This window comes from Stenotrophomonas sp. Sm2128 (genome assembly GCF_030985535.1).
GTDB classification, from domain to species: Bacteria; Pseudomonadota; Gammaproteobacteria; order Xanthomonadales; family Xanthomonadaceae; genus Stenotrophomonas; species Stenotrophomonas maltophilia.
Map to the genome: position 1 here is coordinate 1 of NZ_JAPTFQ010000042.1, position 40,761 is coordinate 40,761.

At 67.1% G+C, this 40,761-nt stretch carries 39 protein-coding genes; 17 read left to right on the forward strand and 22 right to left on the reverse strand.

What is annotated here, in order from left to right:
- Positions 1 to 83: 83 nt before the first annotated feature.
- The 4 genes from O0K41_RS13070 to O0K41_RS13085 all read left to right on the forward strand — a co-directional run bounded on the left by O0K41_RS13070 (position 84) and on the right by O0K41_RS13085 (position 3,441).
- Positions 84 to 932, forward strand: a complete 849-nt coding sequence (locus O0K41_RS13070; protein WP_164222914.1) for a MurR/RpiR family transcriptional regulator — start codon at positions 84 to 86, stop codon at positions 930 to 932.
- Between the two features lie 15 nt (positions 933 to 947).
- Positions 948 to 1,709: a L,D-transpeptidase family protein gene (locus O0K41_RS13075; RefSeq protein WP_164222917.1), complete on the forward strand. Its 762-nt coding sequence runs from the start codon at positions 948 to 950 to the stop codon at positions 1,707 to 1,709.
- The gene (locus O0K41_RS13080; protein ID WP_005407814.1) at positions 1,706 to 3,007 is read left to right on the forward strand and encodes an amino acid permease; all 1,302 of its coding nucleotides are present in this window, start codon (positions 1,706 to 1,708) and stop codon (positions 3,005 to 3,007) included. The genes O0K41_RS13075 and O0K41_RS13080 overlap by 4 nt, the downstream gene beginning before the upstream one ends.
- Positions 3,008 to 3,117: 110 nt before the next feature.
- Positions 3,118 to 3,441 carry a hypothetical protein gene (locus O0K41_RS13085; RefSeq protein ID WP_005412038.1) on the forward strand — a complete coding sequence of 108 codons (324 nt, stop codon included), beginning with the start codon at positions 3,118 to 3,120 and terminating at the stop codon, positions 3,439 to 3,441.
- A gap of 87 nt (positions 3,442 to 3,528) precedes the next feature.
- Here the strand turns inward: O0K41_RS13085 and yiaA are convergent, their stop codons facing one another.
- On the reverse strand, positions 3,529 to 3,981 hold the full coding sequence (gene yiaA / locus O0K41_RS13090; protein ID WP_005407812.1) for an inner membrane protein YiaA: 453 nt from the start codon (positions 3,979 to 3,981) through the stop codon (positions 3,529 to 3,531).
- 168 nt (positions 3,982 to 4,149) lie between these two features.
- Between yiaA and O0K41_RS13095 the strand changes: the two genes are divergently transcribed.
- Complete coding sequence (locus O0K41_RS13095; protein WP_012478946.1) at positions 4,150 to 5,319, forward strand: PQQ-dependent sugar dehydrogenase; 1,170 nt, start codon at positions 4,150 to 4,152, stop codon at positions 5,317 to 5,319.
- Between the two features lie 114 nt (positions 5,320 to 5,433).
- Here the strand turns inward: O0K41_RS13095 and O0K41_RS13100 are convergent, their stop codons facing one another.
- The 4 genes from O0K41_RS13100 to folB all read right to left on the reverse strand — a co-directional run bounded on the left by O0K41_RS13100 (position 5,434) and on the right by folB (position 10,129).
- Entirely contained in the window at positions 5,434 to 5,979 is a 546-nt protein-coding gene (locus tag O0K41_RS13100) for a hypothetical protein (RefSeq protein WP_123958151.1), read from the reverse strand.
- A gap of 130 nt (positions 5,980 to 6,109) precedes the next feature.
- Positions 6,110 to 8,284 (reverse strand): glycoside hydrolase family 3 N-terminal domain-containing protein, encoded by a 2,175-nt coding sequence (locus O0K41_RS13105; protein WP_164222920.1) that lies wholly within the window; start codon positions 8,282 to 8,284, stop codon positions 6,110 to 6,112.
- 128 nt (positions 8,285 to 8,412) lie between these two features.
- Complete coding sequence (locus tag O0K41_RS13110; RefSeq protein WP_005407808.1) at positions 8,413 to 9,684, reverse strand: mechanosensitive ion channel domain-containing protein; 1,272 nt, start codon at positions 9,682 to 9,684, stop codon at positions 8,413 to 8,415.
- 91 nt (positions 9,685 to 9,775) lie between these two features.
- Positions 9,776 to 10,129: a dihydroneopterin aldolase gene (gene folB, locus O0K41_RS13115; protein WP_005407807.1), complete on the reverse strand. Its 354-nt coding sequence runs from the start codon at positions 10,127 to 10,129 to the stop codon at positions 9,776 to 9,778.
- Positions 10,130 to 10,485: 356 nt separating this feature from the next.
- On the opposite strand from folB, the gene O0K41_RS13120 reads away from it, so the two are divergent.
- A complete protein-coding gene (locus O0K41_RS13120) occupies positions 10,486 to 11,151 on the forward strand; it encodes a hypothetical protein (protein WP_032965532.1) in 666 nt (221 codons plus the stop codon).
- 33 nt (positions 11,152 to 11,184) lie between these two features.
- Here the strand turns inward: O0K41_RS13120 and tsaD are convergent, their stop codons facing one another.
- Positions 11,185 to 12,210 (reverse strand): tRNA (adenosine(37)-N6)-threonylcarbamoyltransferase complex transferase subunit TsaD, encoded by a 1,026-nt coding sequence (gene tsaD, locus O0K41_RS13125; RefSeq protein WP_005407805.1) that lies wholly within the window; start codon positions 12,208 to 12,210, stop codon positions 11,185 to 11,187.
- 166 nt (positions 12,211 to 12,376) lie between these two features.
- On the opposite strand from tsaD, the gene rpsU reads away from it, so the two are divergent.
- The 6 genes from rpsU to O0K41_RS13155 all read left to right on the forward strand — a co-directional run bounded on the left by rpsU (position 12,377) and on the right by O0K41_RS13155 (position 17,526).
- Positions 12,377 to 12,592: a 30S ribosomal protein S21 gene (rpsU, locus tag O0K41_RS13130; RefSeq protein ID WP_002808376.1), complete on the forward strand. Its 216-nt coding sequence runs from the start codon at positions 12,377 to 12,379 to the stop codon at positions 12,590 to 12,592.
- Between the two features lie 134 nt (positions 12,593 to 12,726).
- Entirely contained in the window at positions 12,727 to 13,170 is a 444-nt protein-coding gene (locus tag O0K41_RS13135; RefSeq protein ID WP_005412032.1) for a GatB/YqeY domain-containing protein, read from the forward strand.
- Between the two features lie 105 nt (positions 13,171 to 13,275).
- Positions 13,276 to 14,196 carry a YihY/virulence factor BrkB family protein gene (locus O0K41_RS13140; protein WP_049396179.1) on the forward strand — a complete coding sequence of 307 codons (921 nt, stop codon included), beginning with the start codon at positions 13,276 to 13,278 and terminating at the stop codon, positions 14,194 to 14,196.
- 60 nt (positions 14,197 to 14,256) lie between these two features.
- A complete protein-coding gene (gene dnaG, locus O0K41_RS13145) occupies positions 14,257 to 15,996 on the forward strand; it encodes a DNA primase (protein WP_164222922.1) in 1,740 nt (579 codons plus the stop codon).
- A 26-nt stretch (positions 15,997 to 16,022) separates the two neighbouring features.
- Entirely contained in the window at positions 16,023 to 16,523 is a 501-nt protein-coding gene (locus O0K41_RS13150) for a sulfur transferase domain-containing protein (protein ID WP_061480358.1), read from the forward strand.
- Positions 16,524 to 16,554: 31 nt separating this feature from the next.
- The gene (locus O0K41_RS13155) at positions 16,555 to 17,526 is read left to right on the forward strand and encodes a bile acid:sodium symporter family protein (protein ID WP_005407800.1); all 972 of its coding nucleotides are present in this window, start codon (positions 16,555 to 16,557) and stop codon (positions 17,524 to 17,526) included.
- A gap of 116 nt (positions 17,527 to 17,642) precedes the next feature.
- On the opposite strand, the gene O0K41_RS13160 is transcribed toward O0K41_RS13155, so the two are convergent.
- From O0K41_RS13160 to O0K41_RS13180, 5 genes are all read right to left on the reverse strand, one after another.
- Positions 17,643 to 18,449: a calcium-binding protein gene (locus tag O0K41_RS13160; RefSeq protein ID WP_164222925.1), complete on the reverse strand. Its 807-nt coding sequence runs from the start codon at positions 18,447 to 18,449 to the stop codon at positions 17,643 to 17,645.
- Between the two features lie 146 nt (positions 18,450 to 18,595).
- Positions 18,596 to 19,489 carry a heme o synthase gene (gene cyoE, locus O0K41_RS13165; protein WP_043035494.1) on the reverse strand — a complete coding sequence of 298 codons (894 nt, stop codon included), beginning with the start codon at positions 19,487 to 19,489 and terminating at the stop codon, positions 18,596 to 18,598.
- A gap of 4 nt (positions 19,490 to 19,493) precedes the next feature.
- Complete coding sequence (locus O0K41_RS13170) at positions 19,494 to 20,657, reverse strand: COX15/CtaA family protein (protein ID WP_005407797.1); 1,164 nt, start codon at positions 20,655 to 20,657, stop codon at positions 19,494 to 19,496.
- Between the two features lie 10 nt (positions 20,658 to 20,667).
- Positions 20,668 to 21,237 (reverse strand): hypothetical protein, encoded by a 570-nt coding sequence (locus O0K41_RS13175; RefSeq protein ID WP_164222928.1) that lies wholly within the window; start codon positions 21,235 to 21,237, stop codon positions 20,668 to 20,670.
- Positions 21,238 to 21,345: 108 nt separating this feature from the next.
- A complete protein-coding gene (locus O0K41_RS13180; RefSeq protein ID WP_099497288.1) occupies positions 21,346 to 22,059 on the reverse strand; it encodes an SURF1 family protein in 714 nt (237 codons plus the stop codon).
- A gap of 57 nt (positions 22,060 to 22,116) precedes the next feature.
- Between O0K41_RS13180 and O0K41_RS13185 the strand changes: the two genes are divergently transcribed.
- Entirely contained in the window at positions 22,117 to 22,335 is a 219-nt protein-coding gene (locus O0K41_RS13185; protein WP_005412025.1) for a twin transmembrane helix small protein, read from the forward strand.
- Between the two features lie 20 nt (positions 22,336 to 22,355).
- On the opposite strand, the gene O0K41_RS13190 is transcribed toward O0K41_RS13185, so the two are convergent.
- From O0K41_RS13190 to O0K41_RS13215, 6 genes are read right to left on the reverse strand one after another with little or no spacing between them, the layout of a single operon-like run.
- Complete coding sequence (locus O0K41_RS13190; protein ID WP_005412024.1) at positions 22,356 to 23,231, reverse strand: cytochrome c oxidase subunit 3; 876 nt, start codon at positions 23,229 to 23,231, stop codon at positions 22,356 to 22,358.
- Positions 23,232 to 23,244: 13 nt separating this feature from the next.
- Positions 23,245 to 23,835 carry a cytochrome c oxidase assembly protein gene (locus O0K41_RS13195; protein ID WP_005412023.1) on the reverse strand — a complete coding sequence of 197 codons (591 nt, stop codon included), beginning with the start codon at positions 23,833 to 23,835 and terminating at the stop codon, positions 23,245 to 23,247.
- Entirely contained in the window at positions 23,832 to 24,068 is a 237-nt protein-coding gene (locus O0K41_RS13200; RefSeq protein WP_033835837.1) for a hypothetical protein, read from the reverse strand. Before O0K41_RS13200 ends, O0K41_RS13195 begins: the two co-directional genes overlap by 4 nt.
- Positions 24,069 to 24,076: 8 nt before the next feature.
- On the reverse strand, positions 24,077 to 25,684 hold the full coding sequence (gene ctaD / locus O0K41_RS13205) for a cytochrome c oxidase subunit I (protein ID WP_005407790.1): 1,608 nt from the start codon (positions 25,682 to 25,684) through the stop codon (positions 24,077 to 24,079).
- 59 nt (positions 25,685 to 25,743) lie between these two features.
- The gene (gene coxB, locus O0K41_RS13210; protein WP_049453411.1) at positions 25,744 to 26,700 is read right to left on the reverse strand and encodes a cytochrome c oxidase subunit II; all 957 of its coding nucleotides are present in this window, start codon (positions 26,698 to 26,700) and stop codon (positions 25,744 to 25,746) included.
- Positions 26,701 to 26,711: 11 nt separating this feature from the next.
- Entirely contained in the window at positions 26,712 to 27,188 is a 477-nt protein-coding gene (locus tag O0K41_RS13215; protein ID WP_004153894.1) for a DUF2244 domain-containing protein, read from the reverse strand.
- Positions 27,189 to 27,462: 274 nt separating this feature from the next.
- Between O0K41_RS13215 and putA the strand changes: the two genes are divergently transcribed.
- A complete protein-coding gene (gene putA, locus O0K41_RS13220; RefSeq protein WP_099497290.1) occupies positions 27,463 to 30,681 on the forward strand; it encodes a bifunctional proline dehydrogenase/L-glutamate gamma-semialdehyde dehydrogenase PutA in 3,219 nt (1,072 codons plus the stop codon).
- Between the two features lie 117 nt (positions 30,682 to 30,798).
- Here putA and O0K41_RS13225 read toward each other — a convergent pair whose 3' ends face one another.
- The 3 genes from O0K41_RS13225 to O0K41_RS13235 all read right to left on the reverse strand — a co-directional run bounded on the left by O0K41_RS13225 (position 30,799) and on the right by O0K41_RS13235 (position 33,998).
- Positions 30,799 to 31,872, reverse strand: a complete 1,074-nt coding sequence (locus O0K41_RS13225; RefSeq protein WP_108270706.1) for an AAA family ATPase — start codon at positions 31,870 to 31,872, stop codon at positions 30,799 to 30,801.
- Positions 31,859 to 32,458 carry a nicotinamide riboside transporter PnuC gene (pnuC, locus tag O0K41_RS13230; RefSeq protein ID WP_308304513.1) on the reverse strand — a complete coding sequence of 200 codons (600 nt, stop codon included), beginning with the start codon at positions 32,456 to 32,458 and terminating at the stop codon, positions 31,859 to 31,861. Before pnuC ends, O0K41_RS13225 begins: the two co-directional genes overlap by 14 nt.
- Positions 32,459 to 32,570: 112 nt before the next feature.
- The gene (locus O0K41_RS13235) at positions 32,571 to 33,998 is read right to left on the reverse strand and encodes an outer membrane protein transport protein (RefSeq protein WP_005407785.1); all 1,428 of its coding nucleotides are present in this window, start codon (positions 33,996 to 33,998) and stop codon (positions 32,571 to 32,573) included.
- 228 nt (positions 33,999 to 34,226) lie between these two features.
- Between O0K41_RS13235 and O0K41_RS13240 the strand changes: the two genes are divergently transcribed.
- Positions 34,227 to 34,919, forward strand: a complete 693-nt coding sequence (locus O0K41_RS13240) for a rhomboid family intramembrane serine protease (RefSeq protein WP_005407784.1) — start codon at positions 34,227 to 34,229, stop codon at positions 34,917 to 34,919.
- Between the two features lie 82 nt (positions 34,920 to 35,001).
- On the opposite strand, the gene O0K41_RS13245 is transcribed toward O0K41_RS13240, so the two are convergent.
- A complete protein-coding gene (locus O0K41_RS13245; RefSeq protein ID WP_308304514.1) occupies positions 35,002 to 36,498 on the reverse strand; it encodes a S41 family peptidase in 1,497 nt (498 codons plus the stop codon).
- Positions 36,499 to 36,606: 108 nt separating this feature from the next.
- A complete protein-coding gene (locus tag O0K41_RS13250; RefSeq protein WP_032965528.1) occupies positions 36,607 to 37,908 on the reverse strand; it encodes a peptidoglycan DD-metalloendopeptidase family protein in 1,302 nt (433 codons plus the stop codon).
- Between the two features lie 94 nt (positions 37,909 to 38,002).
- Here O0K41_RS13250 and O0K41_RS13255 point away from each other — a divergent pair, with 94 nt between their 5' ends.
- On the forward strand, positions 38,003 to 38,665 hold the full coding sequence (locus O0K41_RS13255; protein ID WP_005407780.1) for a hypothetical protein: 663 nt from the start codon (positions 38,003 to 38,005) through the stop codon (positions 38,663 to 38,665).
- 86 nt (positions 38,666 to 38,751) lie between these two features.
- Positions 38,752 to 40,467, forward strand: a complete 1,716-nt coding sequence (locus O0K41_RS13260) for a M28 family metallopeptidase (protein WP_088436383.1) — start codon at positions 38,752 to 38,754, stop codon at positions 40,465 to 40,467.
- Positions 40,468 to 40,761 lie beyond the last annotated feature (294 nt).

Here is a 40,761-nt window from a genome sequence, read left to right on the forward strand (position 1 = left end):
GCAAACCCCGCCCGCCCGAGCCACCACATAATCTGCTCTATGCTGCCAACCGCAACGCGCCTACACATGCCCGGACACCCCGCATGCCGCCCCTGCTGAAGATCCGTTCCGAGCGCGGGCAGATGTCGGCCATCGAGCGCCGCATCGCCGACTTCATCCTCGACAACGCCCACCTGCTGCGCGACTACTCGTCCCAGCAGCTGGCCAGCGCGCTGGGCATCAGCCAGTCCAGCGTGGTGAAGTTCAGCCAGAAGCTCGGCTTCAAGGGCTACCCGGACCTGAAGTACTCCATCGGCCAGGATGTCGCCCGTGCTGGCGCCGATCCGCAGCAGGCCCCCAGCGAACCCGACAGCGGCGACGACTACCTGCGCCTGGGCGACACCCTGCGCCGCAGCAAGGCGCAGGCCGAAGAGGAAACCCGCCAGGCCAACCCACGCAAGGAAATCGAGCGCATCGTGCAGCTGCTCGACGGCGCGCCCAAGCTGTTCGTGTACGGCCTGGGTGACGACGGCCTGTATGCCCGCGAGTTCGCCATGCGGCTGTCGCTGCTCGGCCTGCTGGTGGTGCCGCATACCGACCCGATCCTGATGCTGGCCAACCTGTCGGCCGCGCGCCCCGGTGATGCGCTGCTGGTGTTCTCCGAATTCGGCAACCTGCCTCAGCTTTCGCAGCTGTCGCGCCAGTTCCAGGACATGGGTGGCAAGGTGATTTCCATCACCCGCCATACCGCCAACCCGCTGCGCGCGCATGCTGACGCAGCGCTGGTGGTGTGCGCGCACGAGCGCACGCCGCAGGTCGCGCAGCTGCTGTACCGTAGCGCCATGCACGCCCTGCTCGATTTCCTGTTCGTGCTGCTCTGCCACACCAATCCGGACCGCCAGCAGCAGCTGGCGGTGAACCTGGAGCGGATCGACCACCTGCTGGATTCCTGACCGGAGCACCTGTTGATGAAATCGCTGGTCCGTCTCGCTACCGCTGCACTGCTGCTTGCCGCGGCGGCATCCGTCCACGCTGCGCCGCTGCAGGGTGCGCGCCAGCTGATCGTGGTCACCAGCGAAAGCTGGGACAGCACACAGGGCCAGCTGCAGGCCTATGTGCGTGATGGCAAGGGCTGGCACGCACATGGAGAGGCGTTCCCGGTGGCACTGGGCCGCACCGGCAGCGCCTGGGGCCTGGGCCTGCACCCGGCGCAGGCCGATGGCCCGCAGAAGCAGGAAGGCGATGGCCGCAGCCCGGCAGGCGTGTTCGCGCTCGGCAGCGCGTTCGGCTATGCCGTCACCCGCCCCGGCACCGCCATGCCCTACCAGCCGATGCTCGACAGCAGCTACTGCATGGATGTGCCGGCGTCGCCGTTCTATAACCGCATCGTCGACGCGAAGAAGGTCGGCAAGGCAGCTGTGGAAGGCTCCACCGAGCCGATGCGGCTGGATCTGCACAACAAGGGCGACGTGCGTTACCAGGAAGGCTTCGTGATCGCCCACAACCCGGACAACCAGCCCGGCAAGGGCAGCTGCATCTTCGCCCATCTGTGGCGCCAACCCGGTGAGGCCACGGCCGGCTGCACCGCCATGCCGCAGGCCCGCATGCAGGCCCTGCTGGACTGGTTGCGGCCGCAGGATGCGCCGCGCTTCGTGCTGCTGCCGCGCGCCGAGTACGCGCGCCTGCAGGCCCAGTGGCAACTGCCCGCACTGCGCGGAGACGCCCGTTGAGCGCGCAGGACGAACCGCAGCTGCAGCGCGCGGTCAGCCGCTGGCAGATCGTCGGCCTCTCGATCAACGATGTGATCGGCAGCGGCATCTACCTGCTGCCGGCCGCCACCGTCGCCCTGCTCGGCCCCTTCAGCCTGTGGGGCGTGGTCGCCGCCGGTATCGTCGTGGCGCTGCTGGTGCTGTGCTACGCGCAGGCCGCCAGCTATTTCGACGAGCCCGGTGGCAGCTACCTGTATGCACGCGAGGCGTTCGGGCGCTTCGCCGGGTTCGAGATCGGCTGGATGATCTGGCTGACCCGCATCAGCTCGGCGGCCGCACTCAGCAACGCGCTGGCCGATGCGGTCGCGCGTTTCTGGCCGTGGGCCGGTGCCGGCATGGGGCGCATCGCGGTGATCGTGGTGTCGCTGGGCTTCCTCACCGGCGTCAACATCATCGGCGTGCGCTCGGCCGCGCGCACCGGCGTGGTGCTGGTGATCGGCAAGATGTTGCCGCTGCTGCTGTTCGTGGCCATCGGTGCGTTCTATATCGACCCGCAGCTGGCCTTCTCCGGCCAGCGCCCCGACCCGCACGACCTGCAGCGCATGGGCGAGGCCGCGTTGCTGCTGCTGTACGCCTACGCCGGCTTCGAGAACATCCCGGCCGCCGCCGGCGAGTACCGTAATCCGCGTCGCGATATTCCGTTCGCGCTGATCACCATGATCATCACCGTCACCGTCATCTACGGCGCGGTGCAGGTGGTGGCACAGGGCACGCTGGCTGGTCTGGCCAGCTCGGCCACGCCGCTGGCCGATGCCGCTGCCGGCTTCGGCGGCGAAGCACTGGCGCTGATCCTCACCGTAGGCGCGACCATCTCCATCCTCGGCACCAACAGCAACACGATGATGATGGGCCCACGCTTCCTGTTCGCACTGGCCCGCGATGGCTATGGGCCGAAGATCCTGGCGCAGGTGCATCCGCGCTTCCACACGCCAGCCGCGTCGATCCTGTGCCAGGGTTTGATCGCACTGGGCCTGGCCCTGTCCGGTTCGTTCGTGCAGCTGGCCCTGCTGTCGATGACCACGCGCCTGTTCGCCTACATCGGAACGGCCGCTGCGGTACTGGTGCTGGCCAAGCGCTATGCGGACCGGCCGGGCGCACTGAAACTGCCGGGTGGCCCGCTGATTCCGGTACTCGCGCTGCTGCTGTGCCTGGCGCTGTTCGCCAGTGCCAGCTGGCAGAACATCGCTGCTGCGCTGGTGGCGTTCGCCATCGGCGCGGTGATCTACAAGCTGCCGCGAAAAGATGCCGACGCCGGATGACCGATAGCGCCGGGCCATGCCCGGCGGATTGATCTGGTGATCACGCTGCCGGACCGGGCCGTTAACCGCCACACAGGCAGGATCAGGCTTCGTCCACAACGGAGCCTTCCATGACCGAGTACCAGATCCCCGGCCGCGTACCGGACGACAGCACGCCGCGCGATGCGGTCAGCAACTACTGGCGCGAACGCTACACCGCCGAACCGTACTACGACGACCAGCTGTTCTTCGAGGACTATGAACCGGCTTACCGCATCGGCCATGCCGCGCGTGCGCAGGACATGATCCGCGCCTACGAACAGGTCGAAGCTGAACTGGAGTCGCGCTGGGCCAGCGAGCGTGGCCGCAGCCGGCTGGAATGGGCGCAGGCACGCAATGCCGTGCGCCGTGGCTGGGAGGACGCGCAGCAGGCGGATCCGTTGTTGAAGCGATAGCGCCACGCTTTTGTCGAGCCGAGCCTACGCTCGGCTCGACTCAACAAACGCCGCAGGACAGCCGAGCATGGGCCCGGCTCTACACATTCACTCCTGTTCCGGCAGCGGCGGCACGACCGCGCTACGCTTGCTCTCACCGCCACCGGCGGCGATCAGGTCGCGGGTGTTCTTCTGCACCGCCACCGCGCCGAACAGCGACAGTGCATACGCCATGCCGTAGAAACCCTTCTCGCTCGGTGCCAGCGTGGCATTCCACAGGCCAACCAGCAGCAGCATCAACGCCGACAGCAGTGCGAACCAGCACAGCGCGTAGTACAGGCCACTCACCGGAATGCCCTCGACGCGGTCACGCACGCTCTTCTGCAGCGACACCGCTGCGAACAGGCCGAACAGCAGCAGGGTCAGGTAGTAGCCCTTTTCGTTGAGCGCCATCGTGGCGTTGAACAGACCGATCAGGTAGGCCGCCGCACCCAGCAGCAGGGCCACCCATGAGGCGGCGATGAAGGCGGTGGAGGGCTTGTGGGGCATGGCAGTGTTCATTGCAGATCCTTGGCAGGCAGACGGGCACGCTTTGCCCGGGCGTGCCCACCCTAGACGATCCCGCCGCGCTCGCACAGGGGTCGCAGGACCTTCGAGCCACGACGCTCACGGCGCCGGTGGTATACAAGGGACAGCCCGGCCATCCGCATCCCCGCACTGGAGATACCCATGACCCGCACGCCCCTGCTGCTCGCCCTCGGCCTGGTGCCGATCCTTGCCACCTCCGCCTGCAATGCCGCCGACCCGGCCGCCAACGGCGCCCAGACCGCAGCGCCCGCAGCCTCCACCACTGCCGACCAGCGCCCGTTCACCGCCACCGAAATCAGCCGGTTCGACCAGCCGTGGGCGATGACCTTCCTGCCGGACGGCAGCCTGCTGGTCACCGAAAAGCGCGGCAAGCTGCAGCACCTGGACCTGGCCAGCGGCCAGAAGCACGAGATTACCGGCGTTCCGAAGGTCGCTTACGGCGGCCAGGGCGGCTTCGGTGACGTGATCCTGCACCCGCAATTCGCGAGCAACCACGTGATCTATCTCAGCTATGCCGAGGAAGGCACGCTGGACACCCGCGGCGCTGCCGTGGCCCGTGCCACGCTGGCGCTGGATGCCAACGGTGCCGGCCAGCTGAAGGACCTGAAGGTGATCTGGCGACAGAGCCCGAAGGTGAGTGGTGAAGGCCACTACGGCCATCGCCTTGCTTTCGGCCCGGACGGCAAGCTGTGGATCAGCTCCAGCGAGCGCCAGAAGTTCGATCCGGCGCAGGACATGGGCGGCAACCTCGGCAAGATCATCCGCCTCAACGATGATGGCAGCCTGCCCGCCGACAACCCGTTCGCCTCGCAGGGCGGCGTGGCCGCGCAGGTGTGGTCACTGGGCCACCGCAACATCCTCGGCATGGCCTTCGATGCCAACGGCAAGCTGTGGGCACACGAGATGGGCCCGGCCGGCGGTGACGAACTGAACCTGATCGTGCGCGGCGCCAACTACGGCTACCCGATCGTTTCCAATGGTGACCATTACGACGGCCGGCCGATTCCCGACCACGACACGCGCCCGGAATTCGCCGCGCCGAAGGTGACCTGGACGCCGGTGATCTCGCCGGCCGGCTTCGTGATCTACAGCGGCAACCTGTTCCCGCAGTGGAAGGGCAGCGGCTTCATCGGCGGCCTGTCCTCCACCTCGCTGGTGCGCGTGGCTTTCGACGGCGACAGCGCGCGCGAAGCCGAACGCTTCAACATGGGCGAGCGGATCCGCGAAGTGGAACAGGGCCCGGATGGCGCCCTGTGGCTGCTGGAAGACGGCAGCAAGGCGCGCCTGCTGAAGCTCACCCCGAAGACCTGATGCCCGCCGGTGCCGGGCGCTGGCCGGCACCTGGATCCTTCCGACATCCTGCGGTTGCCGGCCAGCGGCCGGCACCACCTTGCCAAACGGCCCCGCACGCGGGGCCGTCTGCGTTCATTGGATGGTGATGACCTTCACCTCGGTCTTCGTGCAGGCCTGATCCAGGCACTGCCCGTTCAACCACACCTGGCCGCTGCCGATCATCACGCCCTGCTGGTTGACGAACACCTTGCCGAAATCCTGCTCGGACACCGCCTTGACCACCGCCGGGGTGATGATCTTCTCGTAGTTGCGCTGGAACTCACCGGGGCCGGTGATCTTCTTTCCGCCACCGACGTTCAATGGAAAGCGCACTTCCTCCACCACCGCAGCGCGATCGCCGCCAACCACGGCGGCCTTGAACGCATTGAAGACCTTCTCGAACTGCGCCGCATCGCCAAGCAGCGTTTCGATGCGCGCGCGTGCGTCTTCGGCGGGCGCTTCCGCTGCGGGCGCGGCCGGTGCCGAAGCAGCGGGTTCAGTGGCAGATGCCGCAGGCGTTGCCTGGGCGCTGGCCTCCATCGGCGGCGGTGCATCCGCCGCAGGCCCGGCCGGCGGTGCCGCCGGCTGCGAGCAGGCGGCCAGCATCAGGGCGGGAATCAGACAAGCCATCCGGCGCATGCGCGCACTCCATCGAAACAGGGAGCCCGATGGTAGCGCCGCCGCGGTGAGGACAACAAAAAGGGGACGGAGGGGATTAAGTCGTTAGTGGCACAAACGACTTAATCCCCTCCGTCCCCTTTTTCTTCGATCAGGCCTTCAGCAGCTCGAACTGCACGGCTTCGCCGGCCGCCGAGGACGCGCAGACCCACAGGTCGAAGTGGCCCGGCTCGGCACGCAGCACGCCGTCGCGGCCAGTGAAGGCCAGCTGCTCGCGGGTGAGGGTGAACACCACGTCGGTCGACTCGCCTGGCTGCAGTGTCACCTTGCGGAAGTCCTTCAGTTCACGCACCGGACGCACGCGGCTGGCCACGCGGTCGTGGATGTACAGCTGCACCACTTCCTCGCCGGCCATGTCGCCGCTGTTGGTCAGCGTGGTGGTGATGGTCAGGGTGTCGTCCCAGCCGAGCTGCGCCGCACTCAGCTGCGGCACGCCGTAGGCGAAGGTGGTGTAGCCGATGCCGTGGCCGAACGGGTACAGCGGCTCGTTCGGGATCTCGCGCCAGCGAGCCTTGAACTCCGACATGGTCGGCAGTTCCGGGCGGCCGGTGCGCGGGTGGTTGTAGAAGTACGGCTGCTGGCCGGACACCTGCGGGAAGCTGACCGGCAGGCGGCCGGACGGGCTGTAGTCGCCGAACAGCACATCAGCCACGGCATGGCCGGTCTGCGTGCCCAGGTACCAGGTGACCGCCACCGCGTGCGCGTTGCGCACCGCACCCTGCAATGCCAGCGCGCGGCCGTTGCGTAGCAGCACCACCAGCGGCTTGCCGGTCATCGCCACCGCCTCGGCCAGTGCCTGCTGTGCCGGCGGCAGGGTGATCTCCACGCGCGACTGCGCTTCACCGCTGTAGCGCTGCGGTTCGCCCAGCGCCAGCACCACCACGTCGGCGCGCAGCGCGGCAGCCACCGCTGCTTCGGTGCCGCCCGGAATGGCGGTTTCCAGTTCGCAGCCCGGCACGATCTCCAGCAGCGCTTCATCGCCGATGGCGGCGCGCACGCCGGTTTCCAGGTCCACGTAACGCTGCTTGTCGCCGAACAGGGTCCAGCAGCCTTCAATGTTCTCGCGGTCCTGCACGAACGGGCCGATCAGCGCGATCTTCTGCCCGGTCTTCTGCAGCGGCAGCACGTTGTCACGGTTGTTCAGCAGCACGATCGAACGGCGCGCGGCATCGCGCGACAGTTCGTCATGCGCGGCGAGGTACGAGGTATCGGCTTCGCGCGCCGGGTCCAGCGAACGGTACGGGTCGTCGAACAGGCCGATGGTTTCCTTCAGCCACAGGATGCGGCGCACGCCCTCATCCAGCACCGCCATCGGCACCTCGCCGCTCTCGACCAGGCCCGGCAGGTGCTCGGCGTAGAAGCCGCTCTGCATGCTCAGGTCCAGGCCGGCGGTGAACGCCTTGGCAGTGGCGTCGCGGTCGTCGGCGGCGTAGCCGTGGGCGACCAGTTCCATATCGGCGGTGTAGTCGGAGATCACCACGCCCGGGAACTTCCATTCACCGCGCAGGATGTCGGTCAGCAGTTCGGCGTTGGCACTGGCCGGCACGCCGTTGATGTCGTTGAACGAGGACATCACGGTGATCGCGCCGGCGTCGAAGGCGGCCTTGAACGGCGGCAGGTGCACGTCGCGCAGGGTCTGCGGCGAGATGTCCACCATGTTGTATTCCATGCCGGCCATCACCGCGCCATAGGCGGCGAAGTGCTTCGGCGTGGCCAGCAGCGAATCGGCGGCGCGCAGGTCGCTGCCCTGGAAGCCGCGCACGCGGGCGGCGGCAAAGGCACAGCCCAGCACCACGTCCTCACCGGCACCTTCGGCGCCACGGCCCCAGCGCTGGTCGCGGGCGATGTCCACGGCCGGGGCATAGGTCCAGTGCAGGCCGGCAGCGGTGGCCTCGATGGCGGTGGCGCGCGCGGTGCGCTCGGCCAGCGCCGGCTCGAAACTGGCGGCCTCGCCCAGCGGAATCGGGAACACGGTGCGCATGCCGTGGATGACGTCGGCCGCCAGGATCACCGGGATGCCCAGGCGGCTCTCTTCGGTGGCGACCTGCTGGATCCGGCGGCCCAGTTCGGCGCCCACACCATTGAACAGCGAGCCGACCTTGCCCTCGCGCACCTGCTGCAGCACCTGGTCGGCATTGCGCACGTTGGCTTCCGGGTTCACGTCCGGGGCGAACGGGCGGACCATGTCCGCGAAGACACCCAGCTGGCCGACCTTTTCCTCGACGGTCATCTGGGCAATGAGGGATTCGATGCGATCGGAGGCCACCGGCAGTCCTTGATGAAAACGTTTACAAGCCCGGCATTCTAGCGATCCCGGACGATTTGGCGAGGGGTTTGTTCATTCAGTTTCAGCCACCAGCGGGGTCCGTATGGCCCCGCCGGGGGCACCGCAGCTTACTCCGAGCCAGCCAACTGGCGCTGCCCGGCCATCAACATGGCGTCGCTGGAGGCTTGGAATACCCGCAGGCCGAAGGCCGGCAGGATCGCCAGCAGGTGGTCGAAGATGTCCGACTGCACCGCCTCGTACTCGCCCCAGGCGGTGCTGCGGGTGAAGCAGTACAGCTCCAGCGGCAGGCCTTCGGTGGTCGGCTGCAGCTGACGTACCAGCAGGGTCATGTCGGTATGGATGCCCGGGTGGCTGCGCAGGTAACGCTCCACATAGGCCCGGAAGGTACCCAGGTTGGTCACCCGGCGGCTGTTGACCTCGGCCACGCCCTGCTCGCGCAGGCGCCCGTTCCACTGCCCCAGTTCCTGCTCCTTGGCCTGCAGGTAGTCGCGCAGCAGCGCGAATTCACCGAGGAAGGCCAGGTCGCCCTCATCCAGGAAGCCGACGCTGTGCTGGTCCAGGTACAGCGCGCGCTTGATCCGGCGCCCACCCGCCTCCTGCATGCCGCGCCAGTTCTTGAACGACTCGGTCACCAGCTTCTTGGTCGGGATGGTGGTGATGGTCTTGTCGAAGTTCTGCACGGTGATGGTGTGCAGGGCGATGTCGATCACATCACCGTCGGCATTCTGGCTGGGCATCTCGATCCAGTCACCGATGCGCACGCGACCATCGCCACTGATCTGTACGCTGGCCACCAGCGACAGGATGGTGTCCTGGAAGATCAGCATCAGCACTGCGGTGGCGGCGCCGAGACCGGTGACCAGATAGCGGAGGTCGACGCCGGCCAGGGTGGCAACGATCGACAGGCCGGCGATCACGAAGATGACGATCTTGGCGACCTGCAGGTACCCCTTGATCGGCTTGTTGCGTGCCTCAGGGCGGCGCTCGTAGAGATCATTGGCCGCATCCAGCGCATGCGAGATGGCCAGCACCACGGTCAGGATCGCCCACGCCTGGCAGGCGCCGATGATGAAGCTCACCAGCCCCGGCGGCAGGTCCGGCACGATGCGGATGCCCGAGGCGATCACCTGGCTGGGCACCACATTGGACAGACGCGAGATCACCCGCATCAGGTGGCTGCCGCGGCCGGTATCAGCGCCCGGCAGGCGGCTGAGCAGGCGTCGCAGCCCGCGCAGCAGGATGCGCTTGGTCACCCAGTTGGCCAGGCCAGCGGCGATCAGCAGCGCCGAGATCATCAACGCCAGGTAGGCGCCAGGATAGGGTTCCAGTGTGTTCTGCAGCCGTTCCAGCCACTGTACCGCCACCACCGCGTCCACCATCGGTTGTCTCCTGTCTGTTTCGTTGTTGCCAAGGTTGCCGGCCAGCGGCCGGCACTACCGGGGTTGCTGGCCAATGGCCGGCGCGACCGGGTCAGTCCCGCGTGCGTTCGATGATCACGCCCACCGCGCGCGCGCCGCGCACCGCGCCCGGCTTGCTCAGCTTCAGGCGCAGCCACTTCACGTCGAATTCGTCCAGCACGATCTGCGCGCAACGCTCGGCCAGGGTCTCGACCAGGCCGAACTCCGACTCGCGCACGAACTGTTCCAGGCGCTTGCTCACCGCCTTGTAGTTCAGGGTGTGGGCGATGTCATCGGTGGCTGCGGGGCGACGGTTGTCGAAGCCCATTTCCAGGTCGAACACCAGGTCCTGGCGGATCCGTCGTTCCCAATCGTAGATGCCGATCAGGGCGTCGATCGTCAGCCCCTCGATGAAAACCTTGTCCATTGCGGTTACCAGCCGAATACAGACGGCCATGGTACCGGCACGGCGGTGAGCCTGCCCGGAACGGGCGGCGGGCCACCGGCGTGGGGCGGCCCGGAAAAAACAAAGGGCCCTGCTAGCGGGGCCCTTTGGTACTACCGTTTGTCCCCGGGGGGAGCTGAAATCCAGCCGCGAGTCCCGGTGGCGCAGGCACGCAGATTAGGCAAGGACCAGATCGCCGGTCAAGGCCAAATCCGACAGGACAGGTCAGGTATTCGTCCGAGGCAAAACGCAGAAAATCAGCCGCGCGGACAAGGACGTTCCCTGATGGTCGCCGCCGCCCACTCTCGCGAACATCGATTCCTCCTTCACCACCGCACATGACGATGGCTCCATACGATGTACTGCGGCGCGCGTTGTCAGCGGAGCGTCTGTCTACTTACGAGAGAATCGCATCGAGCTGCAGCCCCGACGTCACAGCCGAATCCCTGTACCTGTGGAACATGCGGATGTGCAGTGCACTGATGATGCCGGTCCATCTGTGCGAAGTGGTCACCCGCAACGCCGCTGCAGCTGTGCTCGCCAGGCAGCATGGCCCGCGTTGGCCCTGGAATAATGCCTTCCGACGGAGGCTGCCAACCTCATCCAGTACTTCTCCGCGCACGGTACTGGAACAACTTGCCAGCCGCGTAACCGATACACCTGGGATCGTCGCCAACCTGCCGATGGTGTTCTGGCAGCAACTCTTTACCTGTCGCTTCGACTCCACGCTTTGGATACCCGCACTCAGCAGGGTTCTGCAGCATGCTCCCTCTGCTCATCCCAGTGCCGTCAGGAAAGCCATCCATGCGGATATCGGACGCATCCGCCACCTGCGCAACCGCATCGCCCATCACGAGCCCATCCTCGAGCGCGACATCGGCGCCGACCTGGCCGCGATCGGGCGGCTGATCCATGCCCGCTGCCCACACACGCTGGGCTGGCTGCAGCGCCATGAGCGGGCGACAACCGTGCTGGCGGCGTCGCCGTTGGCAGTGCATCGGTAATGCGTCCGCCGGCCGTGGCCCGACGCTACCGGTTCACACCGCCGGCAGGGTCGCCATGTCCCAGCGCGGGGTCACATCCACCTTCGGCGGACTGTGCTGGCCGGCCTGCAGGCGCAGCGCGCCGGCGAAGGCGATCATCGCCCCGTTGTCGGTGCACAGTGCCGGCCGCGGGAAGCAGGCGCGGCCGCCGAGGCGCTCGGCCATCTGCTGCAGGCGGGCGCGCAGGCGCTTGTTGGCGCCGACGCCGCCGGCCACCACGATCACGTTGGTCCCCGCCGCTTCCAGCGCGCGCTCGCACTTGATCGACAGGGTCTCGACCACCGCATCTTCAAAGCCCCGGGCGATGTCGGCACGGGTCTGCTCGCTCTGGTCGCTGTCGCGCCAGGCCATCAGGACCTGGGTCTTCAGGCCGGAGAAGCTGAAATCCAACCCCGGGCGGTCGGTCATTGGCCGCGCGAAGCGGTACGCGCCCGGCGTGCCCTGCTCGGCCAGCCTGGCCAGCTGCGGGCCGCCCGGGTACGGCAGACCCATCAGCTTGGCGGTCTTGTCGAAGGCCTCGCCGGCCGCGTCATCCAGGGTCTCGCCCAGCAGCCGGTATTGGCCGATCGCATCCACTGCCACCAGCTGGGTATGGCCACCGGACACCAGCAGCGCCACGAACGGCGCTTCCGGCGGGTCGTCTTCCATCAGCGGGGCCAGCAGGTGGCCTTCCATATGGTGTACGCCCACGGCCGGTACCTCCAGCGCCCAGGCCAGTGAACGCGCCACGCCCGCGCCCACCAGCAGCGCGCCGACCAGGCCGGGACCGGCCGTATAGGCCACGCCATCGATATCGTCTACCCCCAGACCGGCTTCGGCCAGGGTCTGGCGCACCAGCGGCAGCAGCTTGCGGACGTGGTCGCGGCTGGCCAGCTCTGGCACCACACCACCGTATTCGGCGTGCAGGGCGATCTGGCTGTAGACCGCATGGGCGCGCAGGGCCGCGCTGCCGGACAGGCCGGTGTCATACACCGCCACGCCGGTCTCATCACAGGAAGATTCGATGCCAAGGACTCGCATGCCTGCTATTATGACGCCCCTGCCGCCCCCTCGGGGGATGTGCAGATCTCACTGCTTTCGAACTTCCGGCCCGTATTCAGGGTTGGCCGCTTGCAGTTTGTCTATTCGCCGCTATAATGTGCGGCTCGCCGGGCGTGACCCGGTTCTACTGTGTCCCGGAGATTCCATGCCCAGCGTCAAAGTCCGCGAGAACGAGCCCTTCGAGTTTGCTCTTCGCCGCTTCAAGCGCACTTGCGAAAAGGCCGGTGTGCTGGCCGAAACCCGCAAGCGCGAGTTCTACGAAAAGCCGACCCAGGAGCGCAAGCGCAAGGCCGCCGCTGCTGTGAAGCGTCAGCTGCGCCGCTCGTCGCGCGACGTCACCAAGCGTCAGCGCCTGTACTGATCGGACGCATCTTCATTGCGGCGGGCCTGCCTGTCGCGATGGAGCCGAAGCCGGCACGCGCGAGCGTCGCCGGCTTTTTGCGTTTCCGGGTTCGGGCATCCGCCCCCGCCCCACCTACCACCACGAGGTTCCTCATGAGCATGAAGCAGCAGCTCACCGAAGACATGAAGGCCGCCATGAAGGCGGGCGAGAAGCACAAGCTGGGCGTGATCCGCCTGATCAATGCCGCCATCAAGCAGCGCGAAGTGGACGAGCGCATCGAACTGGACGACACCGCCGTGATCGCCGTGCTCGACAAGATGGTCAAGCAGCGCAAGGACTCGGTCAGCCAGTACGAAGCCGCCAACCGCGAAGACCTGGCCGAGATCGAGCGCGCCGAGATCGTGGTCATCGAAGCCTACCTGCCGGCCAAGATGGGCGAAGCCGAGATCGTGGCCGCCATCCAGGCCGCCATCGCCGAAACCGGCGCCTCCGGCCCGGCCGACATGGGCAAGCTGATGGGCGCACTGAAGCCCAAGCTCGCCGGCCAGGCCGACATGGGCCTGGTCTCCAAGCTGGTCAAGCAGCTGCTGGCGTAATCCAGCACTTGCGGTCGGATCCCTTCCGCGACACGGAAGGGCTCTGACCCCATTGATGCACCCGCTTCACCGCACCTTCGTCGGTCGCCTGCTACAACCGCACACATGGTTGAACCCGAGCCCAACGTTCCCGTGTCACTGCACAAGTACATCAAGCGCCTGCAGGACAGCTTCCCGATGGCGGTGGCCAAGCGCTTCATCGACGTCGACGTGCTGACCCAGGCAGCTTCCGTCTCCTTCTACGCCCTGCTGTCGATGGCACCGTTGCTGGTGCTGCTGCTGTGGCTGACCGCCTCGCTGTACCCACCGGCCCAGCAGGCACTGATCGACCAGATCAGCTCGGTGGCCGGCAGCAGCGCGGCCACCGTGGCCGAAACCGTTCTGAAGAACGCCGACAACCAGCCGGATGTCGGCTCGCTGGCGGGTGTGTGGAGCACGCTGCTGCTGTTCGTCGGCGCCACCGCCGTGTTCGCCCAGCTGCAGAACGCACTGAACCTGATCTTCCGCACCAGCGGCGAGCGCCTGGAAGGCCTCAAGGCCTGGCTGCGCAAGCGCGTGTTCTCGTTCGGCGTGGTGCTGGCGCTGGGCTTCCTGCTGATCCTGTCGATGACCGCCACCACGGTGCTGCAGGTGGCCTTCGCGCAACTGCCCTCGATCCTGCCCGCGCTGGGGTACGTCACGAGCCTGCTGCTGTACGCAGTCGGCTTCGCCTTCATGTACCACTACCTGCCCGACCGTCGCGTGGCGTGGCGCCAGGCCTTCATCGGCGGCGTCATCACCTCGGCACTGTTCGCACTGGGCCGGTACGGCATCGGCGTCTACATCGCCACCGTGGCCCCCGGCAGTGCCTACGGCTCGATGGGCGCGCTGGTGATCTCGCTGGTCTGGATCTACTACGCCACCGTCGTGTTCTTCGTTGGCGCCCTGATGACGGCGGTGATCGATGAGCGCCTGCGCGCGCGTCATCACCTGGCCGCAGCCGGCATTGATCCGGCAACCGCCAGCCAGGTGCCCGACAGGGGGTAAACTAGGCCAACCGCCCCGGTTCCGTCGCGTGGTCCTGCACCGCGCCCTGCCCTGTTGCCCATGGCCCGTATCCCCGACGCTTTCATCGACGACCTGCTCGCCCGCACCGATATCGTCGAGGTGGTGGGCAGCCGCGTGCCGTTGAAGCGCCAGGGCAAGGAGTACGCCGCGCGCTGCCCGTTCCATGACGAGCGCTCGGCGTCGTTCACGGTCTCGCCCACCAAGCAGTTCTATCACTGCTTCGGCTGTGGCGCGCACGGCACCGCGATCAGCTTCCTGATGAACTACGACCGCCTCGAGTTCCTCGACGCGGTGGATGAACTGGCCAAGCGCGCCGGCATGGAAGTGCCGCGCAACGAGAATCCGCGCAGCCCGCAGCAGCAGGACGACAGCCGCGAGCTGTACTCGGCGCTGGACGCGGCGACCAAGTTCTTCCAGAAGAACCTGGAGGGCAGCGAGAAGGCCCGCAGCTACCTGGATGGCCGTGGCGTGGACGAAGAGAACCGCGCGCGCTTCCAGATCGGTTACGCGCCGGATGGCTACAGCGGCCTGCGCGACGCGCTGGGCAAGGACGAGCGGCGCATGAAGCTGCTCGACCGCGCCGGCCTGTTCTCCAAGAACGATCGCGGCCATGTCTACGACAAGTTCCGCGACCGGGTGATGTTCCCGATCTTCGACCGCCGTGGCCGGGTGATCGCCTTCGGTGGCCGCGTGTTCGAGAAGGACGACGGCCCCAAGTACCTCAACTCGCCCGAAACCGCGCTGTTCCACAAGGGCCGCGAACTGTACGGCCTGTGGCAGGTGCGCCAGGCCAACCAGAAGATCGAGCGGCTGATCGTGGTCGAGGGCTACATGGACGTGGTCTCGCTGTTCCAGTTCGGCGTCACCCAGGCGGTGGCAACGCTGGGTACCGCGACCACGCCGGACCATGCCGAGCTGCTGTTCCGCAACGCACCGGACGTGTTCTTCTGCTTCGACGGCGACGCCGCCGGCCGCCGCGCCGGCTGGAAGGCGCTGGAGTCGGTGCTGCCGCGCATGAAGGATGGCCGCCAGGCCTTCTTCCTGTTCCTGCCCGATGGCGAAGACCCGGACACCATCGTGCGCAAGGAAGGCGCCGAAGCGTTCAACGAGCGCCTGAAGCAGGCTACGCCGCTGTCGCAGTTCTTCTTCGACGAACTGACCCGCGAGATCAACCTGGGTACGCTCGATGGCAAGGCACGCCTGGCCGAACGCGCCAAGCCGATGCTGGCGCAGATTCCCGACGGCGCCTTCGGCGACCTGATGAAGCAGCAGCTGGCGCAGCTGACCGGGCTCGGCGGCAACGCCCAGGCTGCACGCACGCCGATGCCGCAACGCCAGCCGCAGCGGACGATCCAGCCCGTGGCCAAGCGCAGCCTGGTGCGCGGCGCGATCGCCGTGCTGCTGCAGCAGCCGTCGCTGGCGCTGACGCTGGGCGGCAAGCACCACTTCCAGGGCCTGCGCCTGCCCGGCGTGGAACTGCTGCTGGAGCTGCTGGGGCTGGTCGAACAGCGCCCGGACATCAGCACCGGCGCCCTGCTGGAACACTTCGACGGGCGCGAGGAACAGGCCTCGCTGCATACCCTGGCCGCACAGACGCTGCCCGGCACCGAGGCCAGCTGGACCCAGGAACTGCACGACGCCGTGGCACAGCTGGAGAAACAGCTGCTGGTGCAACGTCTGGAGGAGTTGTTGGCAAAGCAGCGCCAGCAGGGCCTGGACGATACTGACAAGTACGAACTGCGCGAGCTGCTGAAGGCGCGCGCCGGACTGCGCCTGTAGCGGCAGAACTTTTCACGGAGAAGACCATGCTGCTGCGCCTGACCTGCCTGCTGTTGTTGTCGCTCTGCCTGCCACTGACGGCCCTGGCCGAAGACGCGCCCCTCAACGAAGTACGCCCCGGCCTGTATGCCGGTGGCCAACCCAGCGCCGCACAGCTGCAGGCCCTGGCCGCGCAGGGCGTGCGCACGGTGATCGACCTGCGCCAGCCTGGCGAGGACCGGGGCTTCGATGAAATCCACGCGGCCGAATCGCTGGGCCTGCGCTATGTGCGCATTCCGGTGGCCGGCGCCGAGGGCCTGGATGCGGCCAATGTGCGCGCCGTGCACCAGGCCCTGCAGCAGAGCCAGGGGCCGGTGCTGCTGCACTGCGCCTCCGGCAACCGCGCCGGTGCCGTGCTCGGCCTGGTCAATGCCCGCTATGAACATGCCAGCCCGGAGCAGGCGCTTCAGCTCGGCCAGCGCGCCGGCCTGAAGTCGCTGGAAGCCGCCACCCGCCAGCGCTTGGCCACACCGGTCACCTCGCCCTGAACCACCCTCCGCACCAAGGACTCTGCCCACCATGACCCGCTGGTGGTCGCGCCTGCGACCGGACAACTTCACCCTCGCCCTGCTGTGCACCGTCGGCCTGGCCTCGCTGCTGCCGATGAAGGGCGCCGCTGCCATCGTGCTCGACGATGTCACCACCGTCGCCATCGCCGCGCTGTTCTTCCTGCATGGCGCGCGCCTGCCGCGCGAGTCGATCATCGGCGGCATGCTGCACTGGCGGCTGCACCTGACCATCCTGGCCTGCACCTTCCTCCTGTTCCCGCTGCTGGGGCTGATGTTCAAGCCACTGTCGGGCTGGCTGCTGACTCCGGAGCTGTACCTGGGCGTGCTGTTCCTGTGCACCCTGCCGTCCACCGTGCAGTCGTCCATCGCGTTCACCTCGATGGCCCGCGGCAACGTGCCGGCAGCGGTGTGCAGCGCCTCGCTGTCGAGCATCCTCGGCGTGTTCCTGACCCCACTGCTGCTGACCGCGCTGGCCGGCACCTCCGGCGGCGTGCATGACCCACTGCACGCGATCGGCGGCATCATGCTGCAGCTGCTGGTGCCGTTCGTGGCCGGCCACCTGCTGCGGCCGTGGATTGCCGGCTGGGTGGAGAAGCAGCGCGCGCTGCTGCGCTACACCGACCAGGGCACGATCCTGCTGGTGGTGTATTCGGCGTTCGGCGAAGCGGTGACCGAAGGGTTGTGGAGCAAGACACCGCTGCTCTCGTTGCTGGCCGTGGCCGTGGTGGCTGCCGTGCTGCTCGGCATCGCCATGCCGCTGATCACCTTCATCGCCCGCCGGCTGCGCTTCAACCGCGAGGACGAGATCGCCATCGTGTTCTGCGGCTCGAAGAAGAGCCTGGCCACCGGCGTGCCGATCGCCAAGGTGCTGTTCGCCGGCGGCAGCCTCGGCGCGATCGTGCTGCCGGTGATGATCTACCACCAGATCCAGCTGATCGTCTGCGGTGTGATCGCGCAGCGGTATGCGCGGCGCAAGCCCTGACAGGGCACGCGGGTTGTTCCGGGTAGACCATCCACGCATGGCGTGGATCTACTCCAAACCACGGATGGCGTGAACCACCAGTAGATCCACGCCATGCGTGGATGGGTTGCCTGACGCTACGGATCCACGAGCGTGCCGACGCTCAGCTCCGGCATCCACACCCACAGGTCGTACACCCGTTCCGCATGGGTATCGCCCCGCGGCCGCGGGGCCACCTGCTCTGGAAGTGGCCGCGCCATGCAACGGTCCGCGCACGCCCACGCCTGGCCACGCAGCGCACCCAACCGCACGCTGTAGATATCCAGGTCCCGCAGCTGGGAGGCCATCGGCCGCCTCTGCATTTCCGGTGGCATACCTTCCGGCCGCCGCAGCATGGCGTGGACATTGCCAGTCAGCACCAGCATGCGTGCATTGTCTGGCAACTCTCGATAGAGCCGTCGCAACTCGGCTGCCATGAAGTCATCGCGCGCCTGGTTGCCGTCACTGCTGGCATTGACGTCATAGCCAACCACTTCGATCACGCGCCCCTGCGTCTTCAGCACACGCAGGCCTTCGATCATCGCCAGCATGTCGCGGCTGCGGCGACCATCATGCTGGTCATCGCGCACGGTCCAGAACGCGCGGCCGTGCAGGTGCCGGCGCGCCCTGGCCCCGCCATCGGATTCCAGATAGTCGCGCAGCACAGGGTTCTCGGCGCGTGGCAGTTCCAGCGCCATCAGGACCGGGCCGTTGCGGCTGTAGTCGTCCACCAGCTGGCGTACCAGCAACGGCGTCTCGCGGGTGCCGTGGAATTCGCCCAGTACCAGCAGGCGGTGCTCACCGGCATGCTGGCGGATCTGCGCGGCGGTGTCATCGGCATGCGCGGTGAGGGCCACACCCAGCGCCAGCAGCAGCGCGGTGGTCCAACGGAAGATCGAATGCATCCCTGCGCCTTCCTTTCCTTTGCGGTCAGGAACAGCAATGGCGACGCAGCAACCGCGGTTCAAGTAGATCCACGCCGTGCGTGGATGCTCCCGCCATCAGACCGGGCCTGAGTCGAGCGTGGCTCGACTCTACAAAGGGCAGCCCCTCACAACCAGGGCAGGATCCAGTGGTCCACCAGCAGGAAGGCGAACAGCGCCATCAGGTACACGATGGAGTAATAGAACATCTTCATCGAGAACAATTCGTCCGGCGGGTTGAGCATGCGCCAGGCATACCAGAGGAACACCGCGTTGAGCACGATCGCGCCGCCCAGGTAGAACGCACCGCTCATGCCCACCAGGTACGGCAGCAGGCAGACCAGCGCCAGCACCACCGAATACACCATGATCTGCTTGCGGGTATGCACCACGCCGTGGGTCACCGGCAGCATCGGGATCTCCGCCTTGGCGTAGTCCTCGCGGCGGAAGATCGCCAGCGCCCAGAAGTGCGGCGGGGTCCAGATGAAGATGATCAGCACCAGCAGCGACGAGTACGCCCAGTCCGACGAACCCTGCATGCCGGTCACTGCGGCCCAGCCCAGCATCGGCGGCATCGCGCCGGCCAGGCCACCGATGACGATGTTCTGCGAGGTCGCACGCTTGAGGTACACGGTGTAGATCACCGCGTAGCCGATCAGCGAGGCGAAGGTCAGCACGGCGGTGATCAGGTTCACCCACAGCACCAGGATGGTCATCGACAGCACGATCAGCACGCCGGCAAACACCAGCACCTGCCACGGCTTGACCTTGCCCACCACCAGCGGACGCCACGAGGTGCGCGCCATCTGCGCATCGATGTGTGCGTCCAGCAGCTGGTTGATGGCGGCGGCAGCCGAAGCAGCCAGCCAGATGCCGAGGAAACCGAGCACGCCGGCGCGCATCTGCTCCCAGCTCGGCACGCCCGGAATGGCCAGGACCATGCCGACCAGGGCGGTGAAGACGATCAGGGCAACGACCTTGGGCTTGGTCAGGTCCCAGTACTGGCGGTAATTGGAAAACATGGAATCAGTCCGGTGCGCGCAGGCGGGCCAGCAGGCTGACCAGCACGAACAACAGGGCAACGGCCACGCCGTTGTGGGCCACCGCCACTTCCAGCGGCAGCGCCAGCTTCACGTTGAGGATGCCGAGGGTGACCTGCAGCACCAGCAGCGCGATCAGCGCGCTGGCCCAGCCACGCATGCTCGGCAAGCGGAACAGGCGCACGCCCAGCCACAGCAGGTAGACGGCCACCACCACCGCGAACAGCCGGTGCGCCATCTGGATGGCGATACGCGAGGCGCCATCCAGCACGCCGCCTTCGTAATCCACGCCGATGCCGCGCCACAGGGTGAAGCCTTCGACGAAGTTGTGCTGCGGCCACCACTGGTTGGCACAGCGCGGGAAGTTGTCCAGCGAGGCGCTGCCGCCGCCGCAGGCCAGCGCCGCATAGTTGGCACTGACCCATCCGCCCAGTGCGATCTGGGTGACCAGCACCGCCACGCCGATGCGCAGCACCCACTTCAGCTTCGGTGCTTCGGCCAGGGTGATCGGCATGTGCGTGGCGCGCCAGGCCATCCAGACCAGCAGCGCGAACATCAGCATGCCGCCCAGCAGGTGCCCCATCACCACGATGGGCTTGAGCAGCAGGGTCACCGTCCACATGCCCAGCAGGGCCTGGAAGATCACCACGGCCAGGGTCAGCAGTGCAGCGCGCGCCAGGTCGATGTTGCTCCAGCGCAGCGCGGCGATCAGCAGGATCGCCTCGCCGATCAGAGCCAAAGTACTGGCGGTGCCATGCCAGCCCATCATGTACAGGGGTATGCCGGCGGCCACCAGCACGCAGGCGGTCACCACCGCCGTGCTTCCGAATCGCCGCTTGCGCGTGGCCAGCAGCGCCAGGGTCAGGATCTCGATGCCCAGTGCGCCGGCCAGGAAGCGGTGCACCTGTTCACGCCAGGCCTTGTGGGTCTCCAGCGGGCGGATCTCCGCCGCCGGGTGGCCGATGGTCTCTTCCACGTGCTGCGGCCAGGTGGCCTGGCCATAGCAGGTCGGCCAGTCCGGGCAGCTCAGGCCGGCATCGGACAGGCGCACGAAGGCGCCGAACATGATCGTGCTCGCGGTCATGATCATGGCGAACCACGCCAGGCGGTGGAAATTGCGGTGCAGCGCCGGACGCGCGGAAAGGCTCATCAAACGGGACTCACTTCAGTTTCAGCAACGTGGCCATGTCCTTGCGCAGGCCACCGAGGTCGGTGCCCGGGGCATGACGCATGATCACGAAGCCGTTCGGATCGATCACGTAGACCGGCAGGCCAGCCGGATCGTCGACGCCGGGCAGGGCCGCGCGCAGTGCTGGCGACGGAGCCAGCGGCCGCAGCGCGGGCAGCGAGGCGATCGACGCCGGTGGCGTTCCCAGCCACAGGATTTCGACATTATCGGCGTTATGGCCGAACAGCTGCCACACCTTGCCCAGTCCCTGCGACAAAGTGACGCACTGGGCGTCGCAGGCACCGGCCGGCGCCACCAGCAGGCGCCAGGTGCGGGCTTCGGAGTTCCACGGGTACGGCTGGCCGTTGGCCAGGGTCGGCGCCTGCTGGCGCAGGTCCACAGGCGGCTTCAGCAGCTGGCCGGCATTGCGGTGCCCGGTGGGCTGCCAGCCAGAGAAGCGCAGCACGGCGGCCAGTGCCATCGCCCCGAAGAACACGGCAAACAGCAGCACCAGGGTCCGGCGGCCGGAGCCGCGCGCCTGCGGGGACGTAGCAGTGTTCATGCGGGGCATTTTCTCATGGTTGGGTGAGGGATGCGGGTATGACGCCGCGGTAGTGCCGGCCGCTGGCCGGCATCCAGGAATGCGGGGGTTGCCGGCCAGCGGCCGGCACTACCGGGCAGCACGTCGCCTGCGCCACTCCAGCACCAGCGCGACCACCAGCACGGTCAGGGCCAGGCCGAACCACTGCACGGCGTAGCCCAGGTGGCGCTGCGGCGGCAGCGTGTTCGGCAGCAGGTCCAGGTCGCGCTCATCGCCGAAGGGCAGCGCCGGGTCCAGCCGCAGGACGCGATCAGGCAATCCCGGCAGGCCAAGCGCAGCCGCCAGGCCCTCGGCGGGCAAGCGGCTGGCCAGCCAACGCCCGGCCTCATCGGTAGCGGAGAACGCCGGGCCCAGGGCCAGCCCCGCCGACGGCGGCGGCGCCAGCAGCCCACGTACGACCACCGGCGAAGGCGGCGACGGCACATCCGGCAGCCTGCGATCGGGCGGCAGCGCGCGCCAGCCCAGATCGACCAGCAGCACGCTGCCCTCGTCACTGCGGAACGGACGGTAGATCTTCACGCCCGCGCGGCCGTGCCGGGTCTGGTTGTCCAGCAGCACCACGCCAGGCAGGAAGCGGCCGTGGTCGGCCACGCCGTGCAAGGCGCCAGGTGCAGCCAGGGCCTGCGCCAGTGGCAGCGCCTGTGCAACAGCTGGACCTTGTGCATCCAACATTGCCTGCTTGGCATGCATGCGCTGCAGCTGCCACAGCCCCAATGCGGTGAAACCGACCATTGCCAGCACCGCCAGCAGCCATCCGATCACGCGCGTGTGCTGGCGCATCATGACAAGTCCGCGCAAACGCGGTCAGATAGGCGCATCCACCCTGCCCTCGAGCCGCGCATGAGTGATTCGCTGAAGACCCTGCTGGTAATCGCGTTTCTGATCGTCATCGTCTGGAATCTGGGCGCCGGCCTGTATTACCTGCTGGTCGACCGCGGCCAGACCAAGCGCACGGTCAACGCACTGACGCGCCGCATCGCGGTGTCGGTTGCGTTGATCCTGCTGGTGATCGTGAGCATCTACATGGGCTGGATCAAACCGCACGGCATCGGCGGCTGAGGCCACCGATGCGTGCGCGGTCAAAGCACGTAGACGAACATGAAGAGCATCAGCCACACCACGTCGACGAAGTGCCAGTACCACGCGGCCGCTTCAAAACCGAAATGGTTGTCGCGGGTGAAGTGTCCCTTGGCCGAACGCAGCCACATCACGATCAGCATGATCGTGCCCAGCAGCACGTGCGCGCCGTGGAAGCCGGTCAGCATGAAGAACGTTGAACCGTAGATGCCCGAGCCGAGCGTCAGGTTCAGTTCCTTGTAGGCGTGGATGTACTCCTCCGCCTGCAGGGTCAGGAAGCCCAGGCCAAGCACCACGGTCAGGCCCAGCCAGATCAGCAGCTGGCGACGGTTGCCGGCCTTCAGCGCGTGGTGGGCGATGGTCAGGGTCACGCCGGAGGTGAGCAGGATCAGCGTGTTGATCAGCGGCAGGCCCCAGGCCGGGATGGTCTGGAACGCGCCGCCGATCGCCGCGGGGCCGTTGGTCGGCCAGCCGGCGGAATAGCCCTGCCAGAGCAGCTCGTTGGTCATCACCCCGCGGCCTTCGCCGCTCAGCCACGACAGGCCCAGGTTGCGGGTGTAGAACAGCGCGCCAAAGAAGGCGCCGAAGAACATCACTTCGGAGAAGATGAACCAGATCATCCCCATCCGGAACGAGCCATCGACCTGGTGGTTGTAGTTGCCCGCCTGCGACTCGCGCACCACGTCGCTGAACCACCAGAACAACGTCAGCACCAGCATCGCGATGCCAATGTAGAAGGTCCAGCGTCCCCAGCTGGCATCGTTGAGCCAGCTGGCCACGCCCACCATGGTCACCATCATCGCGATGGAACCCACGAACGGCCATTTGCTCTGGGCCGGGACGAAGTACACGTTGGCGTCGGTCGGTGTCTGGGCCATGTCGGTATCCGGGTCAGGGTGCGGCGTGCGCGCCTTCCGAGGTGGCGGCCGGGGCCAGCCGATCGGACAGCGCGTCGTTGCGGTAGAAGGTATAGGACAAGGTGATCGTCTTGATCTCCGGCGGCAGGTCCGGATCAACGATGAAGCGCACCGGCATGTCGCGCTTCTCGCCAGCCTGCAGCGTCTGCGCGGTGAAACAGAAACATTCGGTCTTGCTGAAGAAGCCCGAGGCACGCGCCGGCGCCACCGAAGGCACCGCACTGCCGACCACCGCCTGCTGGCTGTCGTTGCGGGCGAAGTACAGCGCCTCGTTGAGTTCGCCGGGCACCACGTCCATGGTCAGCTGTTCGGGATGGAACGACCACGGCAGGCGCGAATTGACGCCGCCATCGAACTCCACGCGCACGGTGCGCTTGCCGGTGGCGGCGCCTGCACTGGCTTCGCCACCGGGGCCGCGTTCCAGGCGCACACCGAACACCTTCTCGCAGGCGATGCGGTACAGCGGCACCAGCGAGAACGTGAGCAGGAACACCGCCACCGCCACACCGATCAGGCGCGGCAGCCCCGCACTGCGTGACGGTGTGCTGGCTGGCGCCTCGCTCATCGGCCGATCACCCCGCTGAGGATGAAGCCGACGTAGACCAGCACGGCGATGGCGCCGACCCACATCGCCGTGCGCCTGGCGCGCTGGCGTTGCTGTTCGATGCCGTGGCGTTGGGCTTCGGTCTGGCTTTGGCTTTGGCTTTGGCTTTGGTAGAGCCGACTGTTAGTCGGCTGCACTTCGCGAGTCGACTGACAGTCGACTCTACCGATCGGCAGCGGGCTCTCGTTATGCATGCCCCACCTCAATGCGTGATGTCGTCATGCGCCAGATCTCCCGGACGGATGGTCGGCGGCGTGGTGAAGGTATGTGCCGGTGCTGGCGACGGCAGCGTCCACTCCAGGCCGCGCGCGCCTTCCCAGGAACGGGCCTCGGCCTTCTCGCCGTTGCGCAGGGACGACAGCAGGATCGCGGCCATCATGAACGGGGTGACGAACATGCCGAACGCACCGATCGAGCTGATCAGGTTCCAGTCGGCGAAGGCCACGCTGTAGTCGGGAATGCGACGCGGCATGCCGGCCAGGCCGAGGAAATGCTGCGGGAAGAACAACAGGTTGACGAATACGATCGACCACCAGAAGTGCACCTTGGCCCACTTCTCGCTGTACATCCGCCCGGTCCACTTCGGCCACCAGTAGTACACCGCGGCGATCAGCGCGAACACCGCACCGGTCACCAGCACGTAGTGGAAGTGCGCGACCACGAAGTAGGTGTCGTGGTACTGGAAGTCGGCGGCGACGATCGCCAGCATCAGGCCGGAGAAGCCACCGATGGTGAACAGGATGACGAAGGCCACCGACCACAGCATCGGTGCCTCGAACGTCAGCGAGCCACGCCACATGGTGCTGACCCAGTTGAACACCTTCACCCCGGTCGGGATCGAGATCAGCATGGTGGCGAACATGAAGTAGATCTCGCCGCCCAGCGGCATGCCCACGGTGAACATGTGGTGGGCCCAGACGATGAACGACAGGAACGCGATCGCGGCGGTGGCGTACACCATCGCCTGGTAGCCGAACAGCGGCTTGCGGCTGAAGGTCGGGATGATCTCGCTGACCACGCCGAAGGCGGGCAGGATCATGATGTAGACCTCGGGATGGCCGAAGAACCAGAAGATGTGCTGGTACATCACCGGGTCACCGCCACCGGCGGCATTGAAGAAGCTGGTGCCGAAGAACTTGTCGGTCAGCAGCATGGTCACCGCGCCGGCCAGCACCGGCATCACCGCGATCAGCAGGAAGGCGGTGATCAGCCAGGCCCAGCAGAAGATCGGCATTTTCAGCAGGTCGATGCCCGGCGCACGCATGTTGAGCACGGTGGCGATGATGTTGATCGCGCCCATGATCGAACTGATGCCGGCCACGTGGATGGCGAACACGCTGAAGGCAACGTTGTAGCCGCCCTGCAGCGACAGCGGCGGGTACAGCGTCCAGCCACCGGCCGGTGCACCGCCGGGCAGGAACAGGGTCAGCAGCAGCAGGCTGAAAGCCACCGGCAGCAACCAGAACGACCAGTTGTTCATGCGTGGCAGCGCCATGTCCGGCGCGCCGATCTGCAGCGGGATCATCCAGTTGGCCAGTCCGACGAAGGCCGGCATCACCCCGCCGAAGATCATCACCAGCGCATGTACGGTGGTCATCTGGTTGAAGAACTCGGGCTTGACGAACTGCAGGCCCGGCTGCGCCAGCTCGGCGCGGATCACCACGCTCATCGCCGCGCCGATGATGAACATGATGAAGCTGAAACCGAGGTACAGCGTGCCGATGTCCTTGTGGTTGGTCGAGAAGAACCAACGTTCGAAGAAGCTCTGGTGGTGATGATGATCGTCGTGCCCAACTGCCGAGTGCGCCATTGCAAAACACCTCTCAGAATCGGTTGTCACCGCGGCCGCGAACGGCTGCGGGCTTTACATCACGCTCCGCTGGCCGCGGTGGCAGGCGCGCTGCCCGCTTCTGCAGCAGCAGGCGCAGCCGGTGCCTCGCCCGTCGGTGCAGTCGGTTCGGCAGGTGCCGCAGGCGTCGCAGGCTCAGCCGGCGGCGCGGGCTTGCGCTGCGCCAGCCACTGCTTGAACTCTTCCTTGGACACCGCCTCGACCACGATCGGCATGAAGCCGTGGTCCTTGCCACACAGCTCGGCGCACTGGCCGCGGTAGACACCCGGCTGCTCGATGCGGGTCCAGGCTTCGTTGATGAAGCCAGGGATGGCGTCCTGCTTCCAGCCCAGCGCCGGCACCCACCAGGCGTGGATCACGTCGTCGGAGGTGATGACGAAACGCACCTTGGTATCGACCGGCAGCACCAGGCGGTTGTCGACATCCAGCAGGTAGTGCGGATGGCTTTCGCGGGTCGGCACGATGCCGCTCTGCCGCACCCGGTCGGACTCGCGGTCCAGGCGGCTGGTGAAGGTGACGTTCTCGCCGAGGTATTCGTACTTCCACATCCACTGGTAGCCGGTGACCTTGACCGTCATCTCGGCATCGCGGGTGTCGTACATCTTGATCAGGTTGGCCGTGGCCGGCCATGCCATCACGATCAGGATGATCACCGGGATCACTGTCCAGATGATCTCGGCCTTGGTGTTGTGGCTGAAGGTGGCCGCGACCGCGCCCTTGGATTTGCGGAACTTGAAGATGGCGTAGGCCATCGCCCCGAACACGATGACGCCGATCACCGTGCAGATGATCAACGACAGGTTGTTCGATTCCCAGGCCAGGCGCGAGGTCTGGGTCACCCCCTTGCCCATGTTCAGCTGCCACGGCTTCGGATCGGCCGCCTGGGCCCAGGCCAACGCCGGCATCAGTCCCCCGGTCGCCAGCATCGCGGCGACCGCGTTCACGCACTTCGTGCCCCACCTGCTGCTTTGCTTCATTGCCTAGACCCTTAGCGTCGTCGGTTGCCGCCATCGCTGGCGGCGAGCAAGCTTTCAAGTGTCTCTGCGAGCGTCTGACGTTCGGCCGGCGCGAGGAAACTCCCCACCTCCACCTGCCGGCCGCTGGATGCCAGCCGGACCCTCTCATCGTCGGTGAGCAGGCGCACCCAGTGGGGATGGGCCCGGAACACCGGCGATCCACCGGGTACGGGGATGACCTCCACGTACGCCGGCACTACCCGGATCTCCTCCTGCCGTTCACCGCTGCGCCACAAGGCACGCAGCGCGGCCGCCAGCACCAGGCTGTACAGCAGCGCGAACAGGGGGGCGAATGCATTGCCGGCCAACCACCCGAGGGCGGACACCAGCCACATCGCACCCGACAACACGGTGAACAACAGGACGAACTGCCGGGCATCGAGCGCCCGTGGGGGACGCAGCCGCAGCTGCGTACCTGACCCATCCGGAGCTGGAAGCACCTCGATCATGTCGCAACCGCGTTCCTGCCGCGGGAAACGCCTCGATGGTAGCCCCGCCCTCTCGCCGGTAGCAAGGGTGCATTCACACATTTTCCGATGCTGCAACACAGCATGAGGTCGGCGGTACGAATGACGAATTCGGCACAAACTCATCCACACTTACTGAACACGCTGAATCCACCGCAGCTATTGGCTATCAGCGCTTCACGAAGGTGGCTGCAGGGCACTTCCGCAACCCGCAAAAATGATTAAAATCGCCAAGTTTTCCACTGGCCGGACCGGCATGAACGCACCTTCCTCCTCTCCTGCAGCCCCCGACGCCCTGCGTCCCGGCGCGTTGCTGTCGCCGGAACTGCCGGCGCCCCCCAACCCGTTCCGCCAGGCCATCACCGACGCCTGGTTGAAGGACGAGGCCACCCACGTGCGCGAGCTGCTGGCGCAGGCCCGCCTGCCCGCCGACGAGCAGGCCCGGGTGCAGGCACTGGCCGCCGACCTGGTCGGCCGCGTGCGCGTGCGCGCCAAGGACCAGGGCGCCATCGAAGCCTTCATGCGCCAGTACGACCTGGGCAGCGAGGAAGGCGTGCTGCTGATGTGCGTGGCCGAGGCACTGCTGCGTATTCCGGACCAGGACACCGCCGACAAGCTGATCCGCGACAAGCTGGCCGATGCCGACTGGGAAAAGCACCTGGGCGGCAGCGACTCGGTGCTGGTCAACGCCTCCACCTGGGGCCTGATGCTGACCGGCAAGCTGGTGCAGATGAACGACGCCACCCGCGCCGATGCGCCCAGCGCGTTCAAGCGCCTGGTCGGCCGCGTCGGTGAGCCGGTGGTGCGCCTGGCCGTGCGCCAGGCGATGAAGATCATGGGCCACCAGTTCGTCATGGGCCGCACCATCAGCGAAGCGCTGGCGCGCTCGCACAAGGGCGACAACGCCAGCTACCGCTACTCCTTCGACATGCTCGGCGAAGGTGCGCTGACCATGAAGGACGCGCTGCGCTACCTGGAAGACTACCGTCGTGCGATCCACGCCATCGGCGGCGATCACAAGGCACGCGGCGGCCGTCCGGATGGCGACGTCAACAATGCCCCGGGCATCTCGATCAAGCTGTCGGCGCTGTACCCGCGCTACGAGCACGCCAAGCGCGAGCGCGTGCTGAAGGACCTGGTACCGGGCGTGCTGGAACTGGCACAGCTGGCCAAGAGCTACGGCATCGGCTGCACCGTCGACGCCGAAGAGTCCGACCGCCTGGAACTGTCGCTGGACATCATCGAGCAGGTGTTCTCCGACGCGTCGCTGTCCGGCTGGGATGGCTTCGGCGTGGTCGTGCAGGCCTACCAGAAGCGCACCCCGTACACGATCGACCACCTGGCCGACATGGCGCGCCGCGCCGGTCGCCGCCTGCAGGTGCGCCTGGTCAAGGGCGCGTACTGGGACGCCGAGATCAAGCGCGCGCAGATCGAAGGCTACCCGGGCTACCCGGTGTTCACCCGCAAGCAGAACACCGACGTGTCCTACCTGGCCTGCGCCAAGCGGCTGTTCACCCATGCCGACGCGATCTACCCGATGTTCGCCACGCACAACGCGCACACCATCGCGGCCGTGCGCAGCATCGCCAACGGCGGCGTGTACGAGCACCAGAAGCTGCACGGCATGGGCGACGACCTGTATGCCGAGGTGGTGCCGGCTGACCGCCTGGGCCTGCCCTGCCGCGTGTATGCACCGGTCGGTTCGCATGAAGACCTGCTGCCGTACCTGGTGCGTCGCCTGCTGGAAAACGGCGCCAACTCCAGTTTCGTCAACCGCATCACTGACGAGCGCGTGCCGATCGCCGACCTGATCCGCGATCCGGTCGAGATGGTCGCCTCGTTCGCTTCGATTCCGCATCCTAAGATCCCGCTGCCGGTTGACCTGCTGCGCAGCCAGAACCACGACAGGAAGAACTCCATGGGCGCCAACCTCGCCAACGACAACGAACTGCGCGCCCTGGCCGAGCAGATCAACGCGGCTGTGAAGCCCTGGCAGGCCGCGCCGCTGGTGCCGGGTGCCAACCCGGCCGGCACCGCGCTGCCGGTGACCAACCCGGCCGACACCCGTGAAGTGGTTGGCCAGTGGCTGGCCGCAGACGCCGCCACCGTGCAGAAGGCCCTGGCGAATGCCGTAGCCGCGCAGCCGGCCTGGAACCGCACCCCGGCCGCCAGCCGCGCCGCCATCCTCGAGCACGCCGCCGACCAGCTGGAAGCACGCATGCCGGAATTCATGGCGCTGTGCGTGAAGGAAGCCGGCAAGAGCCTGCCCGACAGCATCGCCGAAGTGCGCGAAGCGGTGGACTTCCTGCGCTACTACGCCAAGCAGGCGCGCGAGCAGTTCAGCCACGCCGAGAAGCTGCCGAGCCCGACCGGTGAGTCCAACGAGCTGCAGCTGCACGGCCGCGGCGTGTTCGTCTGCATCAGCCCGTGGAACTTCCCGCTGGCGATCTTCCTGGGCCAGGTCGCTGCCGCCCTGGCCGCCGGCAACAGCGTCATCGCCAAGCCGGCCGAGCAGACCAACCTGATCGGCTACTACGCGGTGAAGCTGCTGCACGACGCCGGCGTGCCGGCCGAGGTGGTGCAGTTCCTGCCGGGCGACGGTGCTACCGTCGGTGCCGCGCTGACCGCCGACCCGCGCGTGGCCGGCGTGGCCTTCACCGGCTCCACCGACACCGCCCGTGCGATCAACCGCGCGATGGCGGCGCGTGACGCCGCCATCGGTGTGCTGATCGCCGAGACCGGTGGCCAGAACGCCTTCATCGCCGACTCCTCGGCACTGCCGGAACAGCTGGTCAAGGACGCGATCGGTTCGGCCTTCACCTCCGCCGGCCAGCGTTGCTCGGCTGCGCGCGTGCTGTTCGTGCAGGACGACATCGCCGACAAGGTGATGACCATGCTGGCCGGTGCGATGAAGGAACTGAAGGTCGGCAACCCCGGCCTGCTGTCCACCGACGTCGGCCCGGTGATCGACGCAGATGCGCTGAAGATCCTGCAGGACCACGCTGAGCGCATGGACCGCGAAGCGCGCCTGATCGCCGCCGCCGAGCTGTCGGCCGAGGCCGCCAACGGCACCTTCTTCGCACCGCGCGCGTACGAACTGAAGGACCTGGGCCAGCTGCAGAAGGAAGTGTTCGGCCCGGTGCTGCACGTGATCCGCTGGAAGGGCGACCAGCTCGACGCGGTGATCGACCAGATCAACGCCACCGGCTACGGCCTGACCCTGGGCGTGCATTCGCGCATCGACGAGACCGTCGACCGCATCAGCAACGGCGTCCATGTCGGCAACGTCTACGTCAACCGCAACCAGATCGGTGCGGTGGTCGGCGTGCAGCCGTTCGGCGGTCAGGGCCTGTCCGGCACCGGCCCGAAGGCCGGCGGCCCGCACTACCTGCTGCGCTTCGCCACCGAAAAGACGGTGACGGTGAACACCACCGCCGCCGGCGGCAATGCCTCGCTGCTGACCCTGGGCGACTGATCGCCCGGTTGATGCAGTGAACGAAAAACCCCGCGAAAGCGGGGTTTTTTGTGCCCTGCTTCCTGTAGAGCCGGGCCCACGCTCGGTTTGCCTCGCACAGCCGAGCGTGGGCTCGCTCTACAGAGGCTGGGCCACACTGAACCGATTGTCCGCCCGCTTCGCCAGCTCGCTCTGCACGCGCGCGATGCGCGCTTCCAGCCCCCCCTCCAGCAGCACGTAGTCGACTCCCCGCGCCTCCAGCTCGCGCACGTACCACGCATGCTGCTGCGCCCGGAAGGCTTCGCCCACCCGCGTGCCGTCCTGGTCGAACGGGATATCCGGCGCACACAGGAACAGCAGGTCATACGGTCGCAATGCAGCCTGCCGCAGTGCCTCCGGCGCCGTACCAGACATCCAGCCGCTGTAGCCCAGCGTCACCAGCGGCGTGGTATCGCAGAACAGCCAGCGATGCGCATGCCGTGCGGTCTCGTCTTCGTGCTGCGGCTGTGCCATTGCGATGCGAAGCAGATCATCTGGCGTCAGCTCTCCGCCCTGCTGCTCCCATAGCGTGCGGCCATACTCCGGCACCCAGGCGGTCTGCAGTCGCTCGGCCATCACGCGCGCCAGCGTGGTCTTTCCGCTGGACTCGCCACCAATGAACGCCACGCGCTGCACATAGCCGGCATAGACCTGCGGTGCGAGGCCATGACGGTGCGCATGCGGATCGGCGCGCAGCTGGGTGCCACACGCCTGCCCGACGTCCAGTGCGCGTTCGAGCCGCTCATGGCGTACCGGCGCGCCGAAGTGCGTGGCCAGCGCCTGCGCGAAGCCGTCGCCGTAGTCCTCGCCGGTGTAGACCGCCTGCACCGGCCCGCCGAACAGGCTCAGGCACAGCCAGGCGGTGAACTCGCGCTGCACGTGCTCGTTGTCGCTGTCCTGCGGCAGCGTGCGCACGGGCAAACCGTGCTGCGTGCACAATGCCGCCAGGCGCGCGTCATCAAGCACCGCCACCGTCGCCTGCGGGAAGCGCGCTCGCAGCCAGCGCTCGCGACGCTCGGCGCTGTAGCCTGGGAAACCCGGCTGCGACCAGCCGATCACCAGCAGCTGCCGGCAGCGCGTGGCGGCGAAGTCGATCAGGTGTTCGTGACCCAGATGCAGCGGGCAGAACTTGCCCACCACCAGGCCGCGTGCAACGCGCTCAGGCAGCAGCATCGGCCGTCTTGGCCTCGTCACGCATCAGGTGCCGCCAGTGGCGCAAGGCCACCAGCGCATTGACCCAGAAGCCCACGTACAGGATCGAGGTCAGGTGCAGGCCACGGCTGTAGTACAGCGGTACCGCAACGGTGTTCACCAGCAGCCACACCCACCACGATTCCAGCTTGCGTCGCATCATCAGGATCTGCGCGATCACACTCAACACCAGCACTGCCGAATCGATGTAGGGCGCATAGGCGTTGGTCAGTCGGGTCAGCATCCAGCCGTAGCCGAAGGTGGCCACTACCGCCAGCGGCACCAGCCAGGCCCAGGCACGTGGGCGCAGCGCGGTGATCGGCAGCGGCGCGCCATGGTCACCGCGCAGCCACTGCCACCAGCCCAGCACGCTGATGGCGATGAAGAAGAACTGCAGCACCATGTCCGCAAACAGGTGCGATCGTTCGAACACCGCAGCAAACAATGCGCAGCCGACGATGCCCAGCCACCAGGTGTGCACGTTGTTGCGGCCGGCCAGCAGGATCGAGCCGGCGACGGCGATGTTGGCAGCCAGCTCCAGCTGGAAGTTCGGGTCGGACAGGTTCATCGCGCTATTGTCGCGTAGATCCACGTGCGTGGATGGCCCACACCACTCCGCAAAAAAAAAGGCCCCGCTTGCGCGGGGCCTCCTTTCGTACTGCTTCAGGCAATCGCCCGATTCAGAACTTGTACTGCATCGAAGCCGCCAGCACGTCGCCGCTGACCTTGTACTTGCCGGTCACGGTGTTGGCGGTGGCCGAGGTCGAGGTCACGTTCGGATCCTTGGTGAACAGGTGGGTGTAGCCCACGCTGTATTCCATCTTGTCCGAAGCGGCGTAGGTCAGGCCCAGCGACAGCCACTTGCGGGTGGTGTCCGGCACGCGCACGTCGCGGTGGGCGTCGGTGGTCGGGGTCTGGTCATAGGCCAGGCCGCCACGCAGGGTCAGCTTGTCGTTCACGCGGAAATCGGTACCGATCGACGCGAAGGTGGTGTCGCGGTAGTGGAACGGCAGCACGCTGTCCGGCTGGTTGGAGTCATAGTCGACGGTGACCTGGTCGAACTTGCTCCACGCGGTGCGCGTGACTTCGGCCATGATCTGCCACTGGTCGTTCACGCGGTGGGTGAAGCCCACGGTGGCGCTGGCCGGCAGGGTGATGGTCGCGCGACCGTTGCTGTCGATGAAGGTACCCGGGGCAGCGGTGGCCAGGAAGGCCGCCGCATTCTGCGGAATGGTGAAGTCCGCCTTGCCATCGGTGATCTTGTGCTCGACCTTCGAGCGGTAGCTGAAGGCGATGTTGGTGCCTTCCACCGGGGTGACGGTCATGCCCAGGGTATAGCCGACCGACACTTCATCGCCCTTGATGCGCAGGTAGCCATCGGCGGTACCCGGCGAGAAGCCGAGCTGGGCAGCCTGGCGTGCAGCCGCCTGCGACGCCGCCAGAGCCTGGGCGGCGGTGCCGCCGGCAGCCAGCACGCGCGCCGCAGCGGTGCGCTGGGCAGTGGCGTTGATCGCGGTGCCGGTGTCGACAGCGCTGGTCAGGTCGACGTTCAGGCGCTCGGCGAACACCGACGCACCGAACGACAGGTACGGATTGACGTCATAGGAGAACGCCACGCCCAGGTCGACCGCCTGCAGCTCGGTCTTGACGCCGTTGTAGCGGCCGACCCAGTCGCGGTCGTATTCGGTCTTGAAGCCGAACGGCACGGTCAGCGATGCACCGAAGTGCATGTTCTCCTTCTCGCCGAACGGCAGGTGGAAGTAGGCGGCCGGAACCGGGGCGATCATGCCCGCGTCGCCGCCGTTGCCGCCGGAAATCGGCTGGCCGTTGCCGTACTGGCCCTGGCCACGGAACTTGGCGCCGAAGCTGATGGCGCTGACGTCGCCCTGGATCAGGGTGCCGTCGAGCAGGCGCATGGAGGCCGGGTTGGTGGCGATGACCGAGGCGTCACCTTCGGTCGAGGTGGAGCCGGCGAACGCGCGGCCCAGGCCCTTGGCGCTGTTTTCCTTCAGCTGGAAGGCGGCAGCATTGGCATCGGCGGCGGCCAGCGCACCGGCAACGCCGACGGCCAGCAGGGTCAGTCGGGCAATGGTGGAAGCGGTTTGCATCGTAGTTCTCTCTCTCCGGTAAGCGGTGATGGTGCTCTGAGTGCGCCTGCGCCCGGCAGGCCCAGAGGCCCGTCGAAGCGCGCCGGATTCCCCTCCCGACATACGACGCCGTATGCGAGTATTACCCAGAGCCGTTAATGAAACAATAACGACGCAGGCGGATTTTTCGTCTCAAAAGCTGAACAGGACAATCCCCGCCGCAAGCGCCCGCACGCTAGGCTAGTGCCCATGTTCGTCTCCCTCCCGTCCCGCAAGAAGGCGGCCCTGCGCTGGGCCACGCCCGTGCTGTTTGCGGCACTGTGGCTGGCGTTCCTGTGGTCGATCTCGCGTCCGGACGATGCCCGCGGCAGCCTCTGGCTGGACTGGGGCGCCCTGTCCACCGGCCTGACCCACCCGCTGGACTGGTGGGCCACCCTGCAGGACGGCAGCGTGCTGCGCCTGTTCACCGCCCTGTTCCTGCATGCGGACTGGTCGCACCTGCTGGGCAACCTGGTGTTCCTGCTGATCTTCGGCCTGCCCGCTGAGCGGGTGCTGGGCCCCTGGCGCCTGCTACTTCTGTTCCTGGTCGGCGGCGCGGTGTCGAACCTGGTGGCGATCTACACCATGGGCAGCCCGGACCAGATCATCATCGGTGCCAGTGGCGCGGTCTCGGCGCTGATCGGCGCCTATCTGGCCCTGTTCCCGGGCGCCCGGCTGGGCGTGGTGATCCCGCTCGGCCTGTTCCTGGAGTTCGTGCGGGCCCCGGCCTACCTGCTGATCGGCGTCTGGGCCGCACTGCAGGTGGTGTTCGCCCATATCGGCCCAAGCTTCGGCATGGTGGCCTGGTGGGCGCACATCGGCGGCTTCGTGTTCGGCCTGGTGTACGGGGTCTACGTGCGCGCGGCCATCGCCCGCCGCCTACGCAAGCGCCACGGCTTCTGACCCCTGGTAGTGCCGGCCGCTGGCCGGCATTTGGTTTCTTCTTCCGCCCTTGAGCCGACGCCGGGTATGGCCCGGCGCTACCTCACGGCTTCGCTGGGGCCGGTGCGGGCTTTGCTTCCGGCTTTGCTTCCGGCTTTGCTTCCGGCTTTGCTTCCGGCTTTGCTTCCGGCTTTGCTTCCGGCTTAGGTTCGACCTTCGCTTCCGGCTTCGCCGCAGCGGCCTTCGCGGCCTTGGCCGCATCCGCCTTGGCGGCTTCGGCCTTCAAGCGTGCAGCCACCGAACCCGGGTTCTTCAGCTCGGCCAGCGCGTCGTTGATCGGGCCATCGCCCGGCAGCACCGCACCGGCGTGGTAGCCCTCGGTGCCTTCGTCGTCGCCACGCAGATGGCCCGGCAGGGTCGCTTCGCTGTAATCGCTCAGGCTGGCCGGCAGCGCCTCGTCTTCCGGGCGCGCCGCAGGCTTCAGTTCGACCTCCGGCACGATGCCAGTGGCCTGGATCGACTTGCCGCTGGGCGTGTAATAACGCGCGGTGGTCAGCTTCACCGAGTCACCGTTGTCCAGCGGCAGCACGGTCTGCACCGAGCCTTTGCCGAAGGTGCGGCTGCCGACCACGCGCGCGCGCTTGTTGTCGCGCAGCGCCCCAGCCAGCACTTCCGAGGCGCTGGCCGAACCCGCATCGACCAGCACCACCACCGGTGCGCCCTTCAGCAGGTCGCCCGGCGTCGCATCGAACCGTGCATCACTGATGCTGATGCGGCCGCGGGTGCTGACGATGTTGCCCTTGTCGAGCAGGTCGTCGGCCACCTGCACGGCGGCAGTCAAAAGGCCGCCCGGGTTGCTGCGCAGATCCAGCACCAGGCCCTTGAGCTGGCCACCGGACTGCTTCTGCAGCTGCTGCAGGTGCTTCTGGAAGTCCGACCCGGTGTCGGCCTGGAAGGTGCTCAGGCGGATGTAGCCGTAGCCCGGCTCCAGCAGGCGGCTGCGCACGCTGGTCACGCGGATGGTCTGGCGGGTGAGGCTGACGTCGAACGGCTTCGGCTTGCCCGCGCGCACGATGGTCAGCACCACCTTGCTGCCGGCTGGGCCACGCAACGGTTCGCTCGCATCAATGGCGCTGATCGGCTTGCCGTCGATGGCGATGATCAGGTCACCGGCGAGGATGCCGGCCTTGGCCGCCGGCGTGTCGTCGATCGGCGAGATGACCTTCATGCTGGCGTTGTCGGGCTGCTGCTGCAACTCCACGCCGATGCCCTCGTAGGCGCCGTTGGCCTGCTCGTCGAAGGCCTGCGCGTCTTCCTTGTTGAAGTACGTGCTGTGCGGGTCGAGGTCGAGCAGCAGGCCGCGCACCGCCGACTGCATCAGCTTCTTGTCATCGACCGGGTCGACATAGGCCGCGCGCACCGCGTTGTACACCGCCACGAAGCGGCGGATGTCCTCCAGCGGCACCTTCGAGGTCACCGCCTCCTCGCTGTTCGCTGCCTGCCCGCTGGTTTCCTGGCTCGGGGCGGGCGCGGTCTGCTGCGCCCAGGACAGCGCTGGCAACAGGGCCAGCAAGAGGGTGGCGGTACGGGCTGCGCGCATGGATCACTCCTGTCGACGTTGGCATCGTGCCCAAGGCACATGCGTCGATTATGCGCGAAGCACAGCTAAATTCCCGTTGAATCCGTCCGCCACGCGACAGCGCCGGATTCAGCGCCGCTGCAGCCAGCTGTCCGGGTTGACCGGCTGCCCGCCCCGGCGCAGTTCGAAGTACAGCGCGGTCACGCCCTGGCCACCGGAATTGCCGACCTTCGCCACCGCATCGCCGCGGCTGACCCGGGCACCCGCATCCTTCAGCAGGGTGTCGTTGTGCGCGTACAGGCTCATGTAGCCGTTGCCGTGATCGACGATCAGGATCATGCCGTAGCCGGTCATCCAGTCGGAGAACACCACGGTGCCGTCGGCCACGGCGGTGACGGTGCTGCCGGCGGGCGCGCCGATCAACACACCACTGCTGGTGCGGCCGTCGGGCAGCTTTCCGCCGTAGCGGGCCAACAGGTTGCCCGACAACGGCCAGCCCAGGCCACCCACCTTCGGCGCCGGCGCAGAGGCCACGGCAGGCGGGACCTTGGTGGGCGGCGGTGGCGGGCGGCCCTGCGCGGCAGCCTGGCGTGCGGCACGCTCGGCGGCGGCCTTTTCAGCGGCTGCTCGCCGCGCCGCGGCGCGGCGCTCGGCTTCGGCCCGTGCCGCAGCGGCACGCAGGTTGGCCAGCAGCGTCTCCAGTGCCTTGGCGTCCTGGCCCAGCGCCTGTTCCTTCTCGCGCTGGTCCTTGAAGCGCTCATCCAGCGAGGCGACGGTCCTGGCGCGATCGCGACGGTCGGCTTCCAGCGCCGCAGCCTGCTGCTTCTGGTCCTGCTGCGCACCCTGCAGCTTCTGCTTGCGCTCGGCGATCTGCGCCTGCAGCACTTCCAGCTCTTTCAGGTCGGCTGTCAGCGTGGTGATGCGCTGTGCCCGCTCGCGTTGCAGGTAGCGGTGGTAGGCCAGGGCACGATTGGCATCGGCCACCGTGTCCTGCGACAGCAGCAGCTTCAGAGGTGCATGGTTGCCCAGCTGGTAGGCCGCACGCAGCAGGCCGGCCAGCTCGCGATGCTGCTGGGCGAGGTTGGCCTGCAGCGTGCTGCGGCGTTGTTCGGCCTCGGCCAGAGCCCTTCCCTGCTCGCGCAGCGCAGTTTCAGTCTGCGCAAGCGCACGGCCGGTGCGGGCCACCTTCTCGTCCGCCTCACGCAGCTGCTGCGAGGCCTGGCCCCGCTGGCCCTCGATCTGCCTGCGCTCCTGCGCCACGCCCTTCAACTCGCTACGCAGCTTCTGCAGCTTGCGCTCGGTCTCGCGGGTGGTCTGAGCGGCGCCCGGCAACGGCAGCGCCAAGGCGATGGCCAGCCCCAACAGCAGGCAGCGCCCGCCGCGGATGGCGGCGATGTGATGTCGGCGTGATGGGAAGGCGTTGTCGCGCAAGGGCTTTCCAGTGACTTCAGGCAGTTGCAGGGGGTACCGGGGAATGGTGACATCTCCGCACGCGGCCTGCCAGCCGCACATCCATCGAGGTCCCATGAAAACTCTTTCCATTCCGCTGTTGTTGGGCGTCCTGCTCGTTGCCGGCCCCGCCGGTGCCCAGGACAACATCAGCAAGGTCAACGGCAGCATCAGCGCCGAGCCTGGCCAGCGCTACGGCAAGCTGGATACCGTCAACGGCGGTATCCGGGTTGGTGAAGGCGTCGAGACCGGCAGCATCGACACCGTCAACGGCGGGGTCAAGGTGGCCGACCGTGCACGTACCGGCAAGATTGAAACGGTCAACGGCGGCGTACGCCTGGGCCGCGAGGTGATTGCACACGGCAGCGTCAGCACCGTCAACGGCAGCATCTTCACCGATCGCGGCAGCCAGATCGAAGGCGGCGTCGAAACCGTGAACGGTGGCATCGGCCTGGTCGAAAGCCGCGTCGGCAAGGACGTGGAGACCGTCAACGGCGATATCACCGTCGGCATCGGTTCCCAGGTCAACGGCGGTGTGCACGTGCGCAAGCCGAACTTCAGCGTCTCGCTCACCGCCAGCCGCAAGCCGCGCGTGATCGTCGGCCCGAATGCCGTGGTCAACGGCCCCCTGCAGTTCGAACGCGAGGTGGTGCTTTACGTGCATCGCACCGCGCGCATCGGTCCGGTCACCGGCGCCGAACCGATCCCGTTCGACACCGAAACCGCCCCGGCGGACTGAGCGCACCGGACCGCTTGGTTCGGTGATACTCGCTGATACCGGCCGTGCACGACGTGCGGCCGCCCTTTGTTTCCCAGGAATCGACGATGCCCCGCAAACTCCTCCTGTGCCTGGCCGCCGCGGCCGCGCTCAGTGCCTGCAAAGGCGAAGACACGCCGGCCACCGCACCGGCGTCAGCCACCGACACCGCTGCCGCGAAGCCGGCGGCTCATCAGTTCTCCCCCGAGATCAACGCCGGCGACTTCGCCGAGATGGTCCAGACCCTGGCCTCGGATGAATTCGAAGGCCGCGCGCCGGGCAGCAAGGGCGAGGAACTGACGGTCAACTACATCCGCGACCAGATGCAGCGCATCGGCCTGCAGCCGGGCAACGGTGACAGCTGGTTCCAGGACGTACCGATGACCGAGACCACGGCCGACGCGTCGACCGTGCTGAAGATCACCCAGGGTGGCAAGACCACCGAGCTGAAGTTCGGTACCGACATGGTGGTCGGCACCCGTACCGGCCAGGCTGAGGTGAAAGTCGATGCCAGCGACCTGGTGTTCGTCGGCTATGGCGTTGATGCGCCGGAGCAGAAGTGGAACGACTATGCCGGCCAGGACTGGAAGGGCAAGACGGTCGTGATGTTCGTCAACGATCCGGGCTTCCATGTTGACGACGCGAAGCTGTTCGACGGCAAGCGCATGACCTACTACGGCCGCTGGACCTACAAGTTCGAAGAGGCCGCGCGCAAGGGCGCCGCCGCGGCGCTGATCGTGCACGACACCGCCGGTGCCTCCTATGGCTGGGACGTGGTGAAGAACTCCTGGGCCGGCCCGCAGTACGACCTGCCGGCCAAGGATGACCCGGAAGCCCGCATTCCGGTGCAGGGCTGGCTGAGTGCCGACGCCGCCAAGGCGCTGTTCGCAGGCGCCGGCCTGGACCTGGCACAGGCCTACAAGGACGCCAGCAAGCGCGGCTTCAAGCCGGTGCCGCTGAAGGCCACCGCCACGGTCGACCTGAAGAGCCAGATCGCGCAGAAGCAGTCGCGCAACGTGGTGGGCGTGCTGCCGGGCAGCAAGCGTGCCGACGAGGCCGTGCTGTACATGGCGCACTGGGACCACCTGGGCAAGCACGAGGGTGAAACCGGCGACAACATCTACAACGGTGCGGTCGACAACGCGACCGGCGTGGCCGGCATCCTTGAGGTGGCCGAAGCCATGGCCCACCAGGATCCGAAGCCGGAGCGCTCGGTGGTGTTCCTGGCGGTGACCCTGGAAGAGTCCGGCCTGCTGGGTTCGAAGTACTACGTCTCCCACCCGACCTTCCCGCTGGACAAGATCGCCGGTGTGATCAACATCGACGCGATGTCGGTGGCCGGCCGTGCCAAGGACGTGACCGTCACCGGCTTCGGCAGCTCGGAACTGGAGGACATCCTCAAGCCGCTGGCTGCAGCCCAGGACCGCACGCTGCATGGTGAGACCTCGGTGCAGAGCGGCTTCTACTTCCGCTCGGACCACTTCAACTTCGCCAAGGCCGGCGTGCCGGCCCTGTACGCCGATGGTGGCGAGGATCTGCGAGAGGGTGGCGTGGACGCCGGCCGCAAGGCCGCAGCGGACTACGGCGCCAACCGCTACCACGGTCCGAAGGACGAGTTCGACGCGTCCACCTGGAAGCTGGACGGGACTGTCGAGGACCTGCAGCTGATGTACGGCGTCGGCAAGGAACTGGCCGGTGGCGATCGTTGGCCGAACTGGTACGAAGGCAACCCGTTCAAGGCAGCCCGCGACGCGATGATGAAGGACAAGGCTTCGGCAAAGTAAAGCCGGGCCATGCTCGACTGAACATCGTTGAGAGCAGAGCGGCGCCCCCCGGGGCGCCGCTTTTCTTTTGCGTACCGTCGGCGGCTCATCCACGGTTGGTGTGGATCTGCCGGTAGTGCCGGCCGCTGGCCGGCAATCGATTGGTAGCGGCCAACCTTGGTTGGCGCCATGCTTCTTCGCAGAGGATCTCCACGCATGGCGTGGATCTACCGGGCCATGTAATGCCATCGGGTTGCCGGCCCGCGGCCGGCCCGACCCGCATTTAGTGGGGACAAAGAAAAAACCCCCTGCGGG

Bases quoted from the DNA above. Each gene is read 5' to 3' on its own strand.
- O0K41_RS13070 (WP_164222914.1), top strand. From the start codon at position 84: ATGCCGCCCCTGCTGAAGATCCGTTCCGAGCGCGGGCAGATGTCGGCC.
- O0K41_RS13075 (WP_164222917.1), top strand. From the start codon at position 948: ATGAAATCGCTGGTCCGTCTCGCTACCGCTGCACTGCTGCTTGCCGCG.
- O0K41_RS13085 (WP_005412038.1), top strand. From the start codon at position 3,118: ATGACCGAGTACCAGATCCCCGGCCGCGTACCGGACGACAGCACGCCG.
- yiaA (WP_005407812.1), bottom strand. From the start codon at position 3,981: ATGAACACTGCCATGCCCCACAAGCCCTCCACCGCCTTCATCGCCGCC.
- O0K41_RS13095 (WP_012478946.1), top strand. From the start codon at position 4,150: ATGACCCGCACGCCCCTGCTGCTCGCCCTCGGCCTGGTGCCGATCCTT.
- O0K41_RS13100 (WP_123958151.1), bottom strand. From the start codon at position 5,979: ATGCGCCGGATGGCTTGTCTGATTCCCGCCCTGATGCTGGCCGCCTGC.
- O0K41_RS13110 (WP_005407808.1), bottom strand. From the start codon at position 9,684: ATGGTGGACGCGGTGGTGGCGGTACAGTGGCTGGAACGGCTGCAGAAC.
- folB (WP_005407807.1), bottom strand. From the start codon at position 10,129: ATGGACAAGGTTTTCATCGAGGGGCTGACGATCGACGCCCTGATCGGC.
- O0K41_RS13120 (WP_032965532.1), top strand. From the start codon at position 10,486: ATGACGATGGCTCCATACGATGTACTGCGGCGCGCGTTGTCAGCGGAG.
- tsaD (WP_005407805.1), bottom strand. From the start codon at position 12,210: ATGCGAGTCCTTGGCATCGAATCTTCCTGTGATGAGACCGGCGTGGCG.
- rpsU (WP_002808376.1), top strand. From the start codon at position 12,377: ATGCCCAGCGTCAAAGTCCGCGAGAACGAGCCCTTCGAGTTTGCTCTT.
- O0K41_RS13135 (WP_005412032.1), top strand. From the start codon at position 12,727: ATGAGCATGAAGCAGCAGCTCACCGAAGACATGAAGGCCGCCATGAAG.
- O0K41_RS13140 (WP_049396179.1), top strand. From the start codon at position 13,276: ATGGTTGAACCCGAGCCCAACGTTCCCGTGTCACTGCACAAGTACATC.
- dnaG (WP_164222922.1), top strand. From the start codon at position 14,257: ATGGCCCGTATCCCCGACGCTTTCATCGACGACCTGCTCGCCCGCACC.
- O0K41_RS13150 (WP_061480358.1), top strand. From the start codon at position 16,023: ATGCTGCTGCGCCTGACCTGCCTGCTGTTGTTGTCGCTCTGCCTGCCA.
- O0K41_RS13155 (WP_005407800.1), top strand. From the start codon at position 16,555: ATGACCCGCTGGTGGTCGCGCCTGCGACCGGACAACTTCACCCTCGCC.
- O0K41_RS13160 (WP_164222925.1), bottom strand. From the start codon at position 18,449: ATGCATTCGATCTTCCGTTGGACCACCGCGCTGCTGCTGGCGCTGGGT.
- cyoE (WP_043035494.1), bottom strand. From the start codon at position 19,489: ATGTTTTCCAATTACCGCCAGTACTGGGACCTGACCAAGCCCAAGGTC.
- O0K41_RS13170 (WP_005407797.1), bottom strand. From the start codon at position 20,657: ATGAGCCTTTCCGCGCGTCCGGCGCTGCACCGCAATTTCCACCGCCTG.
- O0K41_RS13175 (WP_164222928.1), bottom strand. From the start codon at position 21,237: ATGAACACTGCTACGTCCCCGCAGGCGCGCGGCTCCGGCCGCCGGACC.
- O0K41_RS13180 (WP_099497288.1), bottom strand. From the start codon at position 22,059: ATGATGCGCCAGCACACGCGCGTGATCGGATGGCTGCTGGCGGTGCTG.
- O0K41_RS13185 (WP_005412025.1), top strand. From the start codon at position 22,117: ATGAGTGATTCGCTGAAGACCCTGCTGGTAATCGCGTTTCTGATCGTC.
- O0K41_RS13190 (WP_005412024.1), bottom strand. From the start codon at position 23,231: ATGGCCCAGACACCGACCGACGCCAACGTGTACTTCGTCCCGGCCCAG.
- O0K41_RS13195 (WP_005412023.1), bottom strand. From the start codon at position 23,835: ATGAGCGAGGCGCCAGCCAGCACACCGTCACGCAGTGCGGGGCTGCCG.
- O0K41_RS13200 (WP_033835837.1), bottom strand. From the start codon at position 24,068: ATGCATAACGAGAGCCCGCTGCCGATCGGTAGAGTCGACTGTCAGTCG.
- ctaD (WP_005407790.1), bottom strand. From the start codon at position 25,684: ATGGCGCACTCGGCAGTTGGGCACGACGATCATCATCACCACCAGAGC.
- coxB (WP_049453411.1), bottom strand. From the start codon at position 26,700: ATGAAGCAAAGCAGCAGGTGGGGCACGAAGTGCGTGAACGCGGTCGCC.
- O0K41_RS13215 (WP_004153894.1), bottom strand. From the start codon at position 27,188: ATGATCGAGGTGCTTCCAGCTCCGGATGGGTCAGGTACGCAGCTGCGG.
- putA (WP_099497290.1), top strand. From the start codon at position 27,463: ATGAACGCACCTTCCTCCTCTCCTGCAGCCCCCGACGCCCTGCGTCCC.
- O0K41_RS13225 (WP_108270706.1), bottom strand. From the start codon at position 31,872: ATGCTGCTGCCTGAGCGCGTTGCACGCGGCCTGGTGGTGGGCAAGTTC.
- pnuC (WP_308304513.1), bottom strand. From the start codon at position 32,458: ATGAACCTGTCCGACCCGAACTTCCAGCTGGAGCTGGCTGCCAACATC.
- O0K41_RS13235 (WP_005407785.1), bottom strand. From the start codon at position 33,998: ATGCAAACCGCTTCCACCATTGCCCGACTGACCCTGCTGGCCGTCGGC.
- O0K41_RS13240 (WP_005407784.1), top strand. From the start codon at position 34,227: ATGTTCGTCTCCCTCCCGTCCCGCAAGAAGGCGGCCCTGCGCTGGGCC.
- O0K41_RS13245 (WP_308304514.1), bottom strand. From the start codon at position 36,498: ATGCGCGCAGCCCGTACCGCCACCCTCTTGCTGGCCCTGTTGCCAGCG.
- O0K41_RS13255 (WP_005407780.1), top strand. From the start codon at position 38,003: ATGAAAACTCTTTCCATTCCGCTGTTGTTGGGCGTCCTGCTCGTTGCC.
- O0K41_RS13260 (WP_088436383.1), top strand. From the start codon at position 38,752: ATGCCCCGCAAACTCCTCCTGTGCCTGGCCGCCGCGGCCGCGCTCAGT.